This is a genomic window from Xanthomonas sp. F10 (genome assembly GCF_014206815.1).
GTDB classification, from domain to species: domain Bacteria; phylum Pseudomonadota; class Gammaproteobacteria; order Xanthomonadales; family Xanthomonadaceae; genus Xanthomonas_A; species Xanthomonas_A indica.
In genome coordinates, this window is the sequence record NZ_JACHNP010000002.1 from 115344 (window position 1) to 172465 (window position 57122).

A 57122-nucleotide genomic window follows, 5' to 3' on the forward strand; every position below is an offset into this window, starting at 1 on the left:
GCGCTGCCGCATCCGGTGGCCCTGATCGGCGACTTCAACGTGGTGCCCACCGATGCGGACATCTACAACCCGGCCTCGTGGCGGCGCGATGCGCTGCTGCAGCCGGAAAGCCGCCAGGCCTATGCCGAGCTCTTGGCGCAGGGCTGGACCGACAGCCTGCGCCAGGTGCACGGCGAGCGCCGCGTGTACACGTTCTGGGATTATTTCCGCCAGCACTGGCAGCGCGATGCCGGGCTGCGCATCGACCATCTGCTGCTGAATCCCCCACTGGCCGCGCGCCTGCGCGATGCCGGCGTGGACCGCTGGGTGCGCGACCAGCCGCATGCCAGCGACCATGCGCCGACCTGGGTCGCCATCGGCGCGTCGCCGGCCCGCGGTGCCGCCGCGGCGTCGGCCAAGCCGAGGCGCGGTGACGGGGGCGCCGAAGGCAAGCCCAAAGGCGGCAAGGCGAAGAAGACGCCACGCACCGCCGCATCTGGCGCGGTGGCGTCGGCGAGGAAGGCAACGCGGACCAAGCGCAAGACGACGGCCAGCGCTGCTGAGACAGCGTCGACGCCAAAGCCGGCAACAAAGACGACACGCGCAGCAAAGGCGACGAAAGCGACAACGCCGAAAGCGCAGACGCCAAAAGCGGGCAAGCCGCGCGCCGCGACCGAGGCGCCGCCCAAGCCCGCGCGCGGCACCAAGCGCCGCAAACCACCCCTTCTCCCACCGGGAGAAGGTGGCGCGTAGCGCCGGATGAGGGTGCGGCGAAGCGGGGAAGGTACTGATTCCGTGCTACCGCCGCGCGGCGTGGCCGACGCGGCGTATGTCTTCCCTTACTTCAGCATCTCGGTAAAGGCGCGATCGGCCTCGATCACGTCGGGCAGCGCGGCGAACAGGGCGTCCAGGTCCACGTCGTCCATCAGCGGGCCGGTCACCGCCTGCCGCGCCTGCTCGTTGGCGCCACCATGGCGTTCCAGCGCGTCGGCGACCAAGGCGGCCTGGGCGACGACCTTCGGCATCGGCTCGCCTTCCGGCGCCTGCAGCGGCCGCGCCTGGAACGCGATGGCGGTCTGGATCACCTGCGGCAGGTGCCAGCGCCGCGCCAGTTCGGCGCCCACTTCCGGGTAGCCGAAGCCCAGTTGCACGGTCTCGTCGGCAGCGCGGCCGCTGGACGAGGCGTCCGGGTGCAGTTGCGCGGCGTAGTCGGGCGCGCCGGTCTGGATCAGCAGTTCGCCGATGTTGTGCATCATGCCGCAGGTGAACGCGGTCTCCGCGTCCAGGCCCTTCTGCCGCGCCAGCAACCGGCACACGCCGGCCACTTCGAAGCTGTGCAGCCAGAACGCGCGCAGGTCGAAATGCGCCGGCGCATGGAAGGCGCCGGTCACCGAGGAGGCCAGCACCAGGGTGCGCAAGGTGTTGAAGCCCAGGCGCAGCGCCGCGTCCTCCACCGTGGTGGAGTCGCGCGCGCCGCGGAAGCGCGCCGAATTGGCCAGCCGCAGCACCTTGGCCGCGATCACCGGATCCCGTTCGATGTTGCGCGCCACCGCGTCCAGGCTGGTGCCCGGCGCATCGAACTGCAGGATCAGGTCCTGCGCCACCTGGGGAATGGTCGGCAGGGTGTGCAACTGGTCGAACAGCGCCTCTAGCTTCATGGGACCCTCGGAACGGAACGGGAGGCGGGCAGGGCCGGTGGCCGGCCGCGCCGCCACGGTGGCGGACTGCGCGCATCCTACCGATTCGCGATGGCCGGTGTGTGGAAAACCGACCTCGCGGCGACGGCCGCGCCCTGGTGCCGCGGTGCGCGCGGCTCAGCCGGCGCCGCGCACGCGCAGGGTCAGGCCCTTCAGGAAGTTGCGCAGCAACTGGTCGCCGCACAGGCGGAAATTCTTGTGCTCCGGCTGCCGGAACAGCGCCGACAGTTCCGGCTTGGACACCGGGAAACCGGCCGCGTCGAAGATCTGGTGCATGTCCACGTCCTTGAGCTGGAACGCCACGCGCAGCTTCTTCAGCACCACGTTGTTGGTGACACGCGCTTCCACCGGGCGCGGCGGCAGGCTGTCGTCGCGGCCGCGGTAGTGGAACACCAGCCCGTCCAGCACGTGTGCGAGCACCGCGTCGCTGCATTCGACGAAGCCGTCCTCGTCCTCCTTCTTCAGCCACGCCGGGATCTGCGCCTTGTCGATCGGGAACGCGGGATCGGCGAGGTGCGCCAGATCGACGATCTTCTGGTCGCTCAGGTCGAGCATGTAGCGGATGGAGCGCAGGATGTCGTTGTTGAGCATGGCAGGTGCCGGAGTGCCGGGCGGCCCGGCGAGGGGCGCTAGTCTAGGGCCTGTCACCCATTCCCGGGTAGGCCGCGTTGGCGCTGCAAGGCCGTCAGGTTTGCGTCGCGTGGCGTAGGCCTGACTGGCCGTCAGGTCAAGCCGCGCGGCGCGAAGATGGCGGCCTTGCAGCGACAACCCGAAGGGCCGCCCTTGCGCATGCCCGGGACTGCGTCATTGCTCGGTCGTGGACGCACGTCCACTCCCTCGCGCTTCCTTGCCCCAGGCACGCGCAAGGGCGGCGCGACCTACCCGGGAATGGGTGACAGGCCCTAGGCGCTGGCTCGCATCAGTGCGTAGACCGCGCAGGCCCAGGCCAGGGTTGCGGTTCACCGAGGGTATGCACGCGTCGCGGCGCCCTGCGTCGTCGCGGCGCGGTTGCATCCGCCCGCGCATGCGCCATCATCGGGGCATGGACCATCCGATTCCCAAGCCGAACGCAGTCTCTGCGCTCAATCCGCGCCAGGAGCAACTGGTGGCGCTGGTGCGCCAGCAAGGCTATGCCGAGGTGGAAGGATTGGCGGCGCGTTTCGAGGTGACGCCGCAGACCATCCGCCGCGACCTGACCCTGCTGTGCGAGGCCGGCGTGCTGCGCCGCTACCACGGCGGCGTGAGCCTGCCCTCGAGCGTGGAGAACCTGGCCTATGCGGCGCGCAAGTCGCTGCAGGCGCAGGAGAAGCGGCGCATCGCCACGCTGCTGGCGCAGCACATCCCCGACGATGCCTCGCTGTTCATCAACATCGGCACCACCAACGAGGACGTGGCGCGCGCGCTGATGGGCCACAGCGGCCTGCGCGTGATCACCAACAACCTCAACGTCGCGGTGATGATGAGCGCCAATCCCAGCTTCGAGGTGATGGTGGCCGGCGGGCGCGTGCGCGGCCGCGACCAGGGCGTCACCGGCGAGGCCACCATCGAGCTGATCCGCCAGTTCAAGGTGGACTTCGGCGTGATCGGCATTTCCGGCATCGACCCCGACGGCACCCTGCTGGATTTCGACTTCCACGAAGTGCGGGTGGCGCAGGCGATCATCGAGCACTCGCGGCAGGTGTTCCTGGCCGCCGACCACAGCAAGCTCGGCCGCAACGCGATGGTGCGGCTGGGGCCGATCGGGCGGGTGCACGCCTGGTTCACCGACCGCGCGCCGCCGGCCGAGCTGGCCGCGGTGCTGGACGCGGCCGGCACCCGGGTGTTCGTCGCCGAGGGCGATGCTGCCGATCCGGGCGCGCCGGACCTAGACGCGGCTGCGGGTTGAGGGCGCCTGTAACAACGACGAAGGCCATTGGTAGGAGCGGCTTTAGCCGCGACGGGCGTCACTGGGATTGCCCGTCGCGGCTAAAACCGCTCCTCCAATCGAGACGAGACATCCTGCCGCGCCCGGCGATAAGGCGGCATTAGCGGTGTCCTTGAGTGGACCGCCGGCTCTGGCTCCGACGCTGGCGGCAGACGGGCTCGTGTTCGAATTATTTCGTTAATGTTGCGTGATGTGGCGCTTTGGCGCGCCGCGCCGGCGTCCTGCGTGCTCTCGGCTGTCCATGAACTAGGACTGTCAGGCCTGTTGCCGCGTTTCTCCGGCACCGTCGACGCCACGCTGCAGTGCAGCGTGATATGTTCGGAAATGTTCGTTTACGATCTTTTCGTCCTCAGTTCCGCGCCTGGCGCCTCCGCCGAGCCCGGACACGACATTTCCGGAGTCGGCTATGCGCGAGACCTACGATGTGCTGGTGGTCGGTGGCGGCATCAACGGCGTGGGCATCGCCCGCGATGCGGTGGGTCGCGGCCTGTCGGTGTGCCTGTGCGAGCGAGACGATCTGGCCGCGCATACCTCCAGCGCCAGCACCAAGCTGATCCACGGCGGCCTGCGCTATCTGGAGCAGTACGAGTTCGCCCTGGTCGGCAAGGCCCTGGCCGAGCGCGAGGTGCTGCTGCGGCTGGCCCCGCACATCATCTGGCCGCTGCGCTTCCTGCTGCCGCACCAGCCGCACCTGCGCCCGGCGTGGATGATCCGCACCGGCCTGTTCCTGTACGACCACCTCGGCCGCGGCCGCCGCACCCTGCCGGGCTCCCGGCGCCTGGCGCTGCGCACGCATCCGGTGGGCGCGCCGCTGCGCGAGGAGTTCCGCACCGGCTTCGTCTATTCCGACGCCTGGGTGCAGGACGCGCGGCTGGTAGTGCTCAACGCGATGGACGCCGCGCAGCGCGGCGCGCGCATCCTCACCCGCACCCGCTGCGTCGGCGCGCGCCGCGTGGAGGGCGTGTGGCAGGTGCAGTTGCAGCACGCCGACGGCCGCCGCGAGGAACTGCGCGCGCGGTCGCTGGTCAATGCCGCCGGGCCGTGGGCGGTGCAGTTCCTGGACGAGGTGGCGCATGTCGGCCACGACCACGCGCTGCGCCTGGTCAAGGGCAGCCACATCGTGGTGCCGCGGCTGTTCGAGCACGACCACGCCTACATCTTCCAGCAGCCGGACCGGCGCATCGTCTTCGCCATTCCCTACGAGCAGGACTACACCCTGATCGGCACCACCGATGTCGACTACCGTGCCGATCCGGCCGCGCCGCGCATCGACGGCGAGGAGACGCGTTATCTGTGCGAGGCGGCCAACCGCTATTTCCGCAAGCAGATCGCCCCGGACGACGTGGTGTGGAGCTACAGCGGCGTGCGCCCGCTGCTCGACGACGAGGAGGACAACGCCGCCGAGGTCACCCGCGACTATCTGCTGGAACTGGATGCACGCGACGGCGCGGCCCTGCTCAACGTGTTCGGCGGCAAGCTCACCACCTACCGCAAGCTCGCCGAGGAGGCGGTGGACCGGCTGACCGCGCACGCCGGACGCAAGGCGCCGGCCTGGACCGCGCATGGCGCGCCGCTGCCCGGCGGCGAACGCAACGACATCGCCGCGTTGGCGCGCGAACTGCGCGCGGCACGGCCGTGGCTGGCCGAGGCCACCGCGCAGCGGCTGGCGCGCAACTATGGCACCCGCGCGGACACGCTGCTGGGCGAGGCGAGCTCGCTGCAGGACCTGGGCCAGCATTTCGGCGCCGACCTGTACCAGGCCGAGGTCGACTACCTGCGCCAACACGAGTGGGTGGTGGAGGCCGACGACCTGCTGTGGCGCCGCAGCAAGCTCGGCCTGCGCGTGGACGCCGCCGGCCGCGAGCGCCTGGTCGCCTACCTGCAACAGGCGCCGGCCACCCTGGCCGCGGCACCGGCATGATCAAAACGCTGCCGCCGGCCCGGTTCGGGCCGCGGCGGCGCGTGCACAATCGCGCTGCGCCCGGCCCCCGCCGCGGCGCAGGAACCTGGACGCAACCGTGGAGGGTGGCAGGCATGGGTGGATCGACAGCGGCAACGACGGCAGGCCGGGAGGCATGGGCATGAGCCGGCAACTGGTGGGTGAACTGATTTCCGAGGCGATCGCGATGCTGATCATCATCGCCTTCGGCTGCTCGGTGGCGTGCATGTACGTGCTCTACGACCCCAGCCCCTACCAGCACGCCTACTGGGGCGTGTGCATCGCCTGGGGCCTGGCGGTGACCATCGCCATCTACGTCACCGGCTCGGTGTCCGGCACCCACGCCAATCCGGCGGTGACCCTGGCGCTGGCGCTTTACCGTGGCTTTCCCTGGCCCAAGGTGCTGCCGTACTGGGTGGCGCAGGTGATCGGCGCATTCCTCGGCGCATGGATCGTCTACCTGCTGTTCGCGCCGGTGATCGACCACTACAACCAGGCCCAGCATCTCACCCGTGCCGGCGGCGGCGCGGCCGGGGTGTTCTTCACCGCACCGGGCCTGGCGATCACGCCGATGCACGCGCTGCGCGACCAGGTGATCCTGACCGCGTTCCTGATCTTCGGCATCTTCGCCATCACCGAGCGCTACAACGAGGCTGCGCCCACCGCCAATTCCGGTGCGCTGATCATCGGCCTGCTGGTGGCCACCATCGGTGCCTCGATGGGCTATCTGGAAGCCTGGGCGATCAATCCGGCGCGCGACTTCGGCCCGCGCCTGTTCGCCTACGTCGCCGGCTGGGGTTCCTCGGCGTTGCCGTCGGCCGACAACTACTGGTGGATCCCGATCGTCGGCCCGCTGATCGGCGGCGTGATCGGCGGTGCCGCCTACCAGTGGCTGATCTATCCGTTCCTGCCGGCGCGGGTGAAAGCTCTGGAGGAAGAGCAGGCCGCTGCGCGCCGCGGCTAGCGCGCCGGCGGCGCGTTCGTTTTCGCGCGCGGCGTGCGCGCCTCCCTAATTTCCCGTTGGCGCCGCGCCCGTGTGCGCGGCGTGCATCCCGCAGGAGTCTCCGATGGAAAAGCAGTTCATCCTGGCCATCGACCAGGGCACCACCAGTTCGCGCGCGATCCTGTTCGACCGCCAGGGCCGCATCGTCGGCATGGCGCAGCGCGAGTTCTCGCAGATCTTCCCGCAGCCGGGCTGGGTCGAGCACAACCCGCGCGAGATCATGACCAGCGTCTACACCACGATCACCGAGCTGCTCAACAACCACCAGGTGGACGCCAGCGCGATCGCCGGCATCGGTATCACCAACCAGCGCGAGACCGCGGTGGTGTGGGACCGCGCCACCGGCCAGCCGATCTACAACGCCATCGTCTGGCAGTCGCGGCAGACCAAGGACATCTGCGACCAGCTCAAGGCCGGCGGCCACGAGGACCTGGTGCGGGCCAAGACCGGCCTGCTGATCGATGCGTATTTCTCCGGTACCAAGGTCAAGTGGATCCTCGACCACGTCGAGGGTGCGCGCGAACGCGCGCAGCGCGGCGAACTGGCCTTCGGCACCATCGACAGCTGGCTGATCTGGAATCTCACCGGCGGCAAGGTACACGTCACCGACTACACCAATGCCTCGCGCACGCTGCTCTACAACATCCATGAACTGCGCTGGGACGAGGAACTGCTGCAGCTGCTGGACATCCCCGCCTCGATGCTGCCGGAGGTGCGCTCGTCCAGCGAGATCTACGGCAATACCCAGGGCCAGTATTTCTACGGCCATGCGGTGCCGATCGCCGGCATCGCCGGCGACCAGCAGGCGGCGCTGTTCGGCCAGGCCTGCTTCGAGCCGGGCATGGCCAAGAACACCTATGGCACCGGCTGTTTCATGCTGATGAACACCGGCGAGAAGGCGGTGGCATCGAAGAACGGCCTGCTCACCACCATCGCCTGGGGCGTGGACGGCAAGGTCGAGTACGCGCTGGAAGGCGCGATCTTCGTCGCCGGCTCGGTGGTGCAGTGGCTGCGCGACGGCCTGCGCATGCTCGGCAAGGCCAGCGACTCGCAGGCCTATGCCGAGCGCGCTGGCGACAACGACGGTGTGTACTTCGTGCCGGCCTTCGTCGGCCTGGGCGCGCCGTACTGGCGCAGCGACATCCGCGGCGCGGTGTTCGGCCTGACCCGCGGCACCACCAAGGAGCATTTCATCCGCGCCGCGATCGAGTCGATGGCCTACCAGACGCGCGACGTGCTGACCGCGATGCAGGTCGATTCGGGCATCGAACTGAAGGAACTGCGCGCCGACGGCGGCGCCATCGCCAACGACTTCATGGCGCAGTTCCAGAGCGACATCCTGGACGTGCCGGTGCTGCGCCCGGAAGTGGCCGAGACCACCGCCCTGGGCGCGGCCTACCTGGCCGGCCTGGCCACCGGGTTCTGGAAGAACCGTGCCGAGATCGCCCAGCAGTGGGCGGTGGACCGCCGCTTCGAGCCGGACATGCCGGCCGAGCGTCGAGAAGCGCTGTACGCCGGTTGGCAGCAAGCGGTGGAGTCGACGATGGGGTTTCGGATTCGCTAAGGCGAACAAAACACGTAGGAGCGGTTTCAACCGCGACCGGGCGTTCCTGGGAAAGCCTGGTCGCGGCTCTGGTCGCGGCTGAAGCCGCTCCTACGAGACAACTGTCGCGTTCCTCGGCGCTGCAGTGCTTCCTCACCTCGGCTATCGAAAGCGCCGGATGTCAGCCGTTGCAGGGAACCCGTAGGAGCGGCTTCAGCCGCGGCAGGCTTTCCCATGAACGCCGAGCCGCGGCGTTCCAACCGGCATCGCCGTTATTCCTGCGGCGGAGCGCGCGCCGCAAGCTCCACACTCGCTCCTTGGTCGCAGCTGCCTAGACGTACTGCGTCGGTCCGCGCGGACCCGGCACCGGGGCGTCGATGCTGCCGACCGGGTCCTGGATCGGCGGGATGGTCGGGTCGGTCGGCTGGTCCGGGATCGGATCGATCGGCCGATCCGGGGTCGGGTCCACGCCCGGGTTCGGCACCTGGCCCGGCACTTCGTTCGGTGGCTGCTGCGGATCCTGGGCGGGGTTGGGGGATTGCATGTGCATGGCCGTCTCCGTGCGATGAGCCTGCAGCGTGCGCGCTGCGCAGGCGCGTGCGGGTGAAGCGCACGGCAACGGCGGATGAAAGGCGGGCCAATCCGCGTGCCTGGCTGCCGCGATCGGCAGGCGTGCCGCTGGCGTGGATGCCAGCGCTCCGTCATGCTGCCGCCGCATGCGCCGCTACGACCTGGTCATCTTCGATTTCGACGGCACCCTGGCCGACTCCTTCCCCTGGTTCCTGGCGACCATCAACGGCGTCGCCGACGAATTCGGCTTCCGCCGCTTCGACGTGGCGCGGCTGGACGAGATCCGCAGCCTGAGCGCGCGCGAGCTGATGGCGCGCAGCGGCCTGCGCTGGTGGCGGGTGCCGGCGGTGGCGCAACACATGCGCGCGCTGATGAGCGCGCAGATCGAGCGCATCGCGCTGTTCGACGGCGTCGCCGAGTTGCTCGCGCAGCTGGCGCAGGATGGCGTGCAGCTGGCCCTGGTCACGTCCAACAGCCGCGCCAACGTCGAGCGCGTGCTCGGCCCGGCGTTGCTCGCGCAGTTCCGCGACGTGCGCTGCGGCGCGGCGGTGCTGGGCAAGCGCCGCAAGCTGCGCGCCAGCCTGCGCGCCTGCGGCGTTCCCGCCGCGCGGGCACTCTGCGTGGGCGACGAGATCCGCGATGCCGAGGCCGCACGTCAGGCCGGCATCGCGTTTGCCGGCGTGGCCTGGGGCTACACCTTGCCGGCGGCCTTGCAGCCGCACACGCCGCTGCCGTTGCTGCAGCGGCCGTACGCGCTGTCAGCGCTGGTGCTGCCGCCCTAACGCCGGCCAGGCGATTGCTGCGCTGCAGGTTGATTGTTCACTTGTGATTGCTATATTCATATGCGAACAGTCGCCGTGCCCGCTGCCATCCAGAGCGCGCATGCTGCGGCCTTAACCCACCGCGCCCGATCCCGGGCAGAGGCGTGCCATGTGCAATCCCCGTCGCCACCGTCCCTCGCGCGTCCGCGGGCGATCTGCGGTGCGGCCCATCCTGGGAGTTCGGGCATGGCGTTGAGCTTCGCCACCGATGCCGTCACCGCTCCACGTGCGCTGGGCGCCAGCGGCGTGCACCTGTCCACGCTGGGCTTCGGCGCCGCACCGATCGGCAACCTGTACGCCGAGGTGGACGATGCGGTGGCGCTGGCCGCGGTGGCCGATGCCTATGCCGCCGGCATCCGCCATTTCGACACCGCGCCGTACTACGGCTACGGGCTGAGCGAGCAGCGCCTGGGGCAGGGCCTGCGCGGGCTGCCGCGCGCCAGCTACACGCTTTCGACCAAGGTCGGGCGCTGCGTCTACGACGATGCCGCGGCCGCGCCGGGGCGCGAGGGCTTCGCCGTCGCCGGGCGCCGCGCCGAGTTCGACTACAGCCGCGACGGCGTGCTGCGTGCATTCGAGTCCAGCCTGCAGCGGCTCGGCACCGATCACATCGATGTGCTGCTGCTGCACGACATCGGCCGCCTGACCCACGGCGCACGCCATCCGGCCATGCTGCGGCAGGCGCTGGACGAGGCCTTGCCGACGATGGCCGCGCTCAAGGCGCAGGGCGCGTGCCGGGCGATCGGCATCGGCGTCAACGAGGAAGACGTGGCGGTGGAACTGCTGCCGCTGTTCCCGCTCGACTGCGTGATGCTGGCAGGCCGCTACACCCTACTCGAGCAGCACGCCGCGCAGCGGATCATGGCGCAGGCGCTGCAGCGGCAGGTCGGCATCCTGGTCGCCGGGCCGTACAGCTCCGGCCTGCTGAGCGATGCGCGCGGCCCGGGCGAGACCTACAACTACGCGCCGGTAGATGCGGCCACGCTGCAGCACGCGCAGCGCCTGTTCGCAGCCTGCGCGGCGCACGGCGTGGACGTGGGCGCGGCGGCGCTGCAGTTCCCGCTTGCGCATCCGGCGGTGAGCACGGTGGTCGCGGGCATGCGCACGCCGGCGGAAGTGGCCAGCGCCGCCACGCGCCTGCGCGCGGCGATTCCCGCGGCACTGTGGCAACAGCTGCGCGACGACGGCCTGCTGCGCGCGCCGGTGCCGACGCCGTGAACGTCATCGACGCCCATGTGCATTTCTGGCGCCTGGCGCGTGGCGACTATGCCTGGCTGACCCCAAACCTGGGCGTGCTGTACCGCGATTACCTGCCCGAGGACCTGGCCGCGACGCTCGACGCGCACGGCGTGACCGCGCTGGTGGCGGTGCAGGCGGCGCAGAGCGAAGCGGAAACGCGCTATCTGCTGCAGCTGGCGCGGACCGAGCCGCGCATCGCCGGCGTGGTCGGCTGGGTGGATTTCGAGGCGGCCGATGTCGCCGCGCGCATCGCCGCGTTGTGCGCCGACGGCGCCGGCCTGCTCAAGGGACTGCGGCCGATGGTGCAGGACCTGGCCGATCCGCAGTGGCTGGCGCGGCCGCAGCTGGACGCGGCGTTCGACGCACTGCTGCAGCACGATCTGGCCTTCGACGCGCTGGTGCGGCCGCTGCACCTGCCGGCGCTGCTGGCACGGCTGCAGCGTCACCCGCAATTGCGCGTGGTGCTGGACCATGCCGCCAAGCCGGCCATCGGCGGCGCCGACTTCCAGGCCTGGGCCGATGGCGTGGCGCAACTGGCGCAGCACCCCAACGTGCTGTGCAAGCTGTCCGGCCTGCTCACCGAACTCCCGGCCGATGCCGCCATCGACGATCCCGCGCTGGCCCCCTACGTGGCGCAGCTGTTCGCCTGCTTCGGCGCGCAGCGGCTGCTGTGGGGCAGCGACTGGCCGGTGCTGACCCAGCGCGCCGACTACGCCGCCTGGATGGCGCTGGCGCAGGCCTGGGTCGCGCAGCATGCCGCCGGCGACGCCGAGGCGGTGTTCGCCGGCAATGCGCGGCGCGTCTACCGCCTGTCCGATCCGATTGCTTCCTCCTCCCCCACCTGGAGTCCCGCCCCATGACCACGTTCGCATCCGTTTCCGGGAGCCGCGCATGAGCGGCCGTCTGCAAGGCAAGCGCTGCCTGATCACCGCCGCCGGCGCCGGCATCGGCCGCGAGAGCGCACTGGCCTGCGCGCGCGAAGGCGCGCAGGTGCTGGCCACCGACATCGACGCCGCCGCGCTGCAGGCTTTGGCCGCCGAGGCCGATGGCATCGCCACGCAGACCCTGGACGTCACCGACGCCGCCGCGATCCAGGCGCTGGTGGCGGCGCAGCCGACCTTCGACGTGCTGTTCAACTGCGCCGGCTACGTGCACCAGGGCAGCATCCTCGACTGCGACGCGTCGGCGTGGAAGCGCTCGTTCGCGATCAATGTCGATGCGATGTACTACCTGTGCCAGGCGGTGCTGCCGGGCATGCTCGCGCAGGGCCGCGGCAGCATCGTCAACATGTCCTCGGTGGCGTCCAGCATCAAGGGCGTGCCCAACCGCTTCGCCTACGGCGTGACCAAGGCGGCGGTGATCGGCCTGAGCAAGGCCATCGCCGCCGACTACGTGGCCAAGGGCATCCGCTGCAACGCGATCTGCCCGGGCACGATCAAGACGCCGTCGCTGGGCGAGCGGGTCAAGGCGCTGGGCGGCGATGAGCAGGCGGTGTGGAAGAGCTTCACCGACCGCCAGCCGATGGGCCGCCTGGGCGACCCGCGCGAGATCGCGCAGCTGGTGGTGTACCTGGCCTCGGACGAATCCTCGTTCACCACCGGCCAGACCCACATCATCGACGGCGGCTGGTCGAACTGACCGCGCCTTCCCACTACGACAGAGGATTTCCCATGAAACTGCTGCGTTACGGCGAACCCGGCCACGAACGCCCGGCCCTGCTCGATGCCGACGGCCACCTGCGCGATCTCTCGGCGGTGATCGACGACGTTGCGGGCGAGCATCTCACCGCCGCCGGCCTGGCCAGGTTGCGCGCGCTCGACCCGGCCACGCTGCCGCAGGTGGACGGCGAGGTGCGCTACGGCGCCGCCGTCGGCCGCGTCGGCAAGTTCATCTGCGTCGGGCTGAACTATGCCGACCACGCCGCCGAGTCGGGCATGGCGGTGCCGGAGATGCCGGTGCTGTTCATGAAGGCCACCAGCGCGATCAGCGGCCCCAACGACACGGTGACGATCCCGCGTGGTTCGCTCAAGACCGACTGGGAAGTAGAGCTGGGCGTGGTGATCGGCGATACCGCGCGCGACGTGTCGGTGGACGAGGCGCTGGCGCACGTCGCCGGCTATGCGGTGATCAACGACCTGTCCGAGCGCGCGTTCCAGCTCGAGCACGGCGGGCAGTGGGTGAAAGGCAAGAGCTGCGACGGCTTCGGCCCGATCGGCCCGTGGCTGGTCACCGCCGACGAGGTGCCCGATCCGCAGAACCTGTCGATGTGGCTGGAGGTCAACGGCCACCGTTACCAGAACGGCAGCACCCGCACGATGGTGTTCGGCGTGGCCGAGCTGGTCAGCCACATCAGCCGCTACATGACCCTGCTGCCGGGCGACGTGATCAGCACCGGCACGCCGCCAGGCGTGGGCCTGGGGCAGAAGCCGCAGGTGTACCTGAAGCCGGGCGACGTGATGCGGCTGGGCATCGAAGGCCTGGGCGAGCAGCGCCAGGCCGTGGTCGCGCATCCGCGCGACGCGCAGTAAGCAACGCACGAGATGCAAAGCCCCTCTCCCTCCGGTCGCCGGGGGGAGAGGGGCTACTTCACTGCTTTTTTTGACTTTCCTACCGCTTCACCCACCAGGATCCCCATGAGCAAAATCGTCGCGCTCGAGACCTTCGACGTTCGTTTCCCCACCTCGCGCGAACTGGACGGTTCCGATGCGATGAATCCGGATCCGGATTATTCGGCCGCCTATCTGCGCCTGCGCACCGACGCCGGCGACGGCCTCGCCGGCTACGGCCTGGCCTTCACCATCGGCCGCGGCAACGACGTGCAGAGCGCGGCGGTGGCGGCATTGGCGCACCACGTGGTCGGCCGCGACGTGGAGACGGTGATCGGCGACCTCGGTGGTTTCGCGCGCAGCCTCACCGACGATTCGCAGCTGCGCTGGCTGGGTCCGGAGAAGGGCGTGATGCACATGGCCATCGGCGCCGTGGTCAACGCCGCCTGGGACATGGCCGCGCGGCGCGCCGGCAAGCCGCTGTGGCGCTTCATCGCCGAGCTGTCGCCGGAACAGTTGGTGGCTACGATCGACTTCCGCTACCTCAGCGACGCGCTGACCCCGGACGAGGCGCTGGCCATGTTGCGCGAGGCCGAACCGCTGCGCGCCGAACGCATCCAGACGCTGCTGGAACAGGGGTATCCGGCCTACACCACCTCGCCGGGCTGGCTCGGCTATTCCGACGAGAAGCTGGTGCGCCTGGCCAAGGAGGCGGTGGCCGACGGCTTCCGCACGATCAAGCTCAAGGTCGGCGCCAACGTGGAGGACGACATCCGCCGCTGCCGCCTGGCGCGCGCGGCGATCGGTCCGGACATCGCCATGGCGGTGGACGCCAACCAGCGTTGGGACGTGGGCCCGGCGATCGCCTGGATGCGCCAGCTCGCCGCATTCGACATCGCCTGGATCGAGGAGCCGACCAGCCCCGACGACGTACTAGGCCACGCCGCGATCCGCCGCGGCATCGCCCCTGTGCCGGTGTCCACCGGCGAGCACACCCAGAACCGGGTGGTGTTCAAGCAGTTGCTGCAGGCCGGCGCGGTGGACCTGATCCAGATCGACGCAGCGCGCGTGGGCGGCGTCAACGAGAACCTGGCGATCCTGTTGCTGGCGGCCAAGTTCGGCGTGCGCGTGTTCCCGCATGCCGGCGGCGTGGGCCTGTGCGAACTGGTGCAACACCTGGCCATGGCCGATTTCGTCGCCATCACCGGCAAGATGGAAGACCGCGCGATCGAGTTCGTCGATCACCTGCACCAGCACTTCGTCGATCCGGTGCGGATCGTGCACGGCCGCTATCTGGCGCCGACGGCGCCGGGCTTCTCGGCCGAGATGCATGCCGCCTCGGTCACCCAGTTCCTGTACCCGGATGGCCCGTTCTGGAGTGCGGACCTGGCGGCGCAGGTCGGCTGATGCCAGCGACGTTGGTGCGCTTTCCATCGCTGGAAGCGCACCGGCGGCAGCGAACCGGTCGCGGCTGAAGCCGCTCCTACGACAGCGACAGTGGCTCCGGATCGCTTTCCGTAGGAGCGGCTTCAGCCGCGACAAACGAAGCAGCACTGCAACCGCTTGCACCAGCGGTCAAGACCGACATCCCGCTCGCAAACGCCTCAGCCCGCGCCCTTGCGCTCCTGCTCCGCCAGCGCCGCCTGCAACGAAAAGATCTGCAGCGCCTCGCGCCATTTCTCGCCGGGTGCCGAACCGGGCAGCGGCTTCTGGAAGCGCCACATCAGCTCCTCCCACGCCTGCACCCGCGGGTCCGCGGCGTCGGCGGCGGCCTTGGCCGCGGGCGAATACGCCTCGTCCACCTCCATCAGCATCACCAGGCGATCGCCGCAGCGGTGGATGTCCAGCTCGCGGATGCCGGCCGCGCGCAGCGAGGCGACGATCTCCGGCCACACCGTGTCTGGACGATGCCAGCGTTCGTATTCGGCGATCAGCGCCGGGTCGTCGTGCAGGTCCAGCAGATAGCAATGGCGCGGCATGGCTCAGGCTCCGCGGGCAGAGGGAAGGGACACCACGCGGTTTCGCGCCGCGTGCAGCGCGAACCCGAGGATCACCGCGAAGCCGAGCGCCGGCACCGCGATCGCCCAATGGATGCCGGCATGGTCGGAGATCGCGCCCATCACCGCAGTCAGCGCGGCGCCGCCGATGATCGCCATCACGATCAGCGAGGCGCCCAGCTTGCGTGCGTCGTCGTCCAGTCCGTCCAGGCCCAGGGCGAAGATGGTCGGGAACATCACCGACATGAACAGGCTGCTGGCGACCAGTGCGTACAGGCCGATCCAGCCCGGCAGCGCCACCGCCACCGCGCACAGCAGCAGGTTGAGCAGGGCGAACACGCCCAGCAGCCGCGCCGGAGCCAGGAAACGCAGCAGTGCCGTGCCGATGAAGCGGCCGGCCATGAACAGCACCAGCGAGACAGTGAGGAAATCGGCGGCGGTCTTCTCCGGGGTGCCGGGCACGCCGTCCTGCAGGTAGCGGATCAGGTAGCTCCAGATGCCGACCTGCGCGCCGACGTAGAAGAACTGCGCGATCACCGCGAACACGAAGCGGCGGTTGCGCCGCAACTGGCCGAAGCCGCCGGCGCCGGCGCTGTCGCCACCGGCGCGGGTGGTCGGGAAGCGGGTCAGCCCGATCAGCAGCGCCCACAGCAGCACTACCGCGCCGATGATCAGGTATGGGGTCTGCACCGCCAGCGATTCGGTGGCGAAGAAGGCCTCGCGCGCGGCCGGCGCCATCGCCGCCAGTTCCTGTGGGGTATGTTCCACGCCGGACAGGATGAAGTGCTGGCCGACCAGGATGCCGGTGATCGAGCCCAGCGGATTGAACGCCTGCGCCAGGTTCAGCCGCCGCGCTGCGCCCTCGGCCGGGCCGAGCACGGTGACCAGCGGATTGGCGGTGGTTTCCAGGAACGCCAGGCCGCTGGCGATGACGAACAGCGCCAGCAGGAACAGCCAGTAGGTGTGCACCTGCGCGGCGGGGTAGAACAGGAACGCGCCGACCGCGTACAGCAGCAGGCCCAGCACCACCGCGGCCTTGTAGCTGTAGCGGCGCATGAACATCGCCGCCGGGATCGCGCACACGAAGTAGCCCAGGTAGAACGCGCTCTGCACCAGCCCGGCCTGCAGGTCGGTCAGTTCGAAGGCCTTCTTGAACTGCTTGATCAGGATGTCGTTGAGGTTGTTCGCCATGCCCCAGAGAAAGAACAGGCTGACGATCAGGACCAGCGGCGCGAGCGCGGTCCGGGTGAGACTGGCGGGCGCCGGGGTGGCGCGTTCGCTGCTGTAGTGCATTGCCGCCTACCCCTCCCAAGGTGTGCCGCGTCGCGTTCGGATTGTCGGCGGAGCGTACTGCGCCGGCGAGTGCCATGCAAATATAAAATTTGAGTTCATATTTGCATGGAGTCGCCGGCGCCGATTCACGCAGCGCAACGCGCCAGCGGTGCGACCCGGTGCGGCGTCCCTGTACCCTAGCCCTCTTCGCCTGCTGCCGGGTCCTCGACGGAATGACCACCCCTTTGCCCAAGTACCGCGCGCCCGCCCTGGACAAGGGGCTGGACATCCTGGAGCTGCTGGCGCGCGACGGGCGGCCGATGACCATGGGCGAGATCTCACAGGGCATCGGCCGCTCGCGCGGCGAGATCTTCCGCATGCTGCAGGTGCTGGAAGAGCGCGGCTACCTGACCCGGGCCGCGGGCGAGGGCGGCTACACGCTGACCAACCGCCTGTTCATGCTCGGCATGCAACAGCCGCGCGTGCAGAACGTCACCGAAGTGGCGCTGCCGGTGATGCGCGCGCTGGCCGACGCGATCCGTCAGCCCTGCCACCTGGTGGCGCCGTCGGACGACCAGATCGTGGTCATCGCGCAGATGGACGTGCCCAGCGACCTGGGGCTGGTGGTGCGTCCTGGCCACCGCCGCCCATTCGCGCACTCCACCTCAGGCCTGGTGCTGTTCGCGTTCCAGCCGGCCGATGCGCAGGCGCAGTTGCTGCAGCGGCTGGACGCCAGCGAGGTGGCGTACGACCGCGCCGCGTTCCTGGCCGCGGCGCAGGAGGTGCGCGCGCTGGGCTACAGCATCCATCCCAGCGAGGCGGTGGTCGGGGTGATCGACCTCACCGCACCGATCCTGCAGCACGGCATCGCCCGCTACACCCTCACCGTGCCCTTCATCGAACGCCGCCCGCAACCGATCGACGCACAGGCGGCGATGCGCGCGGTGTGCGATGCCGCGGCGCAGATCAGTGCGGCGCTGGCGTAGGCGCCGTGGCTGACATTTGCCGGTGTGCCGTGGCAGATGCCTCCCTGCAGGAAGTGCGGTCGCGTCCTGTGTCGCATGCGCACTGCGGCCAGCGAGACCAGCGCATGCCTGGTCGCTGCGCATCGCGTGTGGTGGTCGGGTGACTGAGGGCAAGTGATGGCGAACGCGGTCTTCTATCTGTTCGCCGCGATCGTGGCGCTGCTGGCGGTAGGCCTCCATCGATACAACAAGCGCCGCATGGACGCCCTGCTGATGGACTCGTTTCGCCACCTGTCCTTCACCAGCGACGGCATCGCCCTGCGCGGTGTGGATCTGCAGGTGCTGAAGAAGGCGCAACAGCTCATCCGCACGACGCAGCAGGTGTCGCTCTTGCCGGATAGCCCAGCCGTGAATCAAGGCGATGCGTTCTGGTATTGCCGCGGCCCCGGCGCACGCTGGTTCCTGGCGATTCCCACCGTGGTGTCGCGCGGCGGCGAATTGGAGGTGAACTGGGTGGTACGCCCACTCACCGAGCAGCGCATGCGCGCCGCGCTGCAGTTCGACCGCAAGGCCTGCCAGCGTGCGTTCGGTGAGCGGGACGCATCCTGAGGGTCGTGACAAACCGCCCGGCGGGTCGAATTACCAATGCGATGCCGAGGCTGCGTCATGCGTGCGTCGACGCTTCGTTGCCTGATTCCGTTCCTGCAAGCGAGCGACATCGCGACCGCGTGCCACATGCAGTGAAGGCGGCGTTGTCGCGCCATGAGGCGGCGTTCTGCGCATGGCGACGCTGCACACGCGTTGCGCCGCGATGCGTGCAGCACACCGCTGGAATGCGCACCCATGGGGCACGTGACTCGCTCCCCAGCTTGATCACGCATTCGCTGCACCTGCGCGCAAAGCGTTGACCATCGCGCCACAGCTGCGCAGCCTGCAGGGAACACGGTGACACGGGCACACGGCATGGCACGGCGGTTTCCCTGGAGTTGGTTGGCACTGTTGGTGGCCTGTGCATTGGTGCTGGTGCTGGCCTGGCAGAACCGTAGCCTGCGCGAGGAACGGCGTTGGTTCGTCACCCGCACCACCGAGCCGTATCTGGGCATGTATGTGCCGCGTATCGCCGCCACCAGCCTGGACGGCGCGTCGCTGACGCTCGGTGAGCCGACGGCCGAGCGCCAGGTGCTGTTCTTCTTCACCACCACCTGCCCGTACTGCAAGCGCTCGGCGCAGCATGTGGTGCAGGCGGCGCAGCGCCTGGCCGCGCAGCAGCCCGGCGTGCAGGTGCTGGGCGTGTGCCACTGCAGTCCCGCGCAGGCGCAGCGCTACGCCGCCGAGCATGGCTTCACGTTTCCGGTGACCACGCTGACCGATCGCCGCGCGCTGATGCTGTTTCGCGCGCGCAACGTGCCGACGTTGCTGGCGCTGGACCGCGAGGGACGCGTGCGCTATGCGCGCGTCGGCGTCTTCGAGACCACGGAGCGGATGCAGGACCTGATGGCCGCAGTGCGCAGCACGGATGCGCCGCCGGCCTTGGCAACCATCGAGGAGTAAGCCATGAAACAGCGTTGGACAGCGTTACGCAACGGGATGCTCGCGGCCGTGTTCCTGGCCAGCATGGGCTTTGGCGCGGTGCAGGCGACTGCCGGCGACGGCATCGAGAAGGAGGCGGCCTGCAGCGCCTGGGCCTGCCAGCAGGAATGCGCGCCGTTCGGCGGCGAGCTGGGGCCGGGCGGTCCCGGACAGCCGCTGATCTGCTACTGCTGCGGCTGAGCCGCGCCCGGGGCCGGTCGCGCCAGGCCGGCTCCGGGGATGTAGCGCAATGGGTGCAATGACGGTCGGCGGCACAGCACGCGCCTAGGCGCGGCGCTTTGGCGTTGCAGGTACCGCGCACGCGTTCACGGGAGCCTGCATCCAACCCTGTCCGCCGCCAACGATTCACGCAGGTTTGCGCGGTGGCTGGGCATGGTGGGACGCAGACCAACCAGGAGCGTTCCATGACCTCATCCTTTCATCCCGCCCGCCTGTCCCTGCTTGCGGCGCTGACCGCCGTCGCGTTGAGCGGCTGCGGCAAGCCCGGCGACCAGGCCTCGCGCACCGCGCCGGCCACCTCGCCGCAGCCCACCGCCGCGCCGGTCGGCGGCGAAAGCGGGCGTGCGCCGATCGGTGGCGACGCCTCGGCCAAGGCGATGCTGCAGGTGCTGGAGGGCAACGTGGTGGCGCTGTCGAAGCAGGCGCTGTCGCGCGATGTCAGCAAGACCGTGGCCGACTTCGCCCGCGAGACCATCGCCGTGCACCACGATGCCGACCCGGCCACCGCCGGCAAGGGTGGCCCCGGCGATGCGGAGAAGATCGCCGCGCAGGTGGCCAAGGGCCGCGCGCAGTTGCAGGCGCTGGGCGACGAGAAGGACAACTCCGCCTACATGAACGCCTACGCGGCGGCGGTGGTGCGGCAGTATTCCGATGCGCTGTCGGTGATCGATGCCGAACTGGTGCCTGCCGCCAAGGAGGACGCCACGCGCCAGGAACTGGAGCAGGCGCGCAAGCGCATCGCCGAGCAACTGGAGCGCGCGCAGGCGCTGGCGTCGGCGCGCTACTGAGCGCGTCGCCCCTCTCCCGTTGGGGCGACAGGGTGCGGCCTGCGCGCCACTGGCGCGCGCACCCTGGAGCGCCCCCGCCGCAAGCGCGGGCCGGGGCGCGGAGCGGGGGTCTGGGTGAGGAGACGGCGCGAAGCGACGCGCAGGGTTTTGGCGCACGAGGCTGCGCCAGTCGCCTCATCCGCCCTGCGGGGCACCTTCCCAAAAACGAGGACCATGCTCCCGAGCGGAAAAGAAACAGCCACTGCGGCGTGTGCCCTAAATCCCGAGCATGCCGCGCCGCGACTGCGTGTGCCTTTGGCAAGGAGGCGGGGGAAGTGGACGTCCGTCCACGCCCGAGCGATGACGCAGCCATGGGGCGCGCAGTTGCGCGGCACTTCGGTTGGTCTCGGCAGCCGCGCAGCCGGCGCCCAAAACCAATGAGGTATCCGGGAATCGGCGACACGCCCTGAGAGCCGCCACAGAACGGCGACGCAGCCGCCGCAGGCGGTGCGCGGCATGCCCATGACCCACTCCCGCACTCGCGGCTCCTCCGCGCCCCCTGGCGACCGCTCGCGACGTCTGGGGCGGCGCTAAGCCGGCAAGGCCGGCAACGACACGACCATGCACGCCGTGCACACTGAATCGTGCGTGCCCCGGATCCGGATGCAACAGGTCGACAGCATGCCTGTTGCAACGCAGCGTGCATTGGTCACGGCTTCATAATTATATCGTAATTACAGTATCGGTCCGGCCTCGCCACCATGTTGGGCCACCTCCATTCGCCGACGGAAAGCCTTATGCCTCAGGACTGGAACACGCTCGCCGACAATCGCCGGCAACGTCTGCAGCGCGCCGATGGGTTGGCGCGCGGGCGCCTGGTGGAGGCCCAGGACGCCGTGGCGCTGCTGGAGGCGGTGATCGAGCCGGGCGACCGCGTGTGCGTGGAAGGCAACAACCAGAAACAGGCCGATTTCCTCTCGCAGTGCCTGACCGAGGTCGATCCGGCGCGGGTGCACGGGCTGCATCTGCTGCAATCGGTGCTGGCGTTGCCGACGCACCTGGACGTGTTCGAGCGCGGCATCGCGCAGCGCCTGGACTTCTCGTTTTCCGGGCCGCAGGCGCTGCGCCTGGCGCGGCTGGTCGCCGACAAGCGCATCGAGATCGGCGCGATCCACACCTACCTTGAACTGTTCGGCCGCTACTTCGTCGATCTGACCCCGCGCGTGGCGCTGGTCGCGGCGCAAGCCGCCGATCGCCAAGGCAATCTCTACACCGGGCCGAACACCGAGGACACGCCGGTGATCGCCGAGGCCACCGCGTTCAAGGGCGGCATCGTCATCGCCCAGGTCAACGAGATCGTGGACACGCTGCCGCGCGTGGACATTCCCGCCGACTGGATCGGCTACGTGGTGCAGGCGCCGCGTCCGCACTACATCGAACCGCTGTTCACCCGCGACCCGGCGCAGATCTCCGAGATCCAGGTGTTGATGGCGATGATGGCGATCAAGGGTATCTACGCCGAATACGGCGTGGACCGGCTCAACCACGGCATCGGTTTCGACACCGCGGCGATCGAACTGCTGCTGCCGACCTATGCCGAGTCGCTCGGCCTGCGCGGCAAGATTTGCCGGCACTGGGCGCTGAATCCGCATCCGGCGCTGATCCCGGCGATCGAGTCGGGCTTCGTCAAATCGGTACATTCGTTCGGCTCGGAACTCGGCATGGAGCGCTACATCGCCGCGCGCGCCGACGTGTTCTTCGCCGGTCCCGACGGTTCGATGCGTTCCAATCGCGCGTTCTCGCAGACCGCCGGCCTGTACGCCTGCGACATGTTCATTGGGTCCACGCTGCAGATCGACCTGCAGGGCAACAGTTCCACCGCCACCCGCGATCGCATCGCCGGCTTCGGCGGCGCGCCGAACATGGGATCGGATGCGCGCGGCCGCCGCCACGGCAGCGAGGCCTGGCTCAAAGCCGGGCGCGAGGCCGCGCGCCCGGGCGAGATGCCGCGCGGGCGCAAGCTGGTGGTGCAGATGGTGGAGACCTTCCGCGAGCACATGGCGCCGGCCTTCGTCGATCGGCTCGACGCCTGGGAACTGGCCGAGCGCGCCAACATGCCGCTGCCGCCGGTGATGATCTACGGCGACGACGTCAGCCACGTGCTGACCGAAGAGGGCATCGCCAACCTGCTGCTGTGCCGTACGCCGGAGGAGCGCGAACAGGCGATCCGCGGCGTGGCCGGCTACACCGCGGTGGGTCTGGGCCGCGACCGGCGCATGGTCGAGAACCTGCGCGACCGCGGCGTGATCCGCCGCCCCGAGGATCTCGGCATCCGCCTGCGCGACGCCACCCGCGACCTGCTGGCCGCGCGCAGCGTCAAGGATCTGGTGCGCTGGTCAGGCGGCCTGTACGCGCCGCCGCAACGTTTCCGCAACTGGTAAGGGACGTCGATGGAAACCCTTCGCTATCGCTACGACGGGCGCCTGGCGCCGAATGGCCGGCGCGGCCACGTGCTGGTCGGGGTGGTGTCTTCCGGCAACCTGGAAGTGCTGATCGAACCGCAGGACCTCGGTGGCGCGATGCAGATCGAGATCGTCACCGCCGCCGATGGCTTCGGCACGATCTGGCAGGCGGTGCTCGACGATTTCGCCGCGCGCCATCCGCTGCGCGACGTGCGCATCTCGATCAACGACGTCGGCGCCACTCCGGCGGTGGTCGGTTTGCGCCTGGACCAGGCGGTGGAAGCGTTGCAGGAGGATGCGTGATGCGTCGAGTCCGCATGTCCGCAATCGCTGAGCTCTCTGTAGGAGAGGCTTCAGCCCCGACTGGGTCTGGAGCGTGCGAGATTTCGGCTGCGTTCGTCGCGGCTGAAGCCGTTCCTACAAGGGACCCCGTTCCCGCGAGGAACGCTGTGGGAGGGGCTTCAGCCCCGACACGATCTTCCGACAGCACCTGGATGGCGCCGACTGTGATCCGGATACCCGCTGCAGTGAACGATGGTCCCGCATTGCCGATTCGGCGAGTTCGGCGAGTACGTCCCCAACACCGGAGTTGCGCATGAGTGCGATCCCCAACAATCGCCGCCCGCGCAGCTTCTACGAAGCCGACGCGCGCGAGCGTATCGCCGGCTTGCTCGATCCCGGCTCGTTCCGCGAGTTCGTCGGCCCGCGCCAGCGGGCGATGAGTCCGCACCTGGCGCAACTGGACCAGCCCGGCGCGTTCGACGACGGCATCGTCGTCGGCGAGGGCCGGCTCGACGGGCGCACGGTGCTGATCGCCGCGCAGCAAGGCCAGTTCATGGGTGGCGCGGTCGGGGAAGTGCACGGTGCCAAGCTCACCGGCTTGTTGCAGCGCGCCGCGGCGACCAGGCCGGCGGCGGTGCTGCTGCTGCCCGACAGCGGCGGTGTGCGCCTGCACGAGGCCAATGCCGGGTTGATCGCGATCTCCGAAATCATGCGCGCCACCTTGGACGCGCGCGCCGCCGGCGTGCCGGTGCTGGCGCTGATCGGCAGTGGCAATGGCTGCTTCGGTGGCATGGGCATCGTCAGCCGCTGCTGCACGCGCGTGGTCATGTCCGAGGAAGGGCGGCTTGGTCTTTCGGGTCCGGAAGTGATCGAGACGGTGCGCGGCGTGGAGGAATTCGACTCGCGCGATCGCGCCCTGGTGTGGCGGGTGACCGGCGGCAAGCACCGCTATCTGCTCGGCGAGGCGCAGGCCTTGGTCGCCGATGCCATCGAGGACTTCCGCGCCGCGGCGATCGCCGCGCTGGCGGCGCCGCCGGCGGCCGCGGACGACGACGGCCTGGCGCGCATCGCCGCCGAGCACGCCGCGCTGCGCACGCGCCTGGACGCCTATGGCGACTGCCGCGACGGCGTGGACATCTGGCGCCGTCAGGGCATCGCCGATCCCGAAGCGCTGCCGCTGCTGGACACCGCCGCCTTTCTTGCCGCCGTTGCCGACCGGAGCCCGTGATGGAGCTGATGCCTTTGCTGGAAGCGTTGTTCCCGCTCGGCCACCGGGTCGAGGTGCACGACGGCGTGATCGGCGGCAGCGCCAGCACCGCGCTGGGCGAGGTCAGCGTGATCGGCAGCGCCGACAAGCTGGAAGTGGGCGTGGAGCACGCGCTGGCGCTGGCCGCCGCGGTGCTGGACAGCACCCGGTCGCACCCGCAGCGGCCGATCGTGATGCTGGTCGATACCGCCGGCCAGCGGCCGTCGCGCAAGGACGAACTGCTCGGTATCAACGGCTATTTCGGCCATCTGGCGCAATGCCTGGACCTGGCGCGGCGGCGCGGCGCGCGGCTGCTGACGCTGGTCTATGGCGAATCGGTCAGCGGCGGCTTCCTCGCCTTCGGGCTGATGGCCGATGCGATCTATGCGTTGCCCGAGGCGCAGGTGAGGGTGATGGATCTGCGCGCGATGGCGCGGGTCACCAAACAGCCACTGGAGAAGCTGCAGGCGCTGAGCAAGAGCTCGCCGGTCTTCGCGCCGGGCGTGGAGAACTACGCGGCGATGGGCGCGGTGGATGCGCTGTGGCAGGACGATCTGGCGCAAGCGCTGGTCGCCGCGCTGCAGGCGCCGCTGCACGGCGACACGCGTGCGCAGCGCGGCGCGGAGCGCAACGGCCGCCTGCTGGCCGCACGGATTGCCGCCGAGGTCGCCGCCGGCCATGCATGAGCCGCTCGCCCGGCACGACCTGGTCTGGCTGGCGGCCGACGCGCCGTGGCAGGCGCGTACGCCGGATGCGCAGGCGCGCTTGCGCGACTGGTTCGCGGCCGGCCATCCGGCGATCGTCGCCCGCGGCGATCGCAGCGATGATGCGCAGCTGTTGCGTCTCGGCGTGCCGCTGCCGCCGGCCGAACGCAAGCAGCGCCTGTCGCTGTCGGCCGAGCGCGATGCGGTAGTGCGGCAGCGCGCACCGCTCACGCTGGACGAGGTCTGCGCGCAGGTGCGGGCCGTGCCGCCGTGGCAAGGGCCGCTGCGCGCACTGCAGGCGCTGGCCGCCACGCATGGCCTTGCGCCGCGCGTGTTCGGCGCCTTCGCCTGGCAGGCGCTGACCGGCTTGCCCTACGTGCAGGCCGGCTCGGACATCGATCTGCTGTGGCCGGCGCCGTCGCCAGCGCGGGCGACGGCGCTGCTCGCCGACCTGGCGCGCTGGGAACAGCGCCACGGCCGCCGCGTCGATGGCGAAGTGCTGCTGCCCGACGGCGCCGCGGTGAGCTGGCGCGAACTGGCCGGCGACAGCGCGCAACTGCTAGTCAAGGCGCTGCGCGACTGTCGGCTGCAGCCGCGCGCCGAACTGCTGCAGGCATGGGGGGCGTGATGGAACTGCGGGCGCTGCGCGGTGTGGAAGACCGCAGCTTCGTGCGGGCACCTGCAGCGGTGGACGGCGCGGCGCCAGTAGCGGTCGCGGCTGAAGCCGCTCCTACAGTGCAGGTAGCCGACTGTCCGCAAGTCCCCGTAGGAGCGGCTTCAGCCGCGACGATCGCAGCCGCGATCTTTCCGATACCGGCAGCCGTCGGGACTGAAGTCCCTCCCGCAGTGCAAATAGCCGGCCATGCGCATGTCCCTGTAGGAGCGGCTTCAGCCGCGACGATCGCAGCCGCGATCTTTCCGATATCGGCAGACGTCGGGACTGAAGTCCCTCCCGCAGTGCAAATAGCCGGACATGCGCATGTCCCTGTAGGAGCGGCTTCAGCCGCGACGAACACAGCCGCGGCGAAGACCGCGGCGAATTTCCACGATCCGGCCGCCATGCCGCACCGCCTCGGCCGTCTCGCCGTCGCCAGCCTGCATGCCGAGCTGGCCTGCGCGCCGAAGCCTGGCCTGGTCACGCCGTTCGATCGCGGCAGCCACGACGACATGGACGCCTCCACGTTCCTGCGCAGCCTGTTCGCGTTGCGCGGCTACTTCGTCGCGATCGCCGCCGCAGGCGCGACCGCCGCGGCGTTCCCCGCGCTGCGCCAACTCGGCATCGGCGCCGAGCGTGCCATGCTGCACGCCACCGGCGGCATCAACACGCACCGCGGCGCGATCTTCAGCCTGGGCCTGCTGGTCGCTGCAGCGGCGCGGCTGCGCAGCCGGACGCAGGCGGCGCCGGATGGCGTGGCGGTCTGCCATGCCGTCGGCGTCTACTGGCGCGATGCGCTGCTGGACGCCCCGCTGGACCCGCACAGCCACGGCCAGCGCATGCGGCGCCTGCACGGCGTGGCCGGCGTGCGCGAACAGGCGGCGGCCGGTTTCCCGCTGCTGCGCGAGGTGGCATTGCCCAGTTTGCAGGCGGCGCTGCGTGCGGGCCTGGCGCAGGAGGCGGCGCTGGCGCAGACCCTGCTGCAGCTGATCGCGCAGACCGACGATCTGAATCTGTTGCACCGCGGCGGCCGCGACGGGCTGCGCTTCGCGCAACGCAGCGCGCGGACGTTCCTCGAGGCCGGCGGCGCTGCGCAGCCGGATTGGCGCCAGCAGCTGTCGCGCATCGGCGACGCCTTCGTCGCGCGCCGGCTCAGCCCGGGCGGCAGCGCCGACCTGCTGGCCTGCGCCTGCTTCCTGCAGCGCCAGGAGGGCCTATGAGCCTGGCGCTGCTGTGCCCGGGACAGGGCGCACAACATCCGGCGATGTTCGACCACAGCGTCGGCGTGCCGGCGGCCGAGTCTGTGCTGGCGGCGGCGGCGCAGGTGCTCGGCGCAGACCCGCGCGCGCTGGCCGGCGACGACGCGCGCTACGACAACGCAATCGCGCAGCCGCTGGTCTGCGCCGCGGTGCTGGCCAATGCGGCGGCGTTGCTGCCGCAACTGTCGGCGCCGGCGTTGCTGCTCGGCTACAGCATCGGCGAGTTGGCCGCGCACGCGTTGGCCGGCGGCCTGGAGGCTAACGCGTGCCTGGCGCTGGCGGTGCAGCGCGCGCAGCGCATGGATGCGGCCAGCCGCAATGGCGACGGCCTGATCGCGGTGCAGGGCCTGCTGCGCGAACAGGCCGAGGCCCTGTGCGCGCAGACCGGCCTGCACCTGGCCATCGTCAATGGCGGGGACCATCTGATTCTCGGCGGCCATGCCGATGCCTTGGCGCACGGCGAGTGGCAGGCGCGTGCGCAGCGCGCGCGGGTCAAGCGCCTGCCGGTGTCGGTGGCCGCGCACACGCCGCTGCTGGCGAGCGCGGCGCAGGCGTTCGCCGCCGATTTGCGCGCCGCGCCGCTGGCGGCGCCGCGCGCCGCGGTGCTGGCCGGCATCGACGGACACCGTATCGGCGACCGCGACGACGCCGTCGGCGCCTTGTCGGCGCAGCTGGCGACGACGTTGGATTGGGCCGGCACGCTGCGCCAGGCCGCCGAACGCGGCGTACGCGTGTTCCTGGAACTGGGGCCGGGCGGTGCGCTGGCGCGCATCGCGCGCGAGGTGCTGCCGGAGTGCCAGGCGCGCTCGGTGGAGGAGTTCGGCAGCCTGGCCGCAGCGGCGGCGTGGGTGCGGCAGGCGGAGCAGCGGATGCAGTGATGTCAGCCGCGGCGGCGACCGGGGACGGCGATGGCCGCCGCCGCGCCGCAACGGCGGCTGGCAATGGGCGATCGACCCAGGATGGCGGGTGGCCATTCGCGGCAGGGGCAGTGATACGGATCCAGCCAGCTCGGGAGGGCGCATGAGTCCACAAATCGCAACGATCATCGGCTTGATCGTGATGTTCATCGTGGCCACGGCGTTGCCGGTCAACATGGGCGCGGTCGCGTTCGCGTTGGCCTTCATCATCGGTGGCGTCTGGGTCGGCATGGACGGGAAGGAGGTCTTGGCCGGGTTTCCCGGCGACCTGTTCCTGACCCTGGTCGGCATCACCTATCTGTTCGCGATCGCGCGCAACAACGGCACCATCGATCTATTGGTGCATTGGGCGGTGCGCGCGGTCCGCGGCAAGATCGTGGCGATCCCATGGGTGATGTTCGTGGTCACCGCGGTGCTGACCGCGTTCGGTGCGCTGGGTCCGGCGGCGGTGGCGATCATCGGCCCGGTCGCGCTGCGCTTCGCCAAGCAGTACAGGATCAATCCGTTGCTGATGGGCCTGCTGGTGATCCATGGCGCGCAGGCCGGCGGATTCTCGCCGATCAGCGTGTACGGCGGCATCACCAACAAGGTGGTGGAGAAGGCAGGGCTGGACGTGACCGAGATGGCGGTGTTCCTGACCAGCCTCGGCTTCAACCTGCTGATGGCGGTGATCTGCTTCTTCGCCTTTGGCGGCCTGGCCTTGCTGCGGCGCGCACAGACGCCGTCGCTGGCCAATGCCGAGTATGTGGCGGTGGGCGATCAGTCCTCGCATCGCCGGTTCGCCATCGAAGGCCATGGCGCGTTGCTGTCGGCCGGCGGCGGCACCTTGTCCACCGACCCGGCGGCGCTGGAGTCGGTGCGCCTGAACCGCGATCGCGTGCTGACCTTGTTCGGCCTGCTCGGTCTGGGCATCGCCTCGCTGATCTACAACCTCAACGTCGGCCTGGTCTCGATGACCGTGGCGGTGGTGCTGGCGCTGTTGTCGCCGAAGGCGCAGAAGGGCGCGGTGGACGGCATCAGCTGGTCCACGGTGCTGTTGATCAGCGGCGTGGTCACCTACGTGGCGGTGCTGCAGGAGAGCGGGGCGGTGGACTTCATCGGCAACAGCGTATCCGACATCGGCATCCCGCTGCTCGGCGCGCTGCTGGTGTGCTACGTCGGCGGCATCGTCTCCGCGTTCGCCTCGTCGGCGGCGGTGTTGGGCGCGACCATCCCGCTGGCAGTGCCGTTTCTGCTGCAGGGCCACCTCGGCGCGGCCGGGGTGATCTGCGCCCTGGCGATCTCGTCCACGGTGGTGGACGTGAGTCCGTTCTCGACCAACGGCGCGCTGGTGGTGGCCTCGGCCGCCCCGGACGAACGCGACGCGCTGTACAAGCGCTTCCTGATCTACAGCGGCCTGGTGGTGCTCTTCGGCCCGTTGCTGGCTTGGCTGCTGCTGGTGGTGCCGGGGTGGCTGTGAGGCTGTGAGGCTGGGATTGGGGATTCGGGATTGGGGATTGGTTAGAGCGGATCGCGGTTCCTGATCCAACCTGCGTTGCAAGAAAAGCGCCGGCCCTTGGGTCGGCGCTTTTTTTTTGCATGGTTTCGACCACCGCAGCGTTTCATCGGCGCAGCAGACGCCGCTGTTACGAATCCCCAATCCCGAATCCCGAATCCCGGCCGCTCAACGAATCCCCAATGCCGAATCCCTAATCCCGGCTCCGAGGCAACGGCGCCGGCACGTTCAACTTGCCGCCGGCGGCCACGTACATCGCCAGGGCGTTGCCCTGGCTTTGCAGATGCCGGTTCATGGTGCGCTCGGCGCCTTCGGCATCGCCGCGGCGGAAGCAGTCCATCAGTTCGCGGTGTTCGGACAGCGATTGCTGCATGCGTCCGGGCGCCAGCAGCTGGCGTCCGCGGTGCATCTTGAGGATGCGGTGCAGGTCGTGGGTGACGCGGATCAGCCACGGATTGCCGGCCAGTTCCTGCACCGATTCGTGGATCAGGTAGTTCTGCCGGTAGTACTCGGCCAGATCGCCTTCGTCGGCGGCCTGCTCCATGCGTGCGTGCAGCGTCTCCAGCCGCGCCAGGCCGGTGGCGTCGACCTTGCGCACCGCCTCGTAGGCGCAGCGGCCTTCCAGCAGCGCCATCACCGGGAACAGCTCGTTGAGGTCTTCCAGGGTCAGCCGGGTCACGCGTGCGCCGCGGCCGGGTTCGATCTGCACCAGGCCTTCGGCCGCGAGCAGCTTCAGGCTCTCGCGCAGCGGGGTGCGGCTGATCCCCAGTTCGGCGACCAGCGCCGGCTCATCGATCCATTCGCCCGGCGGCAGCACGTAGTCGTAGATCTTCTGCCGCAGCCGCTCGGCCACGTCTTCGTACAGCGCCACGCGCTTGCGCGGCGCGCGGCTGTCGGGTGCGAGGGTCATCGGCGAGGTCGAAGCGCTCTGGAGCCGGCGGGCGATGCGGCCATTCTAGCGGCCGACGGTCACCGCCGCGCAGGCGCTAGCCTCGGCCCGCTATGGAACGCGTGGCCCCTCTCCCGCCGGGAGAGGGGTTGGGGTGAGGGTACGGCGCGAAGCGACGCGCAGCGTTTGCGGCGCACGAGGCTGCGTCGCTACCCTCATCCGTCCCTGCGGGGCACCTTCCCCGACGATGAGGGCCGTGCTCTCGAGGGGAGAAGAAACAGCCGCTGGGGTGCGCCATCAATCCCCGAGCATGCCGCGCCGCGATTGCGTGCGCCTGTGGCCAGGAGGCGTGAGGACGTGGACGTCCGTCGACGCCCGAGCGATGACGCGGCCATGGGCGCGCGCCTGCCAGAGCCAACGCGGCATCCTCGGCAATCGGTGACACGCCCTAGCCGTTGGCGGCGACCGCGTGCGGCGCCGGCCGCTCCTCGCGCCCATCCGGATGTCGCGCGAAGCGGGCCGGGTCGCTGCCGTGCACCGGCGCCTCGTCCTGCCATGGCCAGCCGCCGAACTGGGTGCGGCGATAGTCGGCCATGGCCTGGGCGATCTCGGCCTGGGTGTTCATCACGAACGGACCGTGTTGGGCCACCGGTTCGGCGATCGGTCGGCCTTGCAGCACCAGGAACTCGCTCGCCTCTCCGTCGCCGTTGACCAACTCGACCGCCTGATCGGCGCGCAACTCGATCGCCGCGTGGCGGGTCACCGGGCGCCCGCCCACCGTCACCGCTGCGCCCTTGAAGAAGTACAGGCTGCGGCGCGTGCCGCGGCTTTGCGCGGCGGGCAGGGTCCAGCGTGCGCCGGGCGCCATGCGGATCGTCCAGATGGCCACATCGGCATCGTCCTGCGCGGCCCACGAATCCGGTGGCGGCGCGAGCGGGCCACCGGCGCTGCCGGGCGCGGCGTCGACCGGGCCGATGCGGCCGGCCACGCAGGCCACCTCGGTGGTGCGGCCGGCGTCGTCGGTGGCCGTGAAGCGCGGCAGGTCTTCCGACCAGAACATGGTGAAGTGCGGCGCGGCCAGCTTGTTGCGCGCCGGCAGGTTGAGCCAGATCTGGAACAGTTCCAGCGGGTTGGGCGCCGCCGTGTCCAGCAGCGGGAACATCTCCGAATGGACGATGCCCGCGCCCGCCGTCACCCATTGCACGTCGCCGGCGCCGAAGCGCGCCGCCGCACCGAGCGAGTCGGCATGGTCGATCAGGCCCTTGCGCACGATGGTCACGGTCTCGAAGCCGCGGTGCGGATGACCGGGAAAGCCGGGAATCTCCTCGCCGTGATACATGCTCCAGCCGTCCTTGCGGCTGAAGTCCTGGCCGATGGCGCGGCCGTGCAGGGACGCCGCCGGCCCCATCGCGCCGTTGCCGGCGGGGTAGGCATCGTCGTGGTGGACGCAGAACAGGAACGGGTCGATCGTGTCCCAAGGGAAGCCGAGCGGCTTGATCTGGACGATGGGGTCGGTCATGGAGAGCTCCTTCGTGCGAACGCCGCCCGAGGTTGGACGCGGCAACCTTCACGATATGGGGCGATGCCGATGGAACGGAAGGCCGGCCCGAAGGACATCCTGTCCCGCTCGGGAAACGCTGGGCTGCGCCGCCGCCGCGTCCATGGCGATGGCGCAGGCGCGGTGGCCGGCCGCGCTGCATGCGCCGATCGAGCGACCCGGCAGGTAGCGGCGTGCGCTGAATGCTCGCCGGGGTGCAACCGCGCAGCTGCGCCCGCAGGACCCGTGCGTCATTGGACTGTCATCTGCCGCGGCCAGCATCGCAGGCTTTTCCGATCCTGCGAGCGCCTGGTGCGTCCCGAACCCATGCCGGCCCTGTCGCGGCTGTTCCTGCAATGGCGGCCGTCGCTGAGCCGCTATTTCCGCAAGCGCCGCGCCGCGGCCTGGGATACCGACGACCTGCTGCAGGAAGTGTGGCTGCGGCTGCAGCGCAGCGAGGCGCATGCGCCGGAGATCGCCAATCCCGAAGCCTACCTGTTCACCATCGCCGCCAACCTGATGCGCGAGCACGCGCTGCTGCACCAGCGCAGCAGCCAGCGCGATACCTGCCTGGACGACGTGCTGGACCGGCTGGCAGTGCCCTGCGAGGCCGATGCGCAGGTGCACCGCGCGCAGCGCCGGCAGCGCCTGGCCGAACTGATGGCGCGGCTGCCGCCGAAGTGCCGTGCGGCGATGGTGCTGCGCTACCGCGACGAGCTGGGCTACCAGGAGATCGCCGAGCAACTGCAGATCTCCAGCCACATGGTTAAGAAATACATCATCAAGGGCCTGGCGGTGTGCCGGCAGGGCATGGCGCGCTATGCGTGAGGAGTCACGACGCAGCGCCGAAGCCGCCGCGGACTGGTACCTGGCGCAGCGCGAGACCACGCTGCCGCCGGCGCGGCAGGCCGCGTTCCTGGGCTGGCTGCGGCAGTCGCCGGCGCACGTGGTCGCCTATCTCGACATCGCGCGCATGCACGGCGACCTGCCGTCCGCGGCCCAGGCGCAGCAGGCCAGCAGTGCGCAACTGCGCGCGCATGCTTTGCGCAGCGGGGCGGTGGTGGTGCCGTTGCGCCCGGACGTGGACACACCGGCGGTGGCGTTCAACCCGCGCCGTGTCGTACCACGACGCAGGCGCTGGCCGCTGGCGGTGGCGGCCGTGCTGGCGCTGGCCGCCATCGGCCTGGCGCTGCGTCTGAGCACGCCGACGCCGGTGCCGGCGACGGTCTACGAAGCGCCGGCGGACGCGCCGCGCAGCATCGCGCTGGACGACGGCAGCATGGTGCAGCTGCAGCGCGGCGGCGCGATCGCGGTGCGCTACGGCGCGCAGCGCCGCGATATCGCCCTGCTGCGCGGCAAGGCGGTGTTCGATCTTGGCCACGATCCGGCACGGCCGCTGCGGGTCAGCGTCGGTACCCTGGTGCTGCGCGACGTCGGCACCGTGTTCGGGGTCGACCCGCAGGCCGGCGGGGCGCGGGTCACCGTGCTGCAGGGGCGGGTGCAGGTGTCGCGCGACACGCCGGCATGGTGGCGCCGCGGCGACCTGCCGTCGGAGGGGACGACGCTGGCGGACCTGGGCGGCGGCCAGCAGGCACGGGTGGATGCGCAGGGCCGCGTGCTGGCGCTGCGCGACCATGCCGACATCGCCGACGCCACTGCCTGGCTGCCGGCGCAGGTCGGTGTGCAGGACCGCAGCCTCGGCGAGGTGGCACGGCTGTTCAACGCCTACACCACGCGGCCGCTGCGCATCGCCGACCCGGCGCTGGCGGCGCAGCGGGTCAGCGGCGTGTTCCACCTGCGCGATCCGGAGGCCTTCGTCGCCTATGTCGGCAGCCTGCCCGGCGTGCAGGTGCAGCGCGATGCGCAGGCGGTGACCCTCCGCCGCGCACCGGCGCCGCTGTAAGAAAAAATTCACGCAATGGACGGTAGCCGCACGGCGCACCGGGGCACTCCTAGGACGCATGGCCATCGCGCAGCACGCGCGGGCCGCCCTTCCTCCCCTCCGGTGTGATCGTCATGCGCAAGCCTCTCGTCGTCTCCATCGCCCTGCTGCTCGGCAGTGCGTCCTCGCTGCCGGCCTGGTCGGCGCCCGCCGCCACGGCGGCGGCCATCGCGCCCATGCCGTTGGCGCAGGCGCTGGACCGGTTCGCACGCAGCAGCGGCCTGCAACTGATGTACGACCCGGCGCTGGCCGCGGGCCTGCACAGCAGCGGTGCCCCGGCCGGCCTGGCGCCGCCGCAGCAACTGCACGCCCTGCTTGCCGGCACCGGCCTGGACTACCGCATGCTGACCCCGGGCTCGGTCGCCATCGTGCGCAGCAGCGTCGCCACTGCCCCGGCCGCCGCGCCGCGTGCGCCGCGCAGCGCCGCCCCGGCGCGCGCCGAGGCCGACGGCGAGCACGACGGCCCGCGCGAACTGGCGCCGATCAACGTCACCGCCAACAGCGTCGACACGCTGGCGCCCAGTGCCGCGCCGCTGGAGGCGAGCCAGCCGACGTCGGTGATCGACGAGCGCTTCATCCGCGACGGCCTGCGGCTGAACTCCAACTACGACGACATCATCAAGTACGCGCCCAGCGTGGTCACCACCTCGCCGGAAGGCCCGGGCCTGGGCAAGAACGAAGGCATCAGCATCCGCGGCTTCCAGGACGGCCAGTTCAACATCACCCTCGACGGCATCCCGTTCGGCGATGCCAGCGATCTGCACCACACCACCTCGGCCTACTTCAACAACCACGTGCTCGGCCAGGCCGAGATCGACCGCGGCCCCGGCGGCGGCGCCACCATCGGCAACGCCACCTTCGGCGGCACCCTGGCGCTGCGCACGCGCAATCCCAGCGAGGTCGACGGGGTCACCGTCTACGGCACCGGCGGCAGCTGGAACACCTGGGCTGGCGGTGTCAGCGCCGACGAGCACATCGGCAACACGCGCCTGTTCGCCGACCTGTCCAAGGAGGCCAGCGACACCTACCTCAAAGGCACCGACGACCGCCGCGAGCACGCCTTCCTCAAGACCGTCAGCGACCTGGGCGAGGCGACCACGCTGACCTTCGTCAGCAGCTACAACCAGGAGCACCAGAACACCGTGCAGGGCGCCACCCGCGCGCAGATCGCGCAGCATGGCTGGCGCTACGGCCTGGGCGACGATCCGACCCTGCAGAACTACACCGGCTACAACGCCGCCGCCTACTACTCCAGCTTCACCTACCTGGGCCTGAGCACGCGCCTGGGCGACTGGGACCTGGACAACAAGATCTACTACAACAGCTTCGACCACACCGCGGCCAAGACCAGCATCCCCACCAGCGAGAGCGCCGCCGACAACGGCGTGACCTTCTACGGCGCGACCGGCAAGAAGCTGTCCAAGGCCGCCAAGGACGTGCCGGGCAAGCTGTCGGACAACGACTTCCGCGCCTTCGGCGACGTGCTGCGGCTGGCGCGCGACCTCGGCCCGGGCCAGCTGCAGACCGGCGTGTGGGTGGAGCGCAACCTCGACGAGCGCCAGCAGTTGCCGGTGGACATGAGCACCGGCGCGGCCAGCGGCACCAAGTACGGCCCGCTGTACAACTACAACCTGCACGACCGCACCGACACCCTGCAGCCGTACCTGCAGTACGACTGGAAGCTCAGCGACAGCCTCACCCTCAGCCCGGGCCTGCGCTACGCGCGCGTGCAGCGCCAGCTCGATGCCGAGCTCAACAAGAGCACGCCGCCGGCGCCGGCGCACAGCACGGCCAGCTACGACGCCACGCTGCCGTCGCTGAGCCTGCACCAGGCCTTCAACGAGCACTGGAGCGGCTACGTGCAGGCTGCGCGCGGCTTCCTGGCGCCGCCGATCGACGTGATCGAACTCAACGGCGCGCGCGGCCTGCGCCCGGAACTGACCAGCAACTACCAGCTCGGCACCAGCTACGCCGCGCGCGGCCTGACCTTCGGCGCCGACGTCTACTACATCGACTTCAGCAACTACATCAGCCAGACCCTGATCACTACCGACAGCGGTACCGAGAGCGCCTACGTCAACGGCGGCGGCGCGGTGTACCGCGGCGCCGAGGCCGAGGCCACCTACGCGCTGACGCCGATCCTGAGCCTGTACGCCAACGCCAGCTACAACGACGCCACCTACAAGCACAGCAGCACCCAGGTCGCCGGCACGCCGCGGGTGACCGCGGCGCTGGGCCTGCTGTACAACAGCGGCACCGGCTACTTCGGCTCGCTGATGGAGAAGATGGTGGGCGCACAGTACGGCGTGGACAACAGCACCACCGCCAGCGGCGCCACCGTGTTCGGCAACGACCAGCGCCTGGGCGGCTACGCCAGCCTGGACGCGGCGCTGGGCTACCGCAGCACGCACGGGCCCTACGGCCTGAAGGGCTATTCGATCAGCATGGACGTCAACAACCTGCTGAACCGGCACGCGCTGATCGGCTACGCCGGCACCCGTTCCTCCGACAACCAGCCGCTGTACTTCGGCCTGGCCGGGCGCGGCGTGTTCCTCGACCTGTCGCTGAAGTTCTGAGGCCGGCCATGTCCTTTTCCCAGTTTGCACGCGTGCGCAGCGGATGGCGTCTGGCCGCGCTGCTGTGGGTCGCCAGTGCCGCCTGGCCGGCGGGTGCATCGCCCAAGGCGCCTACCGCACCAGATCCGGCGCAGGTGCGCCTGACAATCGTGGTGATGCGCCACGGCGTGCGCGCACCGACGCAATCGCCGCAGGAGCTGGCCAAGTACGCCGCACAGCCGTGGCCGCAATGGCCGGTGGCGCCCGGCCAGCTTACTGGGCACGGGGCGGCCGGCATGCAGGCGCTGGGCGCGCGCTATCGGCAGCGCTGGCTGGGCACGGCGGCGCTGGCGCCGGATTGCGCCAGGTCCGGCGCGGTGGTGATCGCCGACAGCACGCCGCGCAATCACGACAGCGCGGCGGCGTTCAGCGAGGGACTGCTGCCGGGGTGTCAGGCGCAGTACCTGGCGTTGCCGACGACACAGAACAATCCGCTGTTCCATTTCGGCAAGGACGAGGACAAGGACGACGCTGCGCCCGCGGCGCCGCTGCACCTGGACGCGGCCACCCGCACCCGGCTGCGCGCGCTGCAGCGTGTGCTGTCCGGCTGCGCGACTCCGGCTTGCGCTGCGCCGGTCGCGCCGCGCCTGGACGATCCGCAGCGGCTGCAGGAGCCGGCGCAGGCGGCCAAGGCATTGAAGACCGCCGGCAGCCTGGCCGAGAACCTGATGCTGGAGTACGCGCAGGGCCTGCCGTTGCCGCAGGTGGCGTGGGGGCGCGCCGATGCCGCGGCGCTGCAGCGGCTGATCGGCCTGCACAACGCGTCCTTCGCCTACAGCAAGCGGGCGCTGCCGGCGGCACGTGCCGGCGGCTCCAACCTGCTCGCGCACCTGCTGGCGACGCTGCAAACGGCGGCCGGGCAGACCCCGGCGGTGGCAGCGCTGGCGCCGGCGGACACGCGCGCGCTGTTGCTGCTCGGCCACGACACCAACCTGGCCCATCTGGCCGGCCTGTTCGGCATCGATCCGCTCGTGCGCGGCCAGCCGGACGCGTATCCGCCCGGTGGTGCGCTGCTGTTGGAACTGGTGCGGCAGGACGGCCACGACTTCCTGCAACTGCGCAGCCTGGTGCCGACCCTGCCGGCGCTGCGCGCCAACCGCTTCGACGGCCACGGCCTGCGCGAGCGGCGCTGGCCGTTGCCCGGCTGCGGCGGCCGGCTGCGCTGCCCGTTGGCGATCGCGCTGCCGGCACTGCAGGCGCGGCTGGATCCGCAACGGGTCGAGGCGGCGGTGCCGGCGATGACGCCATGGCCGGCGAAAGCGGCACCGGTGGGCGATTAGGCGGCGCCTGCGCTGGGCGGCACCGTAGGAGCGGCTTCAGCCGCGACCGGCTGTTCCTGGGTCATGCCTGTCGCGGCTGAAGCCGCTCCTACGCGTGTCACGGGGCCGGGGTAAATGCCGCCCGCCGTCACGGACCCCTCAGCGCGGAAGGTCGATCATCGCGGTTCCCCCACGCGCCTGCGCCTGCGTGCGCCGCGCTCTTTGCCAGGACCCCGCCATGTCCCCGACCCACGCCGCCGCGCTGCCCGACACCATGACCGCGATCGAGATCCGCCAGCCCGGTGCGCCCGAGGTGCTGGTGCCGGTGCGCGTGCCGCTGCCGCATCCGGGGCGCGGCGAACTGCTGGTGCGGGTGGCCGCGGCCGGCGTCAACCGGCCCGATGTGATGCAGCGCCAGGGCAGCTATCCGCCGCCGCCGGGCGCCTCGCCGCTGCCGGGGCTGGAGTTCGCCGGCGAGGTGGTCGGCCTGGGCGAGGGCGTGGAACGCTACCGGCTGGGCGACCAGATCTGCGCGCTGGTCGCCGGCGGCGGCTATGCCGAGTACGCGGTGGTGCACGAGCGCAACGCCTTGCCGGTGCCGGCAGCGCTGAGCCTGACCGAGGCCGCGGCGGTGCCGGAAACCTTCTTCACGGTGTGGGCCAACGTGTTCCAGCGCGGCCGCCTGCAGTCCGGCGAGACCCTGCTGGTGCACGGCGGCACCTCCGGCATCGGCAGCGTCGCCACCTTGCTCGGGCGGGCCTTCGGCGCGCGGGTGATCAGCACCGTGGGGTCGGCCGACAAGCGCGCCGCCAGCCTGGCGCTGGGCGCGGAGGCGGCCATCCTCTACCGCGAGGAAGACTTCGTCGCCGAGACGATGCGCCTGACCGAGGGCCGTGGCGCCGACGTGATCGTGGACCTGATCGGCGGCGACTACCTGGCGCGCAACTACCAGGCCGCGGCGCTGGACGGGCGCATCGTGCAGATCGGCATCCAGCAGGGCAAGGTGCGCGAACTGGACCTGATGCCGCTGCTGGCCAAGCGCCTGACCCACACCGGCTCGACCCTGCGCCCGCGCTCGGTGATGGAGAAGGCGGCGATCGCGCGGGAACTGGAGGAGCGGGTGTGGCCGTTGCTGGCGCAGGGCCGGATCAAGCCGCAGGTGGACCGCTGCTTCCCACTGCACGAGGCGGCGCAGGCGCATGCGTTGATGGAATCCAGCGCGCACATCGGCAAGATCGTGCTGACGACAGCAGCGCAGTGAACGCGGGCATCGGTCGCGGCGACCCGCGTCCTACGCGTTGTCGGTCGTGAAGGGAGGCAGCCCCCCGGTGGCCACCGCGCACCCGCGCAGGTGGCCCCGGCACCCCTCGAAACACGAGCCCCAGTATCAGCCCCTCGCCACCGCTGGCCCGGTTCAAGCGCCGCGCCGTATAGTGCGCCGCACGCGCGGTGGTCCGCGCATGCCCGTGCCGGTCCCTGCGTGCGCCTGCTGCCCCGTTCCGCGTCCTCGTCGCCCCTGTTGCGTTGCGTCCTGCTGCTGTTGTGGCTGTGCGCGGCCGTGGCCTCCGCCCAGCCGCAGGACGCCGACGACGCGCCGCCGGACCCGCAGACCCTGCTGGACAACGCCGCCAAGTCGCTGAAGGACGCGCGCGGCCAGGAAGTGGACGCGGGCAACCAGACCGCCTTCCAGGATCTGGTGGCGCAGGTTTCCGATGCCGCCAACGATGCGCAGACCGCCGCCGATGCGCTCTCGCAGCAGCTGGCGCAGGTCAATGCGCGCCTGCAGCAACTCGGCCCGGCCGCCACCGGCGACTCGCCCGACATCACCGCACAGCGCAAGGCGCTGACCAAGCAACGCGACGCGCTGGATTCGGGGGTCAAGCGCGGCAAGCTGATGGTGGTGGAGGCGCGGCAGCTGGCCGACGAGATCGAACGCGCACGCGCCGAGCATTTCAGCCAGGAGCTGTCGCTGCGCTCGCCCTCGCCGCTGTCGCCGGCGCTGTGGAAGCAGATCGCCGCCGATTTCCCCGACGACCAGGCCAAGTTGCTGGCGCTGTATGCGCTGGGCCAGCAGGCGCTGCAGGGCGCAATCGCCGAGCATGGCCGCGGCGCGCTCGGGTTCGGCATCGCCATCGCGCTGATCCTGTTGTTCCCGCTGCGCTACCTGCTGCGCTGGCTGGGCAAGCGCTATGCGGTGTCGCGCGCGCCCGGCAGCCGTCTGCGCCGCTCCGGTCTGGCGATCTGGTTCCTGCTGCTGGGCACGCTGACCCCGGGCCTGGCCGCGGTGGCGCTGGCCGAAGCCCTGCGCAGCATCGACGCGGTGCCCGAGCGCCTGGATGCAGTGCTCAATGGCTTCGTGTGGGTCAGCTTCGCCGCGGCCTTCATGGGCTCGCTCGGCGCCAGCGTGCTGCTGCCGAACCAGCCGAGCTGGCGGCTGTTCCCGATCGACGACGCCACCGCGCGGCGCCTGCGCAAGTACACCTGGGCCACCGCGGCGCTGGCCTGGCTCAGCAGCATGCTGCTGGTGGTCAACCAGGCCGCGCGCACCAGCGATTCGGCCACCGTCGCCGCCGACGGGGTGATCGCGCTGGTCTACGGGGTGCTGATCCTGGCCACGCTGACCAGCCTGTCGCGGCTGCGCCGGCGGCAGTACGCCGAGGCCGCGGCGCAGGCGCTGGCCAACGACCAGCCGCCGCCGCCCGGCCAGCACGGCGGGGTGCTGGCGTTGATCGGGGTGCTGGTCAAGGTGGCGGTGGTGGTGGCGCTGCTGGCGGCGCTGCTGGGCTACCTGCACCTGGGCCTGTTCATCACCCGGCAGATCATCTGGATCACCATGATCGTCGGTGCGGTGCGCCTGCTGATGACCTTCGCCGACGACTTCGCGCTGTGGCTGTTCGCCAGTGAAGGCCGCATCGGCCGCGCCGCCAACGGCGCGTTCGGGGTGCGTTCGAGCAGCCTGGAGCAGGCCGGTGTGCTGACCTCGGCGCTGCTGCGGGTGCTGTTGCTGCTGATCGGCGTCGGCGCGCTGCTGATGCCGTTCGGTACCAACGTCTCCATCGTCTCGGACTGGTTCTCGCTGCTGTCCGACGGCATCCGCGTCAGCGACAAGGTGGTGCTGTACCCGGGCGCGATCGCCCGCGCGGTGCTGGTGCTGCTGCTGGGCCTGGGCGTCATGCAGTACCTGCATCGCTGGTTGACCCAGACCTATCTGCCCAAGACTGAACTGGACGACGGCTCGCGCAACTCGATCAGCACGGTGGCGCGCTATGTCGGCATCATCCTGGCGGCGTTGTGGGCGCTGGCCGCCCTGGGCATCGGCCTGGAGCGCATCGCGCTGGTGGTCAGCGCGCTGTCGGTCGGCATCGGTTTCGGCCTGCAGTCGATCACCCAGAACTTCGTGTCCGGCCTGATCCTGCTCGCCGAGCGCCCGGTGAAGATCGGCGACTGGATCAAGATCGGCGACCAGGAGGGCGATGTGCGCCGGATCAGCGTGCGCGCCACCGAGATCCAGGTCGGCGACCGCTCCACCCTGATCGTGCCGAACTCCGAACTGATCACCAAGACCCTGCGCAACATGACCCTGGCCGGGCCGCTGGGGCGGGTGCAGATCCAGTTCGCGGTGTCGCTGGGCACCGATGTGACCAAGCTGCGCGCCCTGCTGCTGGAGCTGTACGCGGCGCACCCGGGGGTGCTGGACGACCCGGCGCCGTCGGTGTTCATCGACTCCATCGCCAGCGGCCACGTCACCCTCAACAGCTTCGCCTACGTGGCCTCGCCGCGGCTGACCTACGGCACCCGCAGCGACCTGTTCTTCGCCCTGCTGCAGCGCCTGGCCGAGGAGGGCATCGCGCTGGAATCGCCCCAGGAAGTGAAGTTGGTGCGTCAGTAGCGGGGATTGGGGATTGGGGATTCGGGATTGGTGAAGCGCAAGTCAGGCTTGGCTGCTGTCTGTCGGCGCTGCAGGTCGCGGCTGAAGCCGCTCCTACGATTCCCCATTCCCGACTCCCTACTCCCGGCTTTTCAGCGCCTACCGCGCTCCTCGCGGGCGCGGATGCGCCGGTCGAACAGCACGGCGCTGACCACGATGCCCAGGCCCAGGATCACGCCGAGCAGGAACAGCACCATCGCGATCGCCGGGTAGCCGAACAGCTTGGTGCCGGTGTCGATGCGCATCATCTGCGTGGAGGCCAGGATCAGCGCGGCGGTGACGATGCCGGCGGCGACACGGTTGGCGATCTTCTGCAGGCTCTCCATCAGCCGCGATTCCTCCAGCCCAGCCACGCGCACCTGCAGGCGGTTCTCCGCCGCCAGGGTGAGGATGTCCGAGAGCCGGCGCGGGCCTTCGCGCAGCAGCGCCTGCAGCTCCATCGCCTCGCTGGCCAGGTTGGCCGCCGACAGCGACTTCTTCAACCGCGCGCGCATCACGTGCTGCAGCTGGTCCTCGACCACCACGCGCGTGTCCAGGTGCGGCGACAGCGCGCGGCACACCGCTTCCAGGTTCAGCAGGGTCTTGCCGAGCAGGCTCAATTCGGGCGGCGTGCGCAGCCCGTAGGCGGTGGCGATGCGCACCAGGTCCAGCACCACCCGGCCTTCGGAGGTGGCGTCGTGCGCGGCGTAGCGGGCGATCATCTGCCCGGTCTCGCGCTGGTAGCGCTCCTCGTCGAAGTCCTCCAGGCGCGTGCTCAGGGCGATGGTTTCCTCGGCCACTTCCTCGCCGCGGCCGTCGACCGCCGCGAACAGCAGCTTGAGCAGCCGCTCGCGCAGCTTCGGCGGCACGTGCGCGACCATGCCCAGGTCGAAGATCGCCAGGCGCCCATCGGCGAGCACGCGCAGGTTGCCCGGATGCGGGTCGGCATGGATCTCGCCGTGCACGAACATCTGGTCCAGGTAGCCGCGCACCAGCGCCGCGGCCAGGTCGTCCATCGGCTGCTCCGTGCGGCGCAGCCCGGAGATCTTGTCCACGCGCACGCCTTCGGCCAGCTGCATGGTCAGCACGCGGCGGCTGCACAGGTCCCACACCGGCTGCGGCACCCACAGTTGCGGGAACGGCCGCAGGTGTTCGCCGAAGCGCGCCAGGTTCTCGGCCTCGGCCTCGTAGTTCAGTTCGGCCAGCAGCGCCTTGCCGAACTCGGCCAGCCAGTCGGCGAAGCGGATGCGCCGGCCCAGCCCGGTCAGCTTGTCGGCGGCGCTGGCGAAGCTGCGCAGCACCTCCAGGTCCGAGCGCACCTGCGCGGCGACCTCGGGCTTCTGCACCTTGATCGCCACCGGCGTACCGTCGCGCAGCGCGGCGCGGTGTACCTGCGCCAGGGAGGCACTGCCCAGCGGGGTGTCGTCGAACGCGGAGAAGGCCTTGTTGATGCCGACACCGAGTTCGGCCTCGACGATCTCGCGGATGCGCTCGCTCGGAATCGGCGCGGTGTTCTCCTGCATCCGCTCCAGCGCGGTGGCGAACTCCGGCGGCACCACGTCCGGGCGCGTGGACAGCATTTGCCCGAGCTTGACGAAGGTCGGGCCCAGCGCCTCCAGGTCGGTGACGAACTGTTCGGGCGTGCCTTCCGGCGGCAGCTCGTGCTCGCCCTGGGCGGTCTCCATGTCCATGCCGGAAAACACCCCGGAGCTGCGGTAGCGCAGCAGCAGGCGCAGGATCTGGGTGCGGCGGCTGAGGCCGCCGATCACGTGCGGTGCGTCCGCAGCGTCGGGCGTCGCGCTCAAGGTAGGCTCCGGCAGGCGAAAGGCAGGTCATGAGTGTGGCGACCGCCGGGTCGTCGCGCGGTGAATCCCGCAGCGTGACGCCTGGTCGTCGCTGACGGGAGGGGATGGCCGATGATCGTGCCCTCGCGACAGCCGCGATCCGCGCCGGGTGCCATGCAGGTGGTCTGCCGTCATCGCCGCTACGTCCCCGGGGCCGCTGGCGATGGCGTCCCGTCATGGCGCTGCGTCGTATCCTGCCGCGTTGCGATGGCGCAAGTCGGAGGGAGCGGAGTGCAGCGGAGCGAACGGGCGAGGTCGATCGGGGCGCGTCGGTGCCATCCCTCGGGGCGCGGTCATCATCGGCGCGCTGCGCCAGAGACCGCGCCATGGGACGGCGCGACGCGCACGCGGGCGCGCGGTGTCGGCATGGCTGTGGCCCGATGAGCGGACGCCGGCTCGCGCTGCTGGCGGCGGTGATCCTGGCGCTGCTGGTCATGGCCTGGCTGGGCGACGACGGCGCCGGCGTCGCCACCGAGGTGCGCAGCGCCCTGCGCGCCCTCGCGCGTGCGTTGTTCTGACCCACGGGCGGTTGGCAGCCCCTGTTCCGGTGCCGCGACCGCGCTTACCCTGGGCGTTCGCCATCACCTGCCAGGAGCGCTGCCATGTCCGTCGTCGTTCTGCCTGCCGTCCGCCGTGCCGCCGTCCTGTGCGCGTGCGCGTTGCTGACGGGGCTGCTGTCGGCGACTGCGGCTGCGGCACCCGCGCCCCAGCGCTATGCCGGCGAGGAGTTCGACGCCAAGGCCTTCGCCGCCAGCACGCGCCGCAGTTACGAGCTGCAGGACTTTTCCGACCGCTACCGCGCGACCCTGGAGGTCGAGGACAACGACGAGGTGTTCCGTCCCGGGATCGTGCGCGTGTTCGCCCGCGGCAACGCCACGCCGCTGCTCGAGGTGGCCTCGTCGGAACTGGTGCTGGACACCGATGGCAAGAGCGGCAAGGTCAAGGCCAACGTGCATGAACTGCCGTACGGCGAGCAGAGCGTGCTGATCTACGACGATTTCAATTTCGACGGGATCAAGGACCTGGCGGTGATGGACGGCCAGAACAGCTGCTATCACGGCCCGTCCTACCAGGTGTACCTGGGCACCGCCGACGGCTTCCAGGCCAGTTCCGGTTTCACCGAACTGGCACAGAGCAACTGCGGCTTGTTCCAGGTGGATGCGAAAGCGCGCGAACTCCACACCATGACCAAGGACGGCTGCTGTTGGCACCAGTACGCGACGTACGCGGTACGCGATGGCGAGCCGCTGCTGGAGCGCGAGGTGGTGGAGGATGCGCGCAGCGAGGGGCCGGGACTGGCGCAGGAGACGGTGTACCGCGACCGTGCCGGCAAGCGCGTGGCCGACACGCATTATCTGTGGGACGAGCAGGGCGGTACCACCGCGGGCGAGCGCAAGCTCCTGCTCGCGTTCCGCCTGGCGCCGGCCGGCAAGCGCATCGTGGTGTTCGCCAATGTCGGCGACGGCGCAAGCGGCAAGCCGTTCTATGCGGCGATCGGCGCGCAGCAGCGGGTGGATCTGCTGTATCCGAATGCGGAGGGCGAGGCGATGGACTACGACGCCGACCACCAGGTGCTGAGCTTCACGCGCGGCGACACCACCTACCGCATCGTCGGCGATGCGCGCGGCGTGCCGCAGCGCATGGAGGTGGTGGTGCGCGGCAAGACCCAGGCGCTGGCGCTACAGCCCGGCTCGGTGCACGGCTCGCTGCAGGCGGTGGCGCAGGTGCTGGAGGCTGCGTCGGCGGAGTAGCGGGCGGCGGGGCGATGTTCCAAAGGCGCTGGCGATTTCGACACGCGCGCGTCGGGACTGAAGTCCCTCCCACAGTGCACCAGTTTGCCGCAAGCCTTGTAGGAGCGGCTTCAGCCGCGACGGGCGTTCCCGGTGCAGCCTGTCGCGGCTGAAGCCGCTCCTACAAAGGCTGCAGCCGGCGATGGTCCTTGAACTGCATGCGGGTCTGCCTGCGCGTGCGGTCATAACGCTACGCATGCCATGTGCCGGCTTGTCGTAGGAGCGGCTTCAGCCGCGACAGGCGGTCGCGGTAGCGCCTGCCGTCGCGGATGACCCAGGCCTGCCTTTAACCGTGTTGGCCGACATGATTGGCCGCCTCTCACCGCCAGGCTGCGAACGCCCGCGCCACCGCCTCGGCGCCGGGGTCGATCACGCCGCGCAATGCGTCCGCCGGCACCGCGGCGGCGCGGCCGGCGCCAGCCCGGGTGAGCTGTGCGGTGGCATCGGCGCCGGCGCGGGCGGCGTGCGCGGCGGCCTCCACGCCGGCGCCCTGCGCCAGGGCGTCCAGTGCCGGCAGCAGCGCATCGAGCAGGGTGCGGTCGCCGCGTTGTGCGCCGCCGTAGTGCTGCATCCGTGCCACGCCGGCCTGCAGCGCCTGCACCCAGTCGCGTCCGTCTGCCAGGGCGCTGGCGGCGGTGGTGAACAGGATCGACAGCAGCACGCCGCTGGAGCCGCCCATGCTGTGTTCGATCGTCGCCGCCAGGCCGCGCGCCAGTGCGGCGGCGTCGCCGGTGGCCAGCGCATCCGTGTCCAACGCCTGCTGCAGGGCGCGCGCCCCGGCGGCGAAGGTGCTGCCGGCGTCGCCATCGCCGCTGCGCGCGTCCAGGGCGTCCAGTTCCGCCTGCGCGGCGATCAGTGCCTGCGCCACCCGCGCCAGCGCTGCGGCGCACTGCGCATCGCGCGCCCCCTGGCGGTGGCTGTCGTCGCGCTTCAGTGCCGGCGCAAAGGTCCGCACCGCGTGCGGCACGCGCACGCCGGGCCAGCCCAGGGTCTGCACCGGCGCCTGCAGCGCGGCAAGCACGTCGGCATCGGCCGGGGCGAGGGTGATCGAGAAACCGTGCATGTCCATCGAGGTCATCAGCGCCGCCGGCACCGCCATCAGCGCCACCCGCTCGACACCGATGCGCTGCAGCGCCAGCCGCGTCAGCACGCCCAGTTCCTGCGTCGAGCAGCCGCCGAGGTCGTTGAGCATCAGGACCAGTGGCGCGTCGGTGCCGAAGCGGGCATCGGCCTGCGCCAGCAGCGGGTCCAGCACCAGCGCCAGCGCTTCCGCCACCGTGCTCGGCTGCACCGGCCGCGCGCCAGGTTCGTTGTGGATGCCCAGGCCCAGTTCCGGCGCGCGGCGGCCGACGTGCTGGCCGGGCACGCTACAACTGGACAAGGCCATGCCCAGCGACAGCAGGCGGTCGGCGAAGGCCTGGCCGCGCTGCGCCAGGTCGGCCAGCGGCACGCCCTCGCGCGCCAGGTGGCCCACGTACTTGTGCACCAGCACCGTGCCGGCGATGCCGCGCGGCTGCGCGGCGTCGGGCAGGGCGATGTCGTCGGCGACCAGCACGCTGGCCACGTCGATGCCCTCGGCGCGGGCGCGCTCGGCGGCCAGGCCGAAGTTGAGCCGGTCGCCGGTGTAGTTCTTGATCACCAGCAGCACGCCGGGCGCGTCGGCGCAGGCGCGGATCGCCGCCAGCACCGCCTCCACGCCGGGCGAGGCGAACAGGTCGCCGGCGATGGCGCCGCTGAGCATGCCGGGGCCGACGAAGCCGGCATGCGCCGGTTCGTGCCCGGCACCGCCGCCGGACAGCACGGCGACCTGGCGCGGATCGCGCGCGGCCTGCAGCACGATGCGGGTGCCGCTGCCGGTTTCGGACAGCAGCAGCGGTTGCAGCGTGGCCACGGCCGCGAGCACGTCGTCGACGATGGCGCGGGGGGCGGTGAGGAACTGGTCCATGCGGGTGTCCTGTGCGGGCCGTGCGGCGTCGTCGGCACGATAGCCGAGCCGGCGTTACGCGCGGTTGAGACCGTGCCGCTCACGCACCCGCGCGGCGGAATCGGCGAGAATCGCCGCTCACCCCGCACGGAATCCCCGCATGGCCGGCGCCAGCCTGTTCACCCTGCTCGACGACATCGCCACCTTGCTCGACGACGTGTCGATCCTGACCAAGGTCGCGGCCAAGAAGACCGCCGGCGTGCTCGGCGACGACCTGGCGCTGAACGCGCAGCAGGTGACCGGGGTGAACGCCGACCGCGAACTGCCGGTGGTGTGGGCGGTGGCCAAGGGCTCGCTGCTGAACAAGGCGATCCTGGTGCCGGCGGCACTGGCGATCAGCGCCTGGCTGCCGTGGGCGATCACCCCGCTGATGATGATCGGCGGCGCCTTCCTGTGCTTCGAGGGCGTGGAGAAGCTGGCGCACCGTTTCCTGCATTCGAAGGAAGAGGACGCGGAACGTCGCGCGCAGCAGGTGCAGGCGCTGGCCGACCAGCAGGTGGACGTGGTGGCGCTGGAGAAGGACAAGGTCAAGGGCGCGATCCGCACCGACTTCATCCTCTCGGCCGAGATCATCGTGCTGTCGCTGGGCGTGGTCGCCGGCGTGCCGTTCGTGCAGCAGGTCGCGGTGCTGGTGGCGATCGCGCTGGCGATGACCGCCGGCGTCTATGGCCTGGTCGCCGGCATCGTCAAGCTCGACGACCTGGGCCTGTACCTGAGCCGCAAGGGCGCCGCCGCCGCGTCGATCGGCCGCGGCATCCTGTGGCTGGCGCCGTGGCTGATGCGCACCCTGTCGGTCGCCGGCACCGCGGCGATGTTCCTGGTCGGCGGCGGCATCCTGGTGCACAGCATCGGCCCGCTGCACCACGCCATCGAGGCCATCGCCCCGAGCGGCGGCCTGGGCAGCCTGGTGCTGGCCTTGGGCAATGCGGTGGTGGGTATCGTGGCCGGCGCGGTGGTGCTGGCGGTGGTGCTGGGCATCAAGAAGGTGCGGCAGTAGGGATTCGGGATTGGAGATCCGGGATTCGTAACGGCGCCGCGCATGCGCGCTTTTGCGCGTCCCCAATCCCGACTCGCCAATCCCGCGCCGGCCACGCCGGCGCCAGCTAATCGGCCGACACCACCCGGTTCTTGCCGGCCTTCTTGGCCTCGTACAGCGCACGGTCGGCGCGGCGGATCAGTGCGTCCTGCGCTTCGCCGGGCTGGCGCAGGGCCACGCCGGCGCTGAAGCTCACGAACACGCGCTGGTCCTCGTGTACCACCGCGCGCTGGGCCAGGGCGCGTTGCACGCGGTTCACCGCCGCGCTGGCCTCGAAGATCGTGCAGTCCGGCATCAGCAGCACGAATTCCTCGCCACCGAAGCGGGCGATGGCGTCGCTGGCGCGCAACGTCGTGCGCGCCACTTCCACCACGTGACGCAGCGCGCTGTCGCCGCCGGGGTGGCCGTAGGTCTCGTTGAGCTGGCGGAAATCGTCCAGGTCCAGCATCGCCACGCACAGCGGTTGCGCGCTGCGTTCGGTACGTACCAGCTCGCGCGCGAACAGGTCCTCCAGCCCACGGCGGTTGAGCGCGCCGGTGAGCTGGTCGACCCGCACCAGGCCGCTGACGTCCTGCAGTTCCTGCTCCAGGCGCAGGATGCGCTGCTCGGCCGCCTCCACTTCCTGGCGCGCGGCGATCAGGTGGTCGCGCGCGCGCAGCGCCTGCTCCTGCACGTGGCCGGTGTCCTGCAACACTTCCTGCAGCAGGCGGTTGAGGTCGGCGATGCTGCGCGCGTCGCGGATGGTCTGCGAGTAGTCGGCGATGCGGTCGTGGAATTCGCCGGTGCTGGCGGCCATGCCGTCCAGATCTTCGACGAAGGTCAGCATCAGGTCCTTCATCGCCTCCTTGGATTCGGCGATGCCCTGCTTGAGCAGGCCCTGCTTGTAGATCACCTCGCGCAGGCTGCCGCGCGCCTCCTCGATCGAGTAGCGGTCCAGCGGCCCGGCGATCAGGTCGCGCACCACCGCGATCTGGCCCTGCAGCCAGCTGGTGTCGTCGAGCAGTTCGCCGACGTTCTCCAGCAGCAGGTCGAACAGGCTCAGCAACAGCGCCTGCTGCTCCTGGCTGTCGTTGGCGCGCAACGCGATCTGGTGGCACAGCTCGCGCACCTGCTGCGCCACCGGCTCCAGCGGTTGCCCGGGTCGCCACTGGCGCAGCGCCTCGCCGCTGGCCTCGGCTTCGCCGGCCAGTTCCGGCAGGGTGTGCAGCAGCGCCGCCAGCGCGCCCGCCACGGTCTGCCGCAGCAGGTCGCGCAGGCGCTCGCTGTCGCTGGGTCCTGCCAGCGGATCCTCGACGTCGATGGTGCGGATGTACTTGTCGATCAACTGGCGCAGCGCGCGGCCGTAGCTGGGCCAGTCGCCGCTGCTGGCCGCCGATTGCAGGCGCCGGCCCATGTCGCCCAACTCGCCATGCAGCGCGGCCATGCCGTCGGCGAAGGCGCCGAGCAGGCCCAGCGGCTCCTGCGCCTGCTGGAACAGGCGGATCAACGCGGCGGTGGCGGCAGCCGGGTCGGTCGCGGCTGCCGCAGGAAGCGCCGCATGGGCGTGCTTGTGCCCATGGCCCTGCCCATGCGCGCGCGCCGGCAGCGTCGCGGCCGCCACGGGCGCCGGATCGCGCCGACGCGGCGACAGCAGCTTGCGCAGTCCGCTGATCGGCGGCTCGTCGCGTTGGTCCGACATGCCAGCCGGCTCCTCCCCAGGTCAATGCGCCGCCCATGGTAGCGCTCAGGATCTGGATATCGGCGCCGGCGGTGTGCGCTTGAGCGGGCGGGTGGTGGGTCTGTGAAGAAGACTCCATTGCGGGCGCACCCTCACCCCGGCTCCTTGCTTCCTTCTCCTTCCGGGGCCATGGCCCCCTTTTCGGGGGAAGGTGCCCCGAAGGGGCGGATGAGGGTCGGGTGGCTTAGGGAGGTGTCTGGGGGCGAGGTTCCTTGGCGGCCGCACCTCACCCCCAGCCCCTCTCTCGGTGGGAGAGGGGAGTGAAGCGGGTGGGAGAGGGGAGTGAAGCGGGCGCGGAGGACTTCGTCGGAGCGGCGACCTGATCCCTTTTCCCTCCGGGAGAAGGTGCCCCGCAGGGGCGGATGAGGGTCGGGTGGCTAGGGAGGTGTCTGGTGACGAGGTTCCCTGGCGGCCGCACCTCACCCCCAACCCCTTTCCCGGCGGGAGAGGGGAGTGCATGCCACGGCGCTGTGCAGAATGCGGACGGCGCTGGCACTCTGGCGGCCGCGCCTCCCGCGGCGCCCCCCACCTCCACGGAGACCGAACATGGCCGATTCCCGCGAACCGCTGCTGCACCCGGTCCCGATCCTGTCCCTGCGCCCCACGCAAATGACCGTGGGCATGCGCGAGGTCAAGGAGAAGCGCAAGCGCTGGCGCGCGCATGCGTCCAGGCACACGCAGGCCGAACTGCTCGGCACGCACATGATCCCGGTGGTGCTGGGGCCGGACGGCAGGTACTACGTGGTCGACCACCACCATCTGGCGCGGGCGCTGCACGACGAAGGGGTGAAGGACATCCTGGTCACGGTGATCGCCGACCTCAGCGTGGTCGACAAGGCCGCGCTGTGGAGCGTGCTCGATCATCGCCGCTGGGCCTATCCCTACGACGCCAAGGGCGAGCGCCGTCCGTTCAAGGACATGCCGACGTCGATCGCGGACCTGAAGGACGATCCCTACCGCAGCCTCGCCGGCGAGGTCCGGCGTGCGGGCGGCTATGCCAAGGACACCACGCCCTTCAGCGAATTCCTGTGGGCCGACCTGTTCCGCCGCCGGCTGCGGCGCCGCGACATCAAGGAGGATTTCGCCCGCGCCGTGGAGACCGCGCTCGCGCTCGCCAAGAGCCGGGACGCGAGCTACTTGCCGGGCTGGTGCGGGCCGTCGTCCGACGACTGATCGGTCGCCGCGGCACCGTGCGGCTTGCCGCCCAGGAGCGTGTGCAATGCGCGCTCGACGCGGCCGCCGAACAACAGGATGACGAAGGCGATGGCCAGCGACACGGCCACGATCTGCCACTGGCCGGCGCCGCACATGATGCCGATGCAGGCGGTGAGCCAGACGCAGGCGGCGCTGGTCAGGCCATGCACCCGGACGTGTTTCTGGGTGTGATAGATCACGCCGGCGCCAAGGAAGCCGATGCCGGTCAGGATGCCCTGGATGACGCGGCTGCCGGCGTCGGTGAAGCCGCCCTTGCCCAGCGGGTCGGCCAGCAGCACCACCATCGCGGTGGCCAGGCCGACCAGGCCCAGGGTGCGGATGCCGATCGGCTTGCCGTGCAGGTCGCGGTTCAACCCGATCGCCGCGCCGGCGAGCGCGGCGATGCCCAGGCGCACGGCGATGTCGGACAGGTCGATCAAGGCAGGTCTCCTGGTGGATGCGGCGCCGTGGGGCGGCCGCCCATCATAGGGACGCCGGCCGCGGGCATGCCGTGCACGCCGTGGGGCGTCCTCAGAGCGCGGCGCGGACCTCGTCCAGGCTGGGCGGGTTGGCGCCGGCGCGGGTGCAGTTGATCGCCGCGGCGGCCACGCAGAACTGCAGCAGGCGCTCCAGCGCGGCCGGGTCGCTGCCCAGCGCCGCCAGCGCGGCCGGATCGGGCAACTGCTGCAGCAATGCGGCCTGGAAGCTGTCGCCGGCGCCCACGGTATCGACCACCTGCACCACGCGGCCGGGCACGCGCGCCTCGCTGTCGCCGCGCCAGGCCACCGCGCCGTCGCCGCCCAGGGTCATCACCACCAGCGACGGCCCCTGCTGCAGCCAGCTGCGGGCGACGGCGAACGGATCCTGCTGCGGATACAGCAGTTCGATGTCTTCCTGGCTGACCTTGACCACGTGCGCCAGCGCGATCCAGCGGGCCAGTCGCGCGCGCCACACCGCCATGTCCGGCTCCACCGTCGGCCGCACGTTCGGGTCCAGCGAGATCAGGCGCTGCCCGCGCTCGCGCTCGGCCAGCGCCTGGAAGGTGCTGGCGGTGGTTTCGGCGACCAGGGTGTAGGAGCCGAAATGCAGGCCGCCGACGCGCGCGTCCAGCGCCGGCAGGTCGGCTTCGGTCAGCGCCCGGTCGGCGCAGCCGGTGCCGTAGAAGGCGTAGTTGGGCACGCCGCCGGCGTCGAGCGCGACCATCACCAGGGTGGTCGCTTCGCGCTTGTCGATGCAGTAGTCCAGGGCCACGCCTTCGCCTTCGAGGGTGGCGCGCAGCTGGCGGCCGAGCGGATCGGTGGACAGGCCGGTGAACAGTGCCGACGGCGCGCCCAGGCGGGCCAGGCCGATCGCCACGTTGAACGGCGAACCGCCCTGGCGCGCGGTCATCCCGACCGAGGTGCCGGCATAGCCGTCGATGAAGATGTCGTACAAGGCCTCTCCGCACACCACGAACATCGAACCGCTCCTCGTCAGGTTGCAGCGCGCCGGCCGGCGCGATGGGGCGGCTATTGTGGCGTACCTGGTTCGGCGCGGCGACCGTGTGGAGCGGGGTGCTGGGCCTGCCGTGTGGGATGGACGCCTAGCTGGGCTGCCGTACCCTCATCCGCCCCTGCGGGGCACCTTCTCCCAGTGGGAGAAGGGAAAAGCCAAAGCCCCTCTCCCACCGGGAGAGGGGTTGGGGTGAGGGTACGGGCGCGCAGCGCCTCATGGATCCTGGACACCGCAAACATCCCCGACAGCGCCTTCCCGCCACCCCTGCGATAGTCGCCACCTCCCGCCAGCTCCAAGGCCGTTCCCATGAAAATCCTGCTCGCCGGCGCCACCGGCCTGGTCGGTGGCCATGCGCTCACCCAGTTGCTGGCCGAGCCGGCCTGCAGCGCGGTGATCGCGCCGACCAGGCGCGCGCTGGCCATGACCCATCCCAAGCTGCACAACCCGGTGCTGGACTTCGACGCGCTGCCGGCGCAGGCGCCGTGGTGGCAGGTGGATGCGGCGATCTGCGCGCTCGGCACCACGATGCGCCAGGCCGGCTCGCGCGAGGCGTTCCGTCGGGTCGATCACGACTATCCGCTGGCGATCGCGCAGCGACTGCGCCAGCACGGGGCCGAGGCCTTCGCGCTCAACTCCGCGCTGGGGGCGAATCCGCGCTCATGGGCGTTCTATAACCGGGTCAAGGGCGATCTGGAGCACGACCTGCGCACACTCGGCTATCCCTCCCTGACCCTGGTGCGGCCCGGGCTGATCGGCGGCGAACGTGCGCAACGCCGTCGCGGCGAGCATGCCGCCAGCGTGGTGCTGCGCGCGCTGGGGCCGCTGCTGCCGCGGCGCTACCGGATCAATCCGGCCGAGCGCATCGCCGCGGCGCTGGTCGCGGCCGCGCTGCAGCCGCGTCCGGGCGTGCAGGTGATCGAGGCGGCGCAGTTGGTGTAGGAGCCGGGATTGGGGAGTGGGGATTGGGGATTGGGGATTGGAGAGCGTGCGCGAGTTCGCAGCATTGCGTGTGCGATAGCGACAGCCGGCCATGGGGCGATCGTCTGCAGCGCGGCGTCGTCGCCAGGCCACATCAGCACCGCATCGCGTGCAGCCCACGCTCGCCGTAGCGCGCTCGCGTGCATTGGCCGCGGCCGTACGCGCGACCCGCTAGGCGCCCAGCGACTGTCCGCCGTCCACCGCCAGCACCTGGCCGGTGATCCAGCGCGCCTGCGGCGAGGCCAGGAACAGCGCCGCGTTGGCGACGTCGTCGAGCGCGCCGAAGGCACCGAACGGAATGCTGGCGCGGATGTGCCGGTACAGCTCGGGCTGCTGCTGACGGCGCTGCTCCCACAGGCCACCGGGGAACTCGATGGAACCGGGCGCGATCGCGTTGACCCGGATCCGTTCGCGCGCCAGCTGCGTCGCCAGCGTGGTCGTGTAGTAGTTCAGCGCCGCCTTCGCCGCCGAATACGCCGGCACGCGTGGCGTTGGCCGCAGGCCGTTGATCGAGCTGATGTTGAGGATGCAGCCGCGGCCGCTGGCGCGCAGCCGTGGCAGCGCCGCGCGGTTGCAGCGCACCGCGGCCATCAGGTCGATGTCGAAGCCGGCCTGCCAACTGGCATCGTCGTCGCCATGGCCGTAGCCGGAGGCGTTGTTGATCATCACGTCGATGCCACCCAGCGCATCTGCGGCCTGCGCCACCCAGCCCTCGATCTGTGCGGCGTCGGCCAGGTCGCAGCACTGCGAGGCGACCAGGTGGCCATGGTGCTGCAAGTGCGCGGCGGCATCGGCCAGCGGCGCGGGACTGCGCGCGCAGATCGCCACGGCGGCGCCGTGGCGGGCGAAGGCGTCGGCGATGGCAAGGCCGATGCCACGGCTGGCGCCGGCGACGAGGACGCGGTACCCCGCGAAGGCGGACGGATCGTTCATCGGTGGCTCCTGCATGGCGGTGGGGCGTGCGCCGATTATCCGCGCATTCCACAGCGCGCGGCCGCTTCTGGCACCATGACGGCCCGTGGCACGCGCCGCCTGCCGGTGCGCCCGCCGCGCCGCCGCGCTGCGCTGGCCGCCGCATTCCCTTTCCAGGATTTCCCGCAGTGAAGAAGACCTACCGGCTCCGCATCGAAGGCAAGCATCCCGACCGCCTGCTCGACGCCGCCAAGCACGACATCCGCAAGTACATCCGCCGCGAGCGCCGCAAGACCCTGCCGGCCGGTGCCGACTACTGGGATTTCGACACGTTGTTCGGCACCGAGGAAGCCACTGCCGCGGTGCTGCCGCCGGCCGAGCTGTTGCGCGCGGTCGACGCGCTGGTCGCCGCCGGCGGCGAACAGTTCTACGTGGAAATCCGCAGCCGGGCATGCACGCGGCCGCCGCGGGCCAAGGGTGGCCAGGACGAGCGCGATCCGTTCGAGGACTGAGCCCGATCCGGCACGCCTGCCGCGTCGGCGCCGTGCCGCGGCGCGCGGTCCCATCGCCCATCGCCTCTGTGGCATTGCCGCAGCCCGCGTCGCGCGGCTGGGGATGCAAGGGCGGCTCCAACAACGACGGAACGTATGCGTGGGAGCGACTTCCACGCGGCGGAGCGTTCCCGGTCGCTCCCGTGGCGGCGGAAGCCGCTCCTACGGCGCAACCTGGATTCGGCTTGCGTGGAGCGAACGCAGGTGATGTGAGGTGTCCTCGAGACGCCTCTTGCCGGAAACGGTCGCGTTCGCGCGACGGCGCAAGGCGTCTGGATGTGTCTGGCCGGAAACGTCTCTCGGCGCAGCACGGGTTGGCATGGCGACGGATGCGCGCTGATGCGCGGCAAGGCCGACGCGGTGCCGTTCAGCCGGCTGCCGGTGGCTCGCCGCTCTGCGCACGTGCCGCGCGCAGCCGGTCCTTCTTGCTCGGCCGCTTGCCCTTGATGCCGCCGGTGGAGGCTGCGGCCTCCGCGACCTGTGCGGTCGCCGGGGGCGGTGCCGGCGTCGGCTCGAAACCGGGGATGCGTTCGCGCGGCACGCGCACGCCCTGGCGTTTTTCGATCAGGCGCAGATGCGCCGCGCTGGCCGCATCGACGAAGCTCAGCGCCTGACCCTCGGCGCCGGCGCGCGCGCTGCGGCCGATGCGATGGGTGTAGTCCGCAGTGGAACGCGGCAGGTCGTAGTTCACCACCACCGGCAGCGCGGCGATGTCGATGCCGCGCGCGGCCAGGTCGGTGGTCACCAGCACCCGTAGCTGCTGCTGGCGGAACGCGTCCAGGGTGCGCTGGCGCCGGCCCTGGGCCAGTTCGCCATGCAGCGGTTGCGCAACGATGCCGGCCTTGCTCAGGGCGGTGGCGACCTGTTCGGCGCTGCGCCGGCTGGCCACGAACACCAACGCACGCGGCCAGGCTTCGTGTTCCAGCAGATGCTGCAGCAGGCCCAGGCGCCGCGCGCTGTCGACCTCGATCGCGCGCTGGCGCAGCGTCGCCGGAATCGGTGCGGCGTCGGCGGCGTCGCCGATCCGCCGCGGCGCGCGCAGCAGGCGCGTGGCCAGCGCCGCGATCGGCGCCGGCACCGTGGCCGAGAACAGCAGGGTCTGCCGCGTCGGCGGCAGCAGGCGCAGCAGCCGCTCCAGTTCGGCGCCGAACCCCAGGTCGAGCAGACGGTCGGCCTCGTCCAGCACCAGGTGCGCCACCGCGTCCAATTGCAGGGCGCGCTGCTCCAGCAGATCCAGCAGGCGCCCGGGCGTGGCCACCACCACGTCGGCGCCGCCGCGCAGCGCCAGCATCTGCGGATTGATCGAGACCCCGCCGACCGCCACCACCACCCGCGGTCGCCGCGGCAGTTCCAGGCCCAGCGCGACGAAGGTGTCGGCGACCTGCACCGCCAGTTCGCGGGTCGGCACCAGCACCAGCACGCGGGTGGAGCGCGCCGGCCTGGCCGCCTGCGCGCAGGCCTGCAGCAACGGCAAGGCGAACGCCGCGGTCTTGCCGGAACCGGTCTGCGCCATGGCCAGCAGGTCGTGGCCGGCGACGATCAGCGGCACCGCCTGCTGCTGGATCGACGTGGGCGTCTGCCAGCCGGCGCGCGCAAGCGCGGCGGCGAAGGCGGGATACAGCGCGGACGACAGACCGAGGGAAGCGAACGACATCGGGGAGACGGGCAGCGGCAGGCCATGCGGGTCACGGCGGGCGTGCAGTATCGCCGACCGTGCACGGACGGGTGAAGGCGCGCTCAGTGCGGCAGATCGTGCGCCCGTTCAGCGGCCCGCGCCGCCGCGCGCGCATAGCGCCGCTTCGCCAGCCAGCCGTCGCCCTGCAGGGTCTGCCGCAGCGCCAGGTTGTCGGCATCGTCCGGCGCCAGCCGGCAGGCCGCCTCGCACCAGCGCACCGCACGGTCGAAGTCCTGCCAGGTGGGATTGGAGGTCGTGCCATGGAAGTAGCCGAGGCCGCGCATGGCCTCCGCCCAGCCGGCGTGCGCGAACCGGGTGAGCACGCCCAGGATGCGCTCGATCCGCGCCGGGTCGTCGTCGTGGTGGGCGAGGAAGTGGCGCAGGCCGTGCACACAGGCATTGGCGCGGCGGATCGCGCGTTCGGACAGCGTCGGCATCGCCGCGGTGGCTTCCAGGCAGGCGATCTCGCAGTCGTTGGACAGGCGCACCAGTTCGTCCGGTGCCAGCCCGGCGATACCGCCCTGTTCGATGCCGCGGTCGTACACCAGGCTGAGGTTGTACGCGGCCCGCGGAAAGCCGTGTTCGGCCGCGCGCCGGTACCAGTGGATCGCCAGCGCCGGGTCGTAGCTGTCCTCATCCTCGAAGTAGCGATAGCCCAGGGCGAACTGCATTTCCGGATAGCCGAGTTCGGCGCCGCAGTTGGCCAT

At 70.7% G+C, this 57122-nt stretch carries 51 protein-coding genes (2 of these 51 cut by a window edge); 36 read left to right on the forward strand and 15 right to left on the reverse strand.

Annotated features, from left to right (window positions below; genetic code table 11):
- On the forward strand, nt 1–732 hold the 3' portion of the coding sequence (locus tag FHR56_RS12080) for an exodeoxyribonuclease III (RefSeq protein WP_160945653.1). Its footprint begins 417 nt before the window's first position; 732 of the gene's 1149 nt are visible here — the last part of the coding sequence; its start codon lies off the left edge, out of view; its stop codon occupies nt 730–732.
- An 86-nt stretch (nt 733–818) separates the two neighbouring features.
- On the opposite strand, the gene FHR56_RS12085 is transcribed toward FHR56_RS12080, so the two are convergent.
- Both FHR56_RS12085 and FHR56_RS12090 read right to left on the reverse strand, forming a co-directional pair.
- Complete coding sequence (locus tag FHR56_RS12085; protein WP_160945652.1) at nt 819–1637, reverse strand: HDOD domain-containing protein; 819 nt, start codon at nt 1635–1637, stop codon at nt 819–821.
- 156 nt (nt 1638–1793) lie between these two features.
- A complete protein-coding gene (locus tag FHR56_RS12090) occupies nt 1794–2267 on the reverse strand; it encodes a DUF1456 family protein (protein WP_019798843.1) in 474 nt (157 codons plus the stop codon).
- A gap of 433 nt (nt 2268–2700) precedes the next feature.
- Between FHR56_RS12090 and FHR56_RS12095 the strand changes: the two genes are divergently transcribed.
- The 4 genes from FHR56_RS12095 to glpK all read left to right on the forward strand — a co-directional run bounded on the left by FHR56_RS12095 (nt 2701) and on the right by glpK (nt 8106).
- The gene (locus FHR56_RS12095) at nt 2701–3561 is read left to right on the forward strand and encodes a DeoR family transcriptional regulator (RefSeq protein WP_343160736.1); all 861 of its coding nucleotides are present in this window, start codon (nt 2701–2703) and stop codon (nt 3559–3561) included.
- Between the two features lie 445 nt (nt 3562–4006).
- On the forward strand, nt 4007–5521 hold the full coding sequence (gene glpD / locus FHR56_RS12100) for a glycerol-3-phosphate dehydrogenase (protein ID WP_160945650.1): 1515 nt from the start codon (nt 4007–4009) through the stop codon (nt 5519–5521).
- Between the two features lie 160 nt (nt 5522–5681).
- On the forward strand, nt 5682–6503 hold the full coding sequence (locus FHR56_RS12105; RefSeq protein ID WP_017916383.1) for an MIP/aquaporin family protein: 822 nt from the start codon (nt 5682–5684) through the stop codon (nt 6501–6503).
- A gap of 103 nt (nt 6504–6606) precedes the next feature.
- Nucleotides 6607–8106: a glycerol kinase GlpK gene (gene glpK / locus FHR56_RS12110; protein ID WP_160945649.1), complete on the forward strand. Its 1500-nt coding sequence runs from the start codon at nt 6607–6609 to the stop codon at nt 8104–8106.
- Nucleotides 8107–8416: 310 nt separating this feature from the next.
- Here glpK and FHR56_RS12115 read toward each other — a convergent pair whose 3' ends face one another.
- Nucleotides 8417–8635: a hypothetical protein gene (locus FHR56_RS12115; RefSeq protein WP_160945648.1), complete on the reverse strand. Its 219-nt coding sequence runs from the start codon at nt 8633–8635 to the stop codon at nt 8417–8419.
- Between the two features lie 166 nt (nt 8636–8801).
- On the opposite strand from FHR56_RS12115, the gene FHR56_RS12120 reads away from it, so the two are divergent.
- From FHR56_RS12120 to FHR56_RS12145, 6 genes are all read left to right on the forward strand, one after another.
- Nucleotides 8802–9437, forward strand: coding sequence for an HAD-IA family hydrolase (locus FHR56_RS12120; RefSeq protein ID WP_160945647.1), 636 nt, complete (start codon nt 8802–8804; stop codon nt 9435–9437).
- A 225-nt stretch (nt 9438–9662) separates the two neighbouring features.
- Nucleotides 9663–10694, forward strand: a complete 1032-nt coding sequence (locus FHR56_RS12125) for an aldo/keto reductase (protein WP_160945646.1) — start codon at nt 9663–9665, stop codon at nt 10692–10694.
- Nucleotides 10691–11575, forward strand: coding sequence for an amidohydrolase family protein (locus FHR56_RS12130; RefSeq protein WP_160945645.1), 885 nt, complete (start codon nt 10691–10693; stop codon nt 11573–11575). Before FHR56_RS12125 ends, FHR56_RS12130 begins: the two co-directional genes overlap by 4 nt.
- A 31-nt stretch (nt 11576–11606) precedes the next feature.
- Nucleotides 11607–12353, forward strand: a complete 747-nt coding sequence (locus tag FHR56_RS12135; RefSeq protein ID WP_160945644.1) for an SDR family oxidoreductase — start codon at nt 11607–11609, stop codon at nt 12351–12353.
- A gap of 32 nt (nt 12354–12385) precedes the next feature.
- Nucleotides 12386–13243, forward strand: a complete 858-nt coding sequence (locus FHR56_RS12140) for a fumarylacetoacetate hydrolase family protein (protein WP_160945643.1) — start codon at nt 12386–12388, stop codon at nt 13241–13243.
- A gap of 105 nt (nt 13244–13348) precedes the next feature.
- Nucleotides 13349–14668, forward strand: coding sequence for an L-fuconate dehydratase (locus FHR56_RS12145; protein WP_160945642.1), 1320 nt, complete (start codon nt 13349–13351; stop codon nt 14666–14668).
- A gap of 197 nt (nt 14669–14865) precedes the next feature.
- On the opposite strand, the gene FHR56_RS12150 is transcribed toward FHR56_RS12145, so the two are convergent.
- Both FHR56_RS12150 and fucP read right to left on the reverse strand, forming a co-directional pair.
- Nucleotides 14866–15240, reverse strand: a complete 375-nt coding sequence (locus FHR56_RS12150; protein WP_019796753.1) for an L-rhamnose mutarotase — start codon at nt 15238–15240, stop codon at nt 14866–14868.
- A gap of 3 nt (nt 15241–15243) precedes the next feature.
- Nucleotides 15244–16551: an L-fucose:H+ symporter permease gene (gene fucP, locus FHR56_RS12155; protein ID WP_160945641.1), complete on the reverse strand. Its 1308-nt coding sequence runs from the start codon at nt 16549–16551 to the stop codon at nt 15244–15246.
- 212 nt (nt 16552–16763) lie between these two features.
- On the opposite strand from fucP, the gene FHR56_RS12160 reads away from it, so the two are divergent.
- From FHR56_RS12160 to FHR56_RS12220, 13 genes are all read left to right on the forward strand, one after another.
- On the forward strand, nt 16764–17516 hold the full coding sequence (locus FHR56_RS12160; protein ID WP_019796754.1) for an IclR family transcriptional regulator: 753 nt from the start codon (nt 16764–16766) through the stop codon (nt 17514–17516).
- Between the two features lie 156 nt (nt 17517–17672).
- Entirely contained in the window at nt 17673–18104 is a 432-nt protein-coding gene (locus FHR56_RS12165) for a hypothetical protein (RefSeq protein ID WP_160945640.1), read from the forward strand.
- A gap of 381 nt (nt 18105–18485) precedes the next feature.
- Nucleotides 18486–19046 carry a TlpA disulfide reductase family protein gene (locus tag FHR56_RS12170; RefSeq protein ID WP_184502631.1) on the forward strand — a complete coding sequence of 187 codons (561 nt, stop codon included), beginning with the start codon at nt 18486–18488 and terminating at the stop codon, nt 19044–19046.
- A 3-nt stretch (nt 19047–19049) separates the two neighbouring features.
- Entirely contained in the window at nt 19050–19265 is a 216-nt protein-coding gene (locus FHR56_RS12175) for a hypothetical protein (RefSeq protein ID WP_184502632.1), read from the forward strand.
- A 224-nt stretch (nt 19266–19489) separates the two neighbouring features.
- Nucleotides 19490–20092, forward strand: a complete 603-nt coding sequence (locus FHR56_RS12180; protein ID WP_184502633.1) for a hypothetical protein — start codon at nt 19490–19492, stop codon at nt 20090–20092.
- 776 nt (nt 20093–20868) lie between these two features.
- On the forward strand, nt 20869–22512 hold the full coding sequence (mdcA, locus tag FHR56_RS12185) for a malonate decarboxylase subunit alpha (protein ID WP_160945637.1): 1644 nt from the start codon (nt 20869–20871) through the stop codon (nt 22510–22512).
- A gap of 9 nt (nt 22513–22521) precedes the next feature.
- Entirely contained in the window at nt 22522–22836 is a 315-nt protein-coding gene (gene mdcC, locus FHR56_RS12190; RefSeq protein ID WP_160945636.1) for a malonate decarboxylase acyl carrier protein, read from the forward strand.
- A gap of 292 nt (nt 22837–23128) precedes the next feature.
- On the forward strand, nt 23129–24043 hold the full coding sequence (locus tag FHR56_RS12195) for a biotin-independent malonate decarboxylase subunit beta (RefSeq protein ID WP_160945635.1): 915 nt from the start codon (nt 23129–23131) through the stop codon (nt 24041–24043).
- Nucleotides 24043–24747 carry a biotin-independent malonate decarboxylase subunit gamma gene (mdcE, locus tag FHR56_RS12200; protein ID WP_160945634.1) on the forward strand — a complete coding sequence of 235 codons (705 nt, stop codon included), beginning with the start codon at nt 24043–24045 and terminating at the stop codon, nt 24745–24747. The genes FHR56_RS12195 and mdcE overlap by 1 nt, the downstream gene beginning before the upstream one ends.
- A complete protein-coding gene (gene mdcG / locus FHR56_RS12205) occupies nt 24740–25393 on the forward strand; it encodes a malonate decarboxylase holo-[acyl-carrier-protein] synthase (RefSeq protein WP_160945633.1) in 654 nt (217 codons plus the stop codon). The genes mdcE and mdcG overlap by 8 nt, the downstream gene beginning before the upstream one ends.
- A 431-nt stretch (nt 25394–25824) precedes the next feature.
- Nucleotides 25825–26640 (forward strand): triphosphoribosyl-dephospho-CoA synthase MdcB, encoded by an 816-nt coding sequence (mdcB, locus tag FHR56_RS12210; protein ID WP_160945632.1) that lies wholly within the window; start codon nt 25825–25827, stop codon nt 26638–26640.
- A complete protein-coding gene (locus FHR56_RS12215) occupies nt 26637–27557 on the forward strand; it encodes an acyltransferase domain-containing protein (RefSeq protein ID WP_160945631.1) in 921 nt (306 codons plus the stop codon). Before mdcB ends, FHR56_RS12215 begins: the two co-directional genes overlap by 4 nt.
- 142 nt (nt 27558–27699) lie before the next feature.
- Nucleotides 27700–29055, forward strand: coding sequence for an SLC13 family permease (locus FHR56_RS12220; RefSeq protein WP_160945630.1), 1356 nt, complete (start codon nt 27700–27702; stop codon nt 29053–29055).
- A gap of 229 nt (nt 29056–29284) precedes the next feature.
- Here FHR56_RS12220 and FHR56_RS12225 read toward each other — a convergent pair whose 3' ends face one another.
- Both FHR56_RS12225 and FHR56_RS12230 read right to left on the reverse strand, forming a co-directional pair.
- Complete coding sequence (locus tag FHR56_RS12225; RefSeq protein ID WP_160945629.1) at nt 29285–30001, reverse strand: GntR family transcriptional regulator; 717 nt, start codon at nt 29999–30001, stop codon at nt 29285–29287.
- A gap of 427 nt (nt 30002–30428) precedes the next feature.
- Nucleotides 30429–31499: a pirin family protein gene (locus tag FHR56_RS12230; RefSeq protein ID WP_160945628.1), complete on the reverse strand. Its 1071-nt coding sequence runs from the start codon at nt 31497–31499 to the stop codon at nt 30429–30431.
- Between the two features lie 330 nt (nt 31500–31829).
- On the opposite strand from FHR56_RS12230, the gene FHR56_RS12235 reads away from it, so the two are divergent.
- From FHR56_RS12235 to FHR56_RS12260, 6 genes are all read left to right on the forward strand, one after another.
- Complete coding sequence (locus FHR56_RS12235) at nt 31830–32345, forward strand: sigma-70 family RNA polymerase sigma factor (protein WP_184502634.1); 516 nt, start codon at nt 31830–31832, stop codon at nt 32343–32345.
- A complete protein-coding gene (locus FHR56_RS12240; RefSeq protein WP_160945627.1) occupies nt 32338–33420 on the forward strand; it encodes a FecR domain-containing protein in 1083 nt (360 codons plus the stop codon). Before FHR56_RS12235 ends, FHR56_RS12240 begins: the two co-directional genes overlap by 8 nt.
- 113 nt (nt 33421–33533) lie before the next feature.
- Nucleotides 33534–36035 carry a TonB-dependent receptor gene (locus tag FHR56_RS12245; RefSeq protein ID WP_160945626.1) on the forward strand — a complete coding sequence of 834 codons (2502 nt, stop codon included), beginning with the start codon at nt 33534–33536 and terminating at the stop codon, nt 36033–36035.
- Nucleotides 36036–36043: 8 nt separating this feature from the next.
- Nucleotides 36044–37354, forward strand: coding sequence for a histidine-type phosphatase (locus FHR56_RS12250; protein ID WP_160945625.1), 1311 nt, complete (start codon nt 36044–36046; stop codon nt 37352–37354).
- Between the two features lie 217 nt (nt 37355–37571).
- On the forward strand, nt 37572–38594 hold the full coding sequence (locus FHR56_RS12255; RefSeq protein ID WP_160945624.1) for an NAD(P)H-quinone oxidoreductase: 1023 nt from the start codon (nt 37572–37574) through the stop codon (nt 38592–38594).
- 258 nt (nt 38595–38852) lie between these two features.
- Complete coding sequence (locus FHR56_RS12260; protein ID WP_160945750.1) at nt 38853–41222, forward strand: DUF3772 domain-containing protein; 2370 nt, start codon at nt 38853–38855, stop codon at nt 41220–41222.
- A 131-nt stretch (nt 41223–41353) separates the two neighbouring features.
- Here FHR56_RS12260 and FHR56_RS12265 read toward each other — a convergent pair whose 3' ends face one another.
- The gene (locus tag FHR56_RS12265) at nt 41354–43045 is read right to left on the reverse strand and encodes an AarF/UbiB family protein (RefSeq protein WP_160945623.1); all 1692 of its coding nucleotides are present in this window, start codon (nt 43043–43045) and stop codon (nt 41354–41356) included.
- A gap of 419 nt (nt 43046–43464) precedes the next feature.
- On the opposite strand from FHR56_RS12265, the gene FHR56_RS12270 reads away from it, so the two are divergent.
- Nucleotides 43465–43602: a hypothetical protein gene (locus FHR56_RS12270; protein ID WP_184502635.1), complete on the forward strand. Its 138-nt coding sequence runs from the start codon at nt 43465–43467 to the stop codon at nt 43600–43602.
- Nucleotides 43603–43686: 84 nt separating this feature from the next.
- Nucleotides 43687–44835: a hypothetical protein gene (locus tag FHR56_RS12275; protein ID WP_160945622.1), complete on the forward strand. Its 1149-nt coding sequence runs from the start codon at nt 43687–43689 to the stop codon at nt 44833–44835.
- A 358-nt stretch (nt 44836–45193) separates the two neighbouring features.
- On the opposite strand, the gene FHR56_RS12280 is transcribed toward FHR56_RS12275, so the two are convergent.
- Complete coding sequence (locus FHR56_RS12280) at nt 45194–46819, reverse strand: dihydroxyacetone kinase subunit DhaK (protein ID WP_160945621.1); 1626 nt, start codon at nt 46817–46819, stop codon at nt 45194–45196.
- Nucleotides 46820–46958: 139 nt separating this feature from the next.
- On the opposite strand from FHR56_RS12280, the gene FHR56_RS12285 reads away from it, so the two are divergent.
- Nucleotides 46959–47855: a DUF808 domain-containing protein gene (locus tag FHR56_RS12285; protein WP_160945620.1), complete on the forward strand. Its 897-nt coding sequence runs from the start codon at nt 46959–46961 to the stop codon at nt 47853–47855.
- 106 nt (nt 47856–47961) lie between these two features.
- On the opposite strand, the gene FHR56_RS12290 is transcribed toward FHR56_RS12285, so the two are convergent.
- Complete coding sequence (locus tag FHR56_RS12290; protein WP_160945619.1) at nt 47962–49572, reverse strand: GGDEF domain-containing protein; 1611 nt, start codon at nt 49570–49572, stop codon at nt 47962–47964.
- 585 nt (nt 49573–50157) lie between these two features.
- Here FHR56_RS12290 and FHR56_RS12295 point away from each other — a divergent pair.
- Nucleotides 50158–50784, forward strand: coding sequence for a ParB-like protein (locus FHR56_RS12295; protein WP_160945618.1), 627 nt, complete (start codon nt 50158–50160; stop codon nt 50782–50784).
- Here the strand turns inward: FHR56_RS12295 and FHR56_RS12300 are convergent.
- Nucleotides 50745–51245, reverse strand: coding sequence for an MgtC/SapB family protein (locus tag FHR56_RS12300; RefSeq protein WP_160945617.1), 501 nt, complete (start codon nt 51243–51245; stop codon nt 50745–50747). The two genes, FHR56_RS12295 and FHR56_RS12300, sit on opposite strands and share 40 nt — an antisense overlap.
- 91 nt (nt 51246–51336) lie before the next feature.
- On the reverse strand, nt 51337–52263 hold the full coding sequence (locus FHR56_RS12305) for a carbohydrate kinase (protein WP_160945616.1): 927 nt from the start codon (nt 52261–52263) through the stop codon (nt 51337–51339).
- A 342-nt stretch (nt 52264–52605) separates the two neighbouring features.
- Between FHR56_RS12305 and FHR56_RS12310 the strand changes: the two genes are divergently transcribed.
- The gene (locus FHR56_RS12310) at nt 52606–53238 is read left to right on the forward strand and encodes an NAD-dependent dehydratase (RefSeq protein ID WP_160945615.1); all 633 of its coding nucleotides are present in this window, start codon (nt 52606–52608) and stop codon (nt 53236–53238) included.
- 210 nt (nt 53239–53448) lie between these two features.
- On the opposite strand, the gene FHR56_RS12315 is transcribed toward FHR56_RS12310, so the two are convergent.
- The gene (locus FHR56_RS12315) at nt 53449–54210 is read right to left on the reverse strand and encodes an SDR family oxidoreductase (RefSeq protein WP_160945614.1); all 762 of its coding nucleotides are present in this window, start codon (nt 54208–54210) and stop codon (nt 53449–53451) included.
- A gap of 167 nt (nt 54211–54377) precedes the next feature.
- Here FHR56_RS12315 and FHR56_RS12320 point away from each other — a divergent pair, with 167 nt between their 5' ends.
- Entirely contained in the window at nt 54378–54701 is a 324-nt protein-coding gene (locus tag FHR56_RS12320) for a DUF6172 family protein (RefSeq protein ID WP_160945613.1), read from the forward strand.
- A gap of 406 nt (nt 54702–55107) precedes the next feature.
- Here the strand turns inward: FHR56_RS12320 and FHR56_RS12325 are convergent, their stop codons facing one another.
- Both FHR56_RS12325 and FHR56_RS12330 read right to left on the reverse strand, forming a co-directional pair.
- Complete coding sequence (locus FHR56_RS12325) at nt 55108–56394, reverse strand: DEAD/DEAH box helicase (protein ID WP_160945612.1); 1287 nt, start codon at nt 56392–56394, stop codon at nt 55108–55110.
- Between the two features lie 83 nt (nt 56395–56477).
- Nucleotides 56478–57122, reverse strand: partial view of a DUF4034 domain-containing protein gene (locus FHR56_RS12330; protein ID WP_184502636.1) — the final stretch only. 1794 nt of this gene lie beyond the right edge of the window; the window shows 645 of its 2439 coding nt (coding positions 1795–2439); the start codon falls outside the window, past its right edge; the stop codon is at nt 56478–56480.

Coding starts and splice junctions, on each gene's coding strand:
- FHR56_RS12135 (WP_160945644.1), top strand. CDS start 11,607: ATGAGCGGCCGTCTGCAAGGCAAGCGCTGCCTGATCACCGCCGCCGGC.
- mdcE (WP_160945634.1), top strand. CDS start 24,043: ATGGAGCTGATGCCTTTGCTGGAAGCGTTGTTCCCGCTCGGCCACCGG.
- FHR56_RS12285 (WP_160945620.1), top strand. CDS start 46,959: ATGGCCGGCGCCAGCCTGTTCACCCTGCTCGACGACATCGCCACCTTG.
- FHR56_RS12175 (WP_184502632.1), top strand. CDS start 19,050: ATGAAACAGCGTTGGACAGCGTTACGCAACGGGATGCTCGCGGCCGTG.
- FHR56_RS12180 (WP_184502633.1), top strand. CDS start 19,490: ATGACCTCATCCTTTCATCCCGCCCGCCTGTCCCTGCTTGCGGCGCTG.
- FHR56_RS12275 (WP_160945622.1), top strand. CDS start 43,687: ATGTCCGTCGTCGTTCTGCCTGCCGTCCGCCGTGCCGCCGTCCTGTGC.
- FHR56_RS12195 (WP_160945635.1), top strand. CDS start 23,129: ATGAGTGCGATCCCCAACAATCGCCGCCCGCGCAGCTTCTACGAAGCC.
- FHR56_RS12165 (WP_160945640.1), top strand. CDS start 17,673: ATGGCGAACGCGGTCTTCTATCTGTTCGCCGCGATCGTGGCGCTGCTG.
- FHR56_RS12230 (WP_160945628.1), bottom strand. CDS start 31,499: ATGACCGACCCCATCGTCCAGATCAAGCCGCTCGGCTTCCCTTGGGAC.
- mdcG (WP_160945633.1), top strand. CDS start 24,740: ATGCATGAGCCGCTCGCCCGGCACGACCTGGTCTGGCTGGCGGCCGAC.
- FHR56_RS12125 (WP_160945646.1), top strand. CDS start 9,663: ATGGCGTTGAGCTTCGCCACCGATGCCGTCACCGCTCCACGTGCGCTG.
- FHR56_RS12245 (WP_160945626.1), top strand. CDS start 33,534: ATGCGCAAGCCTCTCGTCGTCTCCATCGCCCTGCTGCTCGGCAGTGCG.
- FHR56_RS12090 (WP_019798843.1), bottom strand. CDS start 2,267: ATGCTCAACAACGACATCCTGCGCTCCATCCGCTACATGCTCGACCTG.
- FHR56_RS12085 (WP_160945652.1), bottom strand. CDS start 1,637: ATGAAGCTAGAGGCGCTGTTCGACCAGTTGCACACCCTGCCGACCATT.
- FHR56_RS12150 (WP_019796753.1), bottom strand. CDS start 15,240: ATGCCGCGCCATTGCTATCTGCTGGACCTGCACGACGACCCGGCGCTG.
- FHR56_RS12160 (WP_019796754.1), top strand. CDS start 16,764: ATGACCACCCCTTTGCCCAAGTACCGCGCGCCCGCCCTGGACAAGGGG.
- FHR56_RS12310 (WP_160945615.1), top strand. CDS start 52,606: ATGAAAATCCTGCTCGCCGGCGCCACCGGCCTGGTCGGTGGCCATGCG.
- FHR56_RS12305 (WP_160945616.1), bottom strand. CDS start 52,263: ATGTTCGTGGTGTGCGGAGAGGCCTTGTACGACATCTTCATCGACGGC.
- FHR56_RS12105 (WP_017916383.1), top strand. CDS start 5,682: ATGAGCCGGCAACTGGTGGGTGAACTGATTTCCGAGGCGATCGCGATG.
- FHR56_RS12120 (WP_160945647.1), top strand. CDS start 8,802: ATGCGCCGCTACGACCTGGTCATCTTCGATTTCGACGGCACCCTGGCC.
- FHR56_RS12215 (WP_160945631.1), top strand. CDS start 26,637: ATGAGCCTGGCGCTGCTGTGCCCGGGACAGGGCGCACAACATCCGGCG.
- FHR56_RS12240 (WP_160945627.1), top strand. CDS start 32,338: ATGCGTGAGGAGTCACGACGCAGCGCCGAAGCCGCCGCGGACTGGTAC.
- FHR56_RS12220 (WP_160945630.1), top strand. CDS start 27,700: ATGAGTCCACAAATCGCAACGATCATCGGCTTGATCGTGATGTTCATC.
- FHR56_RS12140 (WP_160945643.1), top strand. CDS start 12,386: ATGAAACTGCTGCGTTACGGCGAACCCGGCCACGAACGCCCGGCCCTG.
- glpK (WP_160945649.1), top strand. CDS start 6,607: ATGGAAAAGCAGTTCATCCTGGCCATCGACCAGGGCACCACCAGTTCG.
- FHR56_RS12290 (WP_160945619.1), bottom strand. CDS start 49,572: ATGTCGGACCAACGCGACGAGCCGCCGATCAGCGGACTGCGCAAGCTG.
- FHR56_RS12270 (WP_184502635.1), top strand. CDS start 43,465: ATGAGCGGACGCCGGCTCGCGCTGCTGGCGGCGGTGATCCTGGCGCTG.
- FHR56_RS12280 (WP_160945621.1), bottom strand. CDS start 46,819: ATGGACCAGTTCCTCACCGCCCCCCGCGCCATCGTCGACGACGTGCTC.
- FHR56_RS12095 (WP_343160736.1), top strand. CDS start 2,701: ATGCGCCATCATCGGGGCATGGACCATCCGATTCCCAAGCCGAACGCA.
- FHR56_RS12295 (WP_160945618.1), top strand. CDS start 50,158: ATGGCCGATTCCCGCGAACCGCTGCTGCACCCGGTCCCGATCCTGTCC.
- FHR56_RS12250 (WP_160945625.1), top strand. CDS start 36,044: ATGTCCTTTTCCCAGTTTGCACGCGTGCGCAGCGGATGGCGTCTGGCC.
- FHR56_RS12115 (WP_160945648.1), bottom strand. CDS start 8,635: ATGCACATGCAATCCCCCAACCCCGCCCAGGATCCGCAGCAGCCACCG.
- FHR56_RS12145 (WP_160945642.1), top strand. CDS start 13,349: ATGAGCAAAATCGTCGCGCTCGAGACCTTCGACGTTCGTTTCCCCACC.
- FHR56_RS12315 (WP_160945614.1), bottom strand. CDS start 54,210: ATGAACGATCCGTCCGCCTTCGCGGGGTACCGCGTCCTCGTCGCCGGC.
- fucP (WP_160945641.1), bottom strand. CDS start 16,551: ATGCACTACAGCAGCGAACGCGCCACCCCGGCGCCCGCCAGTCTCACC.
- mdcC (WP_160945636.1), top strand. CDS start 22,522: ATGGAAACCCTTCGCTATCGCTACGACGGGCGCCTGGCGCCGAATGGC.
- mdcA (WP_160945637.1), top strand. CDS start 20,869: ATGCCTCAGGACTGGAACACGCTCGCCGACAATCGCCGGCAACGTCTG.
- FHR56_RS12325 (WP_160945612.1), bottom strand. CDS start 56,394: ATGTCGTTCGCTTCCCTCGGTCTGTCGTCCGCGCTGTATCCCGCCTTC.
- FHR56_RS12225 (WP_160945629.1), bottom strand. CDS start 30,001: ATGACCCTCGCACCCGACAGCCGCGCGCCGCGCAAGCGCGTGGCGCTG.
- mdcB (WP_160945632.1), top strand. CDS start 25,825: ATGCCGCACCGCCTCGGCCGTCTCGCCGTCGCCAGCCTGCATGCCGAG.
- glpD (WP_160945650.1), top strand. CDS start 4,007: ATGCGCGAGACCTACGATGTGCTGGTGGTCGGTGGCGGCATCAACGGC.
- FHR56_RS12255 (WP_160945624.1), top strand. CDS start 37,572: ATGTCCCCGACCCACGCCGCCGCGCTGCCCGACACCATGACCGCGATC.